The organism is Bradyrhizobium agreste (assembly GCF_016031625.1).
Classification (GTDB): domain Bacteria; phylum Pseudomonadota; class Alphaproteobacteria; order Rhizobiales; family Xanthobacteraceae; genus Bradyrhizobium; species Bradyrhizobium agreste.
In genome coordinates, this window is record NZ_JACCHP010000013.1 from 56,362 (window position 1) to 114,032 (window position 57,671).

Annotated in this window: 48 protein-coding genes and 1 pseudogene (2 of these 49 only partly in view); 18 read left to right on the plus strand and 31 right to left on the minus strand. The window is 65.0% G+C overall.

Annotation, left to right across the window (positions count from 1 at the left end; translation table 11 throughout):
• The 7 genes in view from HZZ13_RS20480 to HZZ13_RS20510 are tightly spaced (at most 22 nt apart) and all read left to right on the plus strand, a layout consistent with a single transcriptional unit that may run on beyond the window.
• On the plus strand, window positions 1-736 hold the 3' end of the coding sequence (locus HZZ13_RS20480) for a gamma-glutamyltransferase family protein (RefSeq protein WP_197961345.1). 1,070 nt of this gene lie to the left of the window's left edge; 736 of the gene's 1,806 nt are visible here — the last part of the coding sequence; its start codon lies off the left edge, out of view; it ends in the stop codon at window positions 734-736.
• Window positions 737-745: 9 nt separating this feature from the next.
• Window positions 746-1,456, plus strand: a complete 711-nt coding sequence (locus tag HZZ13_RS20485) for a DUF1028 domain-containing protein (protein WP_197961346.1) — start codon at window positions 746-748, stop codon at window positions 1,454-1,456.
• The gene (locus HZZ13_RS20490; protein WP_197961347.1) at window positions 1,453-2,442 is read left to right on the plus strand and encodes an ABC transporter ATP-binding protein; all 990 of its coding nucleotides are present in this window, start codon (window positions 1,453-1,455) and stop codon (window positions 2,440-2,442) included. The genes HZZ13_RS20485 and HZZ13_RS20490 overlap by 4 nt, the downstream gene beginning before the upstream one ends.
• Entirely contained in the window at window positions 2,442-3,548 is a 1,107-nt protein-coding gene (locus HZZ13_RS20495) for an ABC transporter ATP-binding protein (protein WP_197961348.1), read from the plus strand. Before HZZ13_RS20490 ends, HZZ13_RS20495 begins: the two co-directional genes overlap by 1 nt.
• 22 nt (window positions 3,549-3,570) lie before the next feature.
• Entirely contained in the window at window positions 3,571-5,079 is a 1,509-nt protein-coding gene (locus tag HZZ13_RS20500; protein ID WP_197961349.1) for an ABC transporter substrate-binding protein, read from the plus strand.
• 10 nt (window positions 5,080-5,089) lie between these two features.
• Window positions 5,090-6,031: an ABC transporter permease gene (locus HZZ13_RS20505; protein WP_197961350.1), complete on the plus strand. Its 942-nt coding sequence runs from the start codon at window positions 5,090-5,092 to the stop codon at window positions 6,029-6,031.
• A 3-nt stretch (window positions 6,032-6,034) separates the two neighbouring features.
• Window positions 6,035-6,919, plus strand: coding sequence for an ABC transporter permease (locus tag HZZ13_RS20510; protein ID WP_197961351.1), 885 nt, complete (start codon window positions 6,035-6,037; stop codon window positions 6,917-6,919).
• A 73-nt stretch (window positions 6,920-6,992) separates the two neighbouring features.
• Here the strand turns inward: HZZ13_RS20510 and cnbZ are convergent, their stop codons facing one another.
• The 9 genes from cnbZ to HZZ13_RS20555 form a co-directional block, all read right to left on the minus strand.
• Complete coding sequence (gene cnbZ / locus HZZ13_RS20515) at window positions 6,993-7,739, minus strand: 2-amino-5-chloromuconate deaminase CnbZ (RefSeq protein WP_197961352.1); 747 nt, start codon at window positions 7,737-7,739, stop codon at window positions 6,993-6,995.
• A 9-nt stretch (window positions 7,740-7,748) separates the two neighbouring features.
• Window positions 7,749-8,999, minus strand: a complete 1,251-nt coding sequence (locus tag HZZ13_RS20520; protein ID WP_197961353.1) for an adenylate/guanylate cyclase domain-containing protein — start codon at window positions 8,997-8,999, stop codon at window positions 7,749-7,751.
• Complete coding sequence (locus tag HZZ13_RS20525) at window positions 8,996-9,385, minus strand: response regulator (protein WP_197961354.1); 390 nt, start codon at window positions 9,383-9,385, stop codon at window positions 8,996-8,998. Before HZZ13_RS20525 ends, HZZ13_RS20520 begins: the two co-directional genes overlap by 4 nt.
• Window positions 9,382-11,964, minus strand: coding sequence for an ATP-binding protein (locus tag HZZ13_RS20530; RefSeq protein WP_197961355.1), 2,583 nt, complete (start codon window positions 11,962-11,964; stop codon window positions 9,382-9,384). The genes HZZ13_RS20525 and HZZ13_RS20530 overlap by 4 nt, the downstream gene beginning before the upstream one ends.
• A gap of 125 nt (window positions 11,965-12,089) precedes the next feature.
• A complete protein-coding gene (locus HZZ13_RS20535) occupies window positions 12,090-15,185 on the minus strand; it encodes a MexW/MexI family multidrug efflux RND transporter permease subunit (RefSeq protein WP_197961356.1) in 3,096 nt (1,031 codons plus the stop codon).
• 70 nt (window positions 15,186-15,255) lie between these two features.
• On the minus strand, window positions 15,256-16,449 hold the full coding sequence (locus HZZ13_RS20540; RefSeq protein ID WP_197961357.1) for an efflux RND transporter periplasmic adaptor subunit: 1,194 nt from the start codon (window positions 16,447-16,449) through the stop codon (window positions 15,256-15,258).
• A gap of 1 nt (window position 16,450) precedes the next feature.
• Window positions 16,451-17,152, minus strand: coding sequence for a TetR/AcrR family transcriptional regulator (locus HZZ13_RS20545; RefSeq protein ID WP_197961358.1), 702 nt, complete (start codon window positions 17,150-17,152; stop codon window positions 16,451-16,453).
• Window positions 17,153-17,292: 140 nt separating this feature from the next.
• On the minus strand, window positions 17,293-17,883 hold the full coding sequence (locus tag HZZ13_RS20550; RefSeq protein WP_197961359.1) for a thiamine pyrophosphate-dependent enzyme: 591 nt from the start codon (window positions 17,881-17,883) through the stop codon (window positions 17,293-17,295).
• The gene (locus HZZ13_RS20555) at window positions 17,880-18,422 is read right to left on the minus strand and encodes a phosphonopyruvate decarboxylase (protein ID WP_197961360.1); all 543 of its coding nucleotides are present in this window, start codon (window positions 18,420-18,422) and stop codon (window positions 17,880-17,882) included. Before HZZ13_RS20555 ends, HZZ13_RS20550 begins: the two co-directional genes overlap by 4 nt.
• A 105-nt stretch (window positions 18,423-18,527) precedes the next feature.
• On the opposite strand from HZZ13_RS20555, the gene HZZ13_RS20560 reads away from it, so the two are divergent.
• The gene (locus HZZ13_RS20560) at window positions 18,528-19,748 is read left to right on the plus strand and encodes a cytochrome P450 (protein WP_197961361.1); all 1,221 of its coding nucleotides are present in this window, start codon (window positions 18,528-18,530) and stop codon (window positions 19,746-19,748) included.
• Between the two features lie 224 nt (window positions 19,749-19,972).
• Entirely contained in the window at window positions 19,973-21,187 is a 1,215-nt protein-coding gene (rocD, locus tag HZZ13_RS20565) for an ornithine--oxo-acid transaminase (protein ID WP_197961362.1), read from the plus strand.
• Between the two features lie 296 nt (window positions 21,188-21,483).
• Here the strand turns inward: rocD and HZZ13_RS36875 are convergent, their stop codons facing one another.
• Together HZZ13_RS36875 and HZZ13_RS36880 are read right to left on the minus strand one after the other, a co-directional pair.
• Window positions 21,484-21,804 carry a hypothetical protein gene (locus HZZ13_RS36875; protein ID WP_197961452.1) on the minus strand — a complete coding sequence of 107 codons (321 nt, stop codon included), beginning with the start codon at window positions 21,802-21,804 and terminating at the stop codon, window positions 21,484-21,486.
• The gene (locus HZZ13_RS36880) at window positions 21,801-22,124 is read right to left on the minus strand and encodes a hypothetical protein (RefSeq protein ID WP_246504504.1); all 324 of its coding nucleotides are present in this window, start codon (window positions 22,122-22,124) and stop codon (window positions 21,801-21,803) included. The genes HZZ13_RS36875 and HZZ13_RS36880 overlap by 4 nt, the downstream gene beginning before the upstream one ends.
• Between HZZ13_RS36880 and HZZ13_RS20575 the strand changes: the two genes are divergently transcribed.
• Together HZZ13_RS20575 and HZZ13_RS20580 are read left to right on the plus strand one after the other, a co-directional pair.
• Window positions 22,104-23,354, plus strand: a complete 1,251-nt coding sequence (locus HZZ13_RS20575) for a Spy/CpxP family protein refolding chaperone (protein WP_246504505.1) — start codon at window positions 22,104-22,106, stop codon at window positions 23,352-23,354. The two genes, HZZ13_RS36880 and HZZ13_RS20575, sit on opposite strands and share 21 nt — an antisense overlap.
• Before the next feature lie 1,048 nt (window positions 23,355-24,402).
• Window positions 24,403-25,788, plus strand: a complete 1,386-nt coding sequence (locus tag HZZ13_RS20580) for an FAD-binding oxidoreductase (protein ID WP_197961363.1) — start codon at window positions 24,403-24,405, stop codon at window positions 25,786-25,788.
• Between the two features lie 159 nt (window positions 25,789-25,947).
• Here HZZ13_RS20580 and HZZ13_RS20585 read toward each other — a convergent pair whose 3' ends face one another.
• The 9 genes and pseudogenes from HZZ13_RS20585 to HZZ13_RS20625 form a co-directional block, all read right to left on the minus strand.
• Window positions 25,948-26,811 (minus strand): sugar phosphate isomerase/epimerase family protein, encoded by an 864-nt coding sequence (locus HZZ13_RS20585; RefSeq protein WP_197961364.1) that lies wholly within the window; start codon window positions 26,809-26,811, stop codon window positions 25,948-25,950.
• Window positions 26,811-28,001 (minus strand): dihydrodipicolinate synthase family protein, encoded by a 1,191-nt coding sequence (locus HZZ13_RS20590; protein WP_197961365.1) that lies wholly within the window; start codon window positions 27,999-28,001, stop codon window positions 26,811-26,813. The genes HZZ13_RS20585 and HZZ13_RS20590 overlap by 1 nt, the downstream gene beginning before the upstream one ends.
• 10 nt (window positions 28,002-28,011) lie before the next feature.
• Entirely contained in the window at window positions 28,012-29,163 is a 1,152-nt protein-coding gene (locus HZZ13_RS20595) for a Gfo/Idh/MocA family protein (RefSeq protein WP_197961366.1), read from the minus strand.
• Window positions 29,160-30,551, minus strand: coding sequence for an enolase-like domain-containing protein (locus HZZ13_RS20600; RefSeq protein ID WP_197961367.1), 1,392 nt, complete (start codon window positions 30,549-30,551; stop codon window positions 29,160-29,162). The genes HZZ13_RS20595 and HZZ13_RS20600 overlap by 4 nt, the downstream gene beginning before the upstream one ends.
• Window positions 30,552-30,772: 221 nt before the next feature.
• Window positions 30,773-31,603: an ABC transporter ATP-binding protein gene (locus HZZ13_RS20605; RefSeq protein ID WP_210349419.1), complete on the minus strand. Its 831-nt coding sequence runs from the start codon at window positions 31,601-31,603 to the stop codon at window positions 30,773-30,775.
• A gap of 14 nt (window positions 31,604-31,617) precedes the next feature.
• Window positions 31,618-32,610: an ABC transporter substrate-binding protein gene (locus HZZ13_RS20610; RefSeq protein WP_197961369.1), complete on the minus strand. Its 993-nt coding sequence runs from the start codon at window positions 32,608-32,610 to the stop codon at window positions 31,618-31,620.
• Window positions 32,611-32,664: 54 nt separating this feature from the next.
• The gene (locus tag HZZ13_RS20615; protein ID WP_197961370.1) at window positions 32,665-33,474 is read right to left on the minus strand and encodes an ABC transporter permease; all 810 of its coding nucleotides are present in this window, start codon (window positions 33,472-33,474) and stop codon (window positions 32,665-32,667) included.
• A gap of 202 nt (window positions 33,475-33,676) precedes the next feature.
• Complete coding sequence (locus HZZ13_RS20620; RefSeq protein ID WP_197961371.1) at window positions 33,677-34,384, minus strand: TetR/AcrR family transcriptional regulator; 708 nt, start codon at window positions 34,382-34,384, stop codon at window positions 33,677-33,679.
• A 163-nt stretch (window positions 34,385-34,547) separates the two neighbouring features.
• Window positions 34,548-35,396: pseudogene (locus HZZ13_RS20625) on the minus strand (VOC family protein).
• Between the two features lie 212 nt (window positions 35,397-35,608).
• Between HZZ13_RS20625 and HZZ13_RS20630 the strand changes: the two are divergent.
• Together HZZ13_RS20630 and HZZ13_RS20635 are read left to right on the plus strand one after the other, a co-directional pair.
• Window positions 35,609-36,502 carry a sugar kinase gene (locus HZZ13_RS20630; RefSeq protein WP_197961372.1) on the plus strand — a complete coding sequence of 298 codons (894 nt, stop codon included), beginning with the start codon at window positions 35,609-35,611 and terminating at the stop codon, window positions 36,500-36,502.
• A gap of 6 nt (window positions 36,503-36,508) precedes the next feature.
• Window positions 36,509-37,417 (plus strand): ribokinase, encoded by a 909-nt coding sequence (locus tag HZZ13_RS20635; RefSeq protein ID WP_197961373.1) that lies wholly within the window; start codon window positions 36,509-36,511, stop codon window positions 37,415-37,417.
• Window positions 37,418-37,581: 164 nt separating this feature from the next.
• Here HZZ13_RS20635 and HZZ13_RS20640 read toward each other — a convergent pair whose 3' ends face one another.
• Window positions 37,582-38,799 (minus strand): NAD(P)/FAD-dependent oxidoreductase, encoded by a 1,218-nt coding sequence (locus HZZ13_RS20640; RefSeq protein ID WP_197961374.1) that lies wholly within the window; start codon window positions 38,797-38,799, stop codon window positions 37,582-37,584.
• Between the two features lie 228 nt (window positions 38,800-39,027).
• Here HZZ13_RS20640 and HZZ13_RS20645 point away from each other — a divergent pair, with 228 nt between their 5' ends.
• A complete protein-coding gene (locus tag HZZ13_RS20645; protein ID WP_197961375.1) occupies window positions 39,028-39,822 on the plus strand; it encodes an enoyl-CoA hydratase/isomerase family protein in 795 nt (264 codons plus the stop codon).
• Window positions 39,823-39,834: 12 nt separating this feature from the next.
• Here HZZ13_RS20645 and HZZ13_RS20650 read toward each other — a convergent pair whose 3' ends face one another.
• Window positions 39,835-41,547, minus strand: a complete 1,713-nt coding sequence (locus HZZ13_RS20650; RefSeq protein WP_197961376.1) for an IlvD/Edd family dehydratase — start codon at window positions 41,545-41,547, stop codon at window positions 39,835-39,837.
• A 481-nt stretch (window positions 41,548-42,028) separates the two neighbouring features.
• On the opposite strand from HZZ13_RS20650, the gene HZZ13_RS20655 reads away from it, so the two are divergent.
• Both HZZ13_RS20655 and HZZ13_RS20660 read left to right on the plus strand, forming a co-directional pair.
• A complete protein-coding gene (locus HZZ13_RS20655) occupies window positions 42,029-43,030 on the plus strand; it encodes a TAXI family TRAP transporter solute-binding subunit (protein WP_311972736.1) in 1,002 nt (333 codons plus the stop codon).
• Between the two features lie 33 nt (window positions 43,031-43,063).
• Window positions 43,064-43,627, plus strand: a complete 564-nt coding sequence (locus HZZ13_RS20660; RefSeq protein ID WP_197961378.1) for a hypothetical protein — start codon at window positions 43,064-43,066, stop codon at window positions 43,625-43,627.
• Between the two features lie 63 nt (window positions 43,628-43,690).
• On the opposite strand, the gene HZZ13_RS20665 is transcribed toward HZZ13_RS20660, so the two are convergent.
• A complete protein-coding gene (locus HZZ13_RS20665; protein ID WP_197961379.1) occupies window positions 43,691-44,515 on the minus strand; it encodes an NAD-dependent epimerase/dehydratase family protein in 825 nt (274 codons plus the stop codon).
• A gap of 89 nt (window positions 44,516-44,604) precedes the next feature.
• Between HZZ13_RS20665 and HZZ13_RS20670 the strand changes: the two genes are divergently transcribed.
• Window positions 44,605-45,582, plus strand: a complete 978-nt coding sequence (locus HZZ13_RS20670; protein ID WP_197961380.1) for an SMP-30/gluconolactonase/LRE family protein — start codon at window positions 44,605-44,607, stop codon at window positions 45,580-45,582.
• A 279-nt stretch (window positions 45,583-45,861) separates the two neighbouring features.
• On the opposite strand, the gene HZZ13_RS20675 is transcribed toward HZZ13_RS20670, so the two are convergent.
• Window positions 45,862-47,292 carry an aldehyde dehydrogenase family protein gene (locus tag HZZ13_RS20675; RefSeq protein ID WP_197961381.1) on the minus strand — a complete coding sequence of 477 codons (1,431 nt, stop codon included), beginning with the start codon at window positions 47,290-47,292 and terminating at the stop codon, window positions 45,862-45,864.
• A 248-nt stretch (window positions 47,293-47,540) separates the two neighbouring features.
• Window positions 47,541-49,904, minus strand: coding sequence for a thiamine pyrophosphate-binding protein (locus HZZ13_RS20680; RefSeq protein WP_197961382.1), 2,364 nt, complete (start codon window positions 49,902-49,904; stop codon window positions 47,541-47,543).
• A 131-nt stretch (window positions 49,905-50,035) separates the two neighbouring features.
• Here HZZ13_RS20680 and HZZ13_RS20685 point away from each other — a divergent pair, with 131 nt between their 5' ends.
• Window positions 50,036-50,497: an Lrp/AsnC family transcriptional regulator gene (locus tag HZZ13_RS20685; protein WP_027571162.1), complete on the plus strand. Its 462-nt coding sequence runs from the start codon at window positions 50,036-50,038 to the stop codon at window positions 50,495-50,497.
• 15 nt (window positions 50,498-50,512) lie between these two features.
• Here the strand turns inward: HZZ13_RS20685 and HZZ13_RS20690 are convergent, their stop codons facing one another.
• The 6 genes from HZZ13_RS20690 to HZZ13_RS20715 all read right to left on the minus strand — a co-directional run.
• Window positions 50,513-51,592: a zinc-binding dehydrogenase gene (locus tag HZZ13_RS20690; protein WP_197961383.1), complete on the minus strand. Its 1,080-nt coding sequence runs from the start codon at window positions 51,590-51,592 to the stop codon at window positions 50,513-50,515.
• A 60-nt stretch (window positions 51,593-51,652) separates the two neighbouring features.
• Window positions 51,653-52,594, minus strand: a complete 942-nt coding sequence (locus tag HZZ13_RS20695; protein WP_197961450.1) for a DMT family transporter — start codon at window positions 52,592-52,594, stop codon at window positions 51,653-51,655.
• 187 nt (window positions 52,595-52,781) lie between these two features.
• On the minus strand, window positions 52,782-53,621 hold the full coding sequence (locus HZZ13_RS20700) for an aldo/keto reductase (RefSeq protein ID WP_197961384.1): 840 nt from the start codon (window positions 53,619-53,621) through the stop codon (window positions 52,782-52,784).
• 19 nt (window positions 53,622-53,640) lie between these two features.
• Window positions 53,641-54,537: an SMP-30/gluconolactonase/LRE family protein gene (locus HZZ13_RS20705; protein ID WP_197961451.1), complete on the minus strand. Its 897-nt coding sequence runs from the start codon at window positions 54,535-54,537 to the stop codon at window positions 53,641-53,643.
• Window positions 54,538-54,805: 268 nt separating this feature from the next.
• The gene (locus tag HZZ13_RS20710) at window positions 54,806-57,511 is read right to left on the minus strand and encodes a nitrate reductase (RefSeq protein ID WP_197961385.1); all 2,706 of its coding nucleotides are present in this window, start codon (window positions 57,509-57,511) and stop codon (window positions 54,806-54,808) included.
• Between the two features lies 1 nt (window position 57,512).
• A protein-coding gene (locus tag HZZ13_RS20715; RefSeq protein WP_197961386.1) for an NAD(P)/FAD-dependent oxidoreductase crosses the window boundary here: on the minus strand, window positions 57,513-57,671 show its 3' portion. The gene runs 1,059 nt beyond the window's last position; only the last 159 of its 1,218 coding nucleotides appear in the window; its start codon lies off the right edge, out of view — the gene reads right to left on this strand; it ends in the stop codon at window positions 57,513-57,515.

Consider the following 57,671-nt stretch of genomic DNA (forward strand, 5'->3'; position numbering starts at 1 on the left):
CAAGCTCGTCACCGACAAGGCCTCGCTCGATTTCATTCCGGGCTCGGTCGAAGGCTTCGGCGGCGTGGTCAAGCTGCGCCGCGCCGAAGGCCAACGCGAGGCCGTCGGTGCGCTCGGCGCCGGCGAGCCGACGGTGGGCCGCTTCGGCGAGGTGCGCGGCGACACCGTGCATTTCGACATCATCGACAGGGACGGCAACATGGTGTCGTCGACGCCGTCGGGCGGCTGGCTGCAATCCTCGCCTGTTATTCCCGAGCTCGGCTTTTGCCTCGGCAGCCGTGCCCAGATGTTCTGGCTGGAGGAAGGCCATCCCGCCGCGCTCGCGCCGGGCAAGCGGCCGCGCACCACGCTCTCTCCGAGCATGGCGCTGCGCGATGGCGAGCCTTACCTCGCCTGGGGCTCGCCAGGCGGCGATCAGCAGGACCAGTGGATCACGCAATTCTTCCTGCGCCACGTCCATTGCAACCTCAATCTCCAGGAAGCCATCGACGCGCCGGCCTGGCATTCCGAGCATTTCCCGATCTCGTTCTGGCCGCGCACTGCGCGCCCCGGCGTGCTCGTGGTCGAGAACCGCGTGCCGAAGGCGACGATCGAAAATTTGCGCGAGCGCGGGCATATCGTCGAGGTCGGGCCGGACTGGTCGGAGGGCCGCCTCACCGCGGCCTCACGCGTAGGTCGCCGCCGCCGCGCTGCCGCCAATCCGCGCTGCATGCAGGGCTACGCGGCGGGGCGCTGAAGGCAGCACATGACCTGGTCGATCATCGCGCGCGATCCTGCCACCGGCCAGTTCGGCATCGCGGTTGCAACCCGCTTCTTCGCCGTCGGCGCGCGCGTGCCTTATATTGCCGCCGGCCTCGGCGCCATCGCGACCCAGGCCTTCGTCAATCCCTATTACGGCATCGACGGCGTCAAGCTGTTGCGCGAGGGGCTCAACGTTCACGACGTGCTCGCCACGCTGCTGGCGACCGATGACGGCCGCGAGAGCCGCCAGGTCCATATCATGGATGCGAGCGGCGCAATCGCCGCGCATACCGGGCGCGACTGCATCGATTGGTGCGGCCATCTCGCAGGCAGCGGCTTCTCGATTGCCGGCAACATGCTCACCGGGCCCGACGTGCTCGATGAGACCGCGAAGACCTACATCGCGAGCGACAGCCTGCCGTTCCCGCGCCGTCTGCTCGCGGCGATGCGCGCCGGGGAAGCCGCCGGCGGCGACAAGCGCGGCAAGCAATCGGCGGCGCTCGTGATCCACGGCGAGGAGGAATGGCCGGCGCTCGACATTCGCGCCGACGACCATCCCGATCCGCTGGGCGAGCTCGAACGGCTCGAGCGCGTCAGCCAAGAGCTCTGGGTGCACTTCCGCCCATCCATGCCGACGCGGCAGAACCCGGCCGGCAACACCGATCGCAGCGTCATCGATGCCAGCATCGCTGCGGCGCGCGCGAGACAATCATGAGCGCCAGCCCCCTCATCGAGATCAAGGATCTGCGTATCCGCTTTCATGGCGACGACGGCCGCATAACCTACGCGGTCGACAGCGTCGATCTTAGCGTTGCCAATGGCGCCACGCTCGGCCTCGTCGGCGAATCCGGCTGCGGCAAGAGCGTGACGTCGCTGGCGATCATGGGCCTGCTGCCGAAGCAAAGCGCGGAGATATCGGGCGCGATCCGCTTCGGCGGCTTCGACCTGCTGACGATGCCGGACCAGACCTTGCGCGATCTGCGTGGCAACCGGCTGGCGATGATCTTCCAGGAGCCGATGACCTCGCTCAATCCGAGCTTTACGATCGGCGACCAAATCATCGAGACGATCCTGCGTCACCGGGGCGGCTCGCGGAAGAGCGCGCGCGAGCGCGCGATCGAGCTGTTGCGCCGCGTCCATATCCCTTCGCCCGAGCGGCGGATCGACGACTACCCGCACAAGCTCTCCGGCGGCATGCGCCAGCGCGTCATGATCGCGATGGCACTCGCCTGCGATCCGCGCCTACTGATCGCGGACGAGCCGACCACCGCACTCGACGTCACCCTGCAGGCCCAGATCCTGGAGCTGATGCGCGAGCTGAAGGCCGCGAGCGGCGCGGCGATCATCCTGATCACCCACGATCTCGGCGTCGTTGCCGAGGTCTGCGACGAGGTCGCGGTGATGTATGCCGGCGAGATCGTCGAGCGCGCGCCGGTCGATGAATTGTTCTCCGCGCCGCAGCATCCCTACACCGTCGGCCTGCTCGGCTCGATCCCGCGGCTCGACTACCGGGCCGAGCAGCTCGCGACGATCGAAGGCATGGTGCCGAACATGGCGCAGCCGCCCGCCGGCTGCCGCTTCGCCGCGCGTTGCCCCTTCGTGCTCGACGCCTGCACCAGAGCGTCGCCGCCGCTGGTCGAAGTCAGCGTCGGCCACCTCTCGCGCTGCATCCGCGCGCCGCTCGAATTGCTGGTGTCGTGATGGCGCTGCTCGAGGTCGAAGGCCTGGTCAAGCATTTCGTCGCCCAGCGCTCGCTGCTCGGCCGCGCGCTGGCGCACGTCAAGGCGGTCGATGGCGTGTCGTTCTCGCTCGAGGCCGGCAAGACGCTGGCTCTGGTCGGCGAATCCGGCTGCGGCAAGTCGACCGTCAGCCGCCTGGTGCTGCGTCTGATAGAGCCGGATGCCGGCACGATCCGCTTCGACGGCCGTGACCTGCTCGCGCTCGATGCCGCCGGCTTGCGCGCCTTCCGCCGCGAAGCGCAGATCATCTTCCAGGATCCCTACGCCTCGCTCAATCCGCGCATGACGGTCGGCCAGATCCTGACCGAGCCGCTGGCGCTGCACGATTTGGTGCCGCCGGCGCGGCGAGCCGAGCGCGTCGCCGAGCTGCTGCGGCTGGTCGGGCTGGAGCCGCGCCTCGCCCGGCGCTATCCGCATGAATTCTCCGGCGGCCAGCGCCAGCGCATCGCCATCGCCCGTGCGCTCGCGGTCGAACCGAAGCTGATCATCTGCGACGAGCCGGTCTCGGCGCTCGACGTCTCGATACGCTCGCAGATCCTGAACCTGCTGCGCGAGCTGCAGGATCGGCTTGGCCTCGCCTACATCTTCGTCTCGCACGACCTCGCGGTGGTCAAGCACATCGCCGACCACGTCGCGGTGATGAATCTCGGCCAGATCGTCGAGACGGCGGAAGCCGACGCGCTGTTCGCCGCGCCGCGCCATCCCTATAGCCGCGCGCTGCTGTCCGCGATCCCGCTGCCACAGCCGAAGGCGAAACGAACGACGGTGCTGCTGGAGGGCGAAATCCCGAGCGCGCTCAATCCGCCCGCCGGCTGCCGCTTCCACACCCGCTGCCCGTTCGTGATCGAGCGCTGCCGCAGCGAGCCGCCTGCGCTGCTAGCCGACAGCACGGGCCACGCCACCGCCTGTCACCGCACCGCGGAGCTGCCGTCTGCCGACGCCATCCTGCCCACCGCCGGCGGGTTCTCGCCGGCGCTCGCAAAACTGGTCGCGGCCTTCAGCCAAAAGACGGAAGGCAGAAGCCCTGCCGGGGTTGGTATACAGAGCGCCGCGTCCGCAACGAAATAGCCGAAGCAATGGGGATTGTCCGATGAAGATGTTTCGCCTGGCCGCAACGGCCGTCGCTGTGCTGGTGTCGATTGGAACCGCGCAGGCCCAGACCAGCTTGCGCATCGGCCTCGCCGAGGACCCCGATATCCTCGATCCCACGATGGCGCGCACCTATGTCGGCCGCATCGTGTTCTCCTCCTTCTGCGACAAGCTGTTCGACATCGACGAGAAGCTCAACATCGTGCCGCAGCTGGCGCTCGGAAGCGAAACCGCCGACGACGGCAAGGCGCTGGTCATCAAGCTGCGACCCGGCGTGAAATTCCACGACGGCGAGCCGTTCGACGCCGAGGCCGCAAAGTTCTCGCTGGAACGGCATCTGACGTTCCCCGGCTCGTTCCGCAAGCCGGAGCTCGCCTCAGTCGATCACGTCGAGGTCGTCGATCCCCTCACCATCAAGCTGGTGCTGAAGTCGCCGTTCTCGCCCCTGCTCGCTCAGCTCACCGACCGCGCCGGAATGATGATGTCGCCCAAGGCAGCGAAGGAGGCCGGCGACAAGTTCGGCCTGCGCCCGGTCTGCGCCGGCCCTTACAAGTTCGTCGAGCGCGTGCAGCAGGACCGCATCGTGTTCGAGAAATTCGCCGACTACTGGAACAAGGACAACGTCTTCATCGACAAGATCGTGTTCCAGCCGATCGTCGATGCCACCGTGCGGCTCGCAAACCTGAAGTCCGGCGGCCTCGATCTGATCGAGCGCGTGCTCGCCACCGATCTGAAGGAGGTGCGCGCCGACTCGCGGCTGAAGGTCGCGACCGCCATCGAGCTCGGCTATCAGGGCATCACGCTCAATATCGGCAAGGACAAGGCCAAGGGCCCGCTCAGCCAATCGGCCAAAGTGCGGCAGGCACTCGACTGGTCGATCGACCGCGAGGCGATCAACCAGGTGGTGTTCAACGGCGAATTCAAGCCGGGTAACCAATGGGTCAATCCCGATCACCCCTATTATCAGGGCGCATTTCCGATCCACGGCCGCGACATTGCCAAAGCCAAGGCCCTCCTGAAGGAAGCCGGCGTCACTGGGCCAGTCAGCGTTGACTTCCTGGTACCAAAGGGTGCCGAGACCGAAGCGGTGGCTCAAGTGGTGCAATCCATGGCGAGCGAAGCGGGCTTCGATATGAAGATCCGCGTCACCGAGTTTGCGACGTCGCTGAAGCAGGCCGAGGCCGGCGAGTACCAGGCCTTCATGCTGGCATGGAGCGGACGCATCGATCCCGATGGCAATTCCTACGTGTTCCTGCGCAAGGATGCGCCGCAGAACTACAGTGCCTGGACCAACGCCGACGCGGACAAGGCGCTCGACGACGCCCGCCGTACGTCGGACATGGCTCAGCGCAAGGCTGCCTACGAGAGACTTACGAAGCTGGAGCTGGAAGATCACGCCATCCTCTACCTCTACCACCGCCGCATCATCATCGCGCACACGACCAAGCTGAAAGGCTACAGGCAGATGCCGGACGGCCTCGTCCGCGTTGTCGGTCTCAAGCTGAAGTGACGCTGCGAGGATGCTGAACTTCCTCGCCCGCCGCCTTGTGCAGATCGTGCCGACGCTGTTCTTCGTCTCGGTGCTGATCTTCTCGCTGCAGCAATTGCTGCCGGGTGACCCCGCGCTGGTGATGGCGGGCGAAGAGCGCGATCCCGCCGTGATCGAGCAGATCCGACGCCAGTACCGGCTCGATCAGCCCGTTCCGGTGCAGTACGCCTACTGGATCAAGGGCGTGCTCTCGGGCGATTTCGGCGAGTCGCTGCGCAACAAGATGCCGGTGCGCGAACTGATCGCGCAGAAGCTGCCGGTGACGCTGCAGCTCGGCTCGATGGCGATTCTGATCGCGCTGCTGATCGGCATTCCCGCCGGCATCGTCGCGGCCGTGAAGAAAGGCTCGCCCTGGGACTATGGCGCCAATCTCTTCGCGCTATGGGGCATCTCGATGCCGAACTTCTGGCTCGGGATCATGCTGATCTTCCTGTTCTCGATCGAGCTTGGATGGCTGCCGGCTTCCGGCTACGTGCCGCTCACCGAGAACTGGCGCGCGAGTCTCGCCGCCACCATCATGCCGGCCTTCGTGCTCGGCAATGCGATCGCCGCGATCCTCATGCGTCATACGCGCAGCGCCATGCTTCAGGTGCTGGAAAGCGACTACGTGCGCACCGCGCGCGCCAAAGGACTGTTGGAGCGCACGGTGATCCTCAAGCACGCCATGCGCAATGCACTGACCCCGGTCATCACGCTCGGCGCGCTCGAGCTCGGCACGTTGCTCTCCGGCGCGGTCCTGACCGAGCAAATCTTCTCCATTCCCGGGTTCGGCAAGCTGATCGTGGATGCCGTGTTCAACCGCGATTATGCCGTGGTGCAGGGCGTAGTTCTGGTGACGGCCACGGTCTACATCACGCTGAATCTCGTGGCCGACATCGCCTATATCCTCGTCAATCCGCGGCTCCGGGGCTGATCGATGACCGACGCCGCGCTGCCGAGCCCTCTCACGCGAGCCGACGAGCTGGATAGCCCGGCCCGCCGCGCGCGCCGGCGGCTGTTCAAGCGCAAGGCGGCGGTGTTCGGGCTCGTCGTGCTCACGATATTCATCGCCCTTGCCGTGCTCGCCCCGCTCATCGTGCCCTATGATCCCATCGCGACGAGCTGGAGCCTGGTGCGCAAGCCGCCGACTGGGGCCCACTGGTTCGGCACCGACGAACTCGGCCGCGACATCCTGAGCCGCGTCGTCTATGGCGCGCGCGCCTCGCTGCTCGCCGGGCTGATCTCGGTCGCTATCGCGCTCGGCATCGGCGTGCCGCTCGGCCTGCTCGCCGGCTATCGCGGCGGCTTCACCGACGCGCTGATCAGCCGCATTACCGATGCGATGCTGGCCTGCCCATTCCTGATCCTGGCGATCGCGCTCGCCGCTTTCCTCGGCCCGAGCCTCGGCAATGCCATGATCGCGATCGGCATCTCGGCGACGCCGATCTTCATCCGCCTGACCCGCGGCCAGGTGCTCGTCGTCAAAGCCGAAGACTATGTCGAAGCCGCGCGCGCACTCGGCAATCCGCCTTGGCGGATCGCGCTCTCGCACATCCTGCCGAACATCCTGCCGGCGCTGCTGGTGCAGGCGACGCTCTCGATCGCAGCGGCCATCATCGCCGAGGCCGCCCTCTCCTTCCTCGGTCTCGGCCAGCAGCCGCCGGCGCCGTCCTGGGGCAGCATGCTCAACGCGGCACAACGCTTCCTGACCCAGGCGCCCTGGATGGCCATCTGGCCGGGCCTTGCAATCTTCCTGGTCGTGCTGTCGCTGAACCTGCTCGGCGACGGCCTGCGCGACGCGCTCGACCCGAGGCAGCGCTGAAGCGACGCAAAGGCTAACCGCGAGATTCGTTCACCTCTCCCGAAGGGAGAGGTGAAGATCGGCCGTCGACGGATCAAATCACCACCTCCCGCAGCACGCGGCGGCAGTCCATCTCGAACTCCAGATCGACCACCGGCGGACGGGCGAAATGCCAGGTCAGCCCGGAGCGGAGCGCGCCGCGGCGGACCAGCTCGTTTACCAGCGCGTGGTGGAAGTCGTGCACGGAATAGGCCTGCACGCCGGTCGTATCCTTCCAGCCGAAGCCGAAGGCCGCCATGCGGTTTTCCATCTGCGATGTGGTGGTGAAGCGCACCTTCTCGCGCAGCCCCTCGGGACTGAGGTCGCGGTAGCGCACGGTGCGCTCGACATAGGTGCCGCTGCCCTCACGCGCCTCGGCGCCGCCGGCGATGACGAAGCTCGGCAAACTCGACCGCGTCGGTCGCGTGAAGGAGAACGCATAGAACGACGGCTCGGACGGCGGATCGATCTCGGGACAGACATTGCTGCGCGCTACCGGATTGGTGGTGCCGTCGAAGATGCCCCATTCGGACAGCGTCTTCACATAGTGCAGATTGAACGCGCGAAAGCCTTCCTCGCTGAAGGCCGCCGGCGAGCGCAGCTCGCAGGCGCAGAACGCCGTCAGAGGACGCCCCGCCTCCTGGATGAACTTTGCGGCCAGCGCAAAGCCTTCCGCGAGCGGCACCAGGCGGTCGAACCGGACCCGCTCGATCTCGTAGCCCGCGTCCGCGGCTGCGCCAGCCGAGTACTGAAACACGGACGGGATGAAGCGATAATTGCCGGCCGAGAATTCGCGCGTCATGACGGACTCCTATTCCAATTGCATGCGAGCGCCCTTGGCGCCGTTGAGCAGGCGCTTCAGGTGAAATCCGGCCAGCGGATCGTCGGCGTGCATACCGACCAGCGCGGCGAAGGCCGGCATGGCGGCGGCATCGCCGGCCTCCATCTTGGCAAAGGCTTCGGCATATTGCGCTGTCGCCGGCGCCTCGAATTTCGCCTGCGGCAGCGGTTCGAACGCGCGCAGCGGCTCGCTGCGTCCGCGCAGCATCAGATCGCCCACGGGACGGCCATGAAAATTTTCGGCGCCTTCCGCCACGCTGGCACTGACGCAAATGCGCGTTCCCAGGTGCTTGTTCGCCGCCTCCAGCCGGGCCGCCGTATTGATGGTGTCGCCATAGGCCGTGTAATCGAAGAAGCGATTGCCGCCAAAATTGCCGACCAGCGCCGGACCGGCATGGGCACCGATGCGCGTGGCTCCGAAATTCACGCCTCTTGCCTTCCAGCGCGCCGAAAAATCCTGTGCCCAGGCGTCGAGAGCATGGGCACAGGCGACCGCGCGCGTTGCATAGTCCGGCTGGTCGCCGGGGGCGTTGAACAGCACCTGGATCGCATCGCCGATGATCTTGGCGACCGTCCCCTCATGGGCAAACACGATCTCGGTCATGCCGCCGACATATTCGTTGAGGAGCTCGCCCAGCGTCTGCGGTGGCGCGGTCTCGACCAGCGAGGTGAAGCCGGTGATATCGGTGAAGAGGGTGGCGACATCGCGCCACTGCACCTCCATGCCGTCGCCCTCAACGTCCGCGGCCAGCCGCCTTGCGATCTCCGGCGAGAAGAAGCGCGACAGCGAGGCATGGGCCCGCTCGGCTTCCATCTGGCGCCGCCGCACCTCGCGCAGCATCTCCACGTGGCGGATGGTCTTCTCGATCGTGGCGTCGAGGTCGGCGAAGTCGATCGGCTTGGTCAGGAAGTCGAACGCACCGCGGTTCATGGCCGTGCGGATGTTGCTCATGTCGCCATAGGCCGAGACGATGATGGTCGACTTCTTCTCCTCGGCCTCCTGGAGCTTCGCGAGCAGCGACAGGCCGTCCATCCGCGGCATGTTGATGTCCGAGACCACCATGTCGACATGCGGATTCTGCTCCAGCGATTCCAGCGCCTCGAGGCCGTCGCGCGCGAAGATCAGCGCGAGCTGCCCATCGCGGATCTGCCTGCGGAATTTCTGCAGGATCAGCGCCTCGAGGTCCGGCTCGTCGTCGACGAAGAGGATGGTCGCAGTCATGCGGCTTCCTCGAGCCTCGTATCGATCGCCTGGCGCAGCAGGGCAAAGTCGATCGGCTTGGTGAGGAGCCCGACGGCGCCCCGCTCGATCGCCTTGCGGCGCGTCTCGGCATCGCCATAGGCCGTGATCATGATGACGGGAACATCGGGATGCGCGGCACGCACCTTCGGCAGCATGTCGAGGCCGCTCATGCCGGGCATGTTGATGTCGGACAGGATCAGGATCAGCGAGGGATCACGGACCTCGGCGGCGCGCTTGAGCGCCTCGGGGGCCGAAAGTGCAAACTCCATCTGAAAGCGCCCGGCGCGCAGGTCGCGCCGGAACTGCTGCCGAAACAGTGCCTCGACGTCGGGCTCGTCATCGACGACCAGGATGTAAACGTTCAAGACTTTCCTCCGGAAGTGTCGCGCGCTGCCATCGTCCGCGGCAGCGCGATGATGAATTCGGTGAATACACCTTGTGTGGTGTTCACGTCGATCGTGCCGCCGTGTTGTTTCACCACGATGTCGTGGCTCATCGAAAGGCCGAGTCCGGTGCCTTCCCCGGCCGGCTTGGTGGTGAAGAAGGGATTGAACATCTTCTCCTTCACTTCGGCTGGAATCCCGGTGCCGTTGTCGCGAATCCGGATCTCGACCCTGTCGCCGAGATTCTTCGTTGCCGCGCGCAAGGTCGGCTCGAACGCATCGCCCTCGCTCTCCTTGCGCTTGGCCGCGGCATAGAAACCGTTCGAGATCAGGTTCAGCAAGACGCGCGTGATCTCCTGCGGATAGACGTCGATCATGCCGGCAGCCGGGTCGAAATCGCGCTGAAGCGTGACGTTGAAGGCAGGCCTTTCGGCGCGCGCGCCGTGATAGGCAAGATTGAGGCTCTCCTCGACCACCGCATTGATATCGACGGCGCGATGCTCGCCGGAACCCTGACGCGAATGCAGCAGCATGTTCCTGACGATGGAATCGGCGCGCTTGCCGTGCTGCACCACCTTCTCGAGATTGGCCCTGAGCATGCCGGTGAGCTCCTCGACCTCCTCCTTCGTCTTGCCGTCGAGCGCGGCGGATTGCAGGATCTCGTTGAGCTCGTCGATCAGCTCGGTCGAGACCGCGGAGAAATTGTTGACGAAGTTGAGCGGGTTCTTGATCTCGTGGGCGATGCCGGCGGTGAGCTGGCCGAGTGAAGCGAGCTTCTCGGTCTGAATCAGGCGGTCCTGCGCGGTGCGGAGGTCATCGAGCGACTGCGACAGCTCTGTGGTGCGCTCCTGGACCTCCTCAAACAGCCGGACATTCTCGATCGCGATCAAGGCCTGATCGGCAAAGGTGGTCGCGAGTTCGATTTGCTTGTCGCTGAAGGGACGCACCATGTGTCGCGTCAAGACGAATACCCCGATTGGGGCGCCCTCCCGGAGCATAGGCACGCCAAGCATCGTCCGCACGTTGGAGCGCCTGCGGGCGGAAGAGGGTGCGAATTCCGGATCGGCCTGCACGTCCGGGACATGGACTGTCCTTCGATCGAGCAGCGTGCGTCCGACCACACTTCCCCGCTCGGGTACGGAAGCGAAGGTCCGGAGCTTGTTCTCCTGCTCCGGGTCGAGCCCGCAGCTTGCGGCCAAATAGAAGACCCCCTCACGAGGGCGAAAGATCGTCCCCTCATCGGCGTCACACAAGCGCGCCGCTGACCCGACGAGCGTGTTCAGCACGGCTTGCAGGTCGAACGCCGAACGGCTGATGACTTTCAACACATCGGCGGTCGCAGTCTGCTGCTGCAGAGCCTCGCTCAATTCCGCTGTGCGCCGCTCGACCTTGTTCTCGAGGTCGGCATAGGATTCCTGCAAGCGCGCGCCCATCTCGTTGAACTGGTCGGCGAGGCCTTCGAGCTCGTCGCCAGTCTTGATCGAGATGCGCTGGGAGAAGTTGCCGCCGCCGATCCGCTCGGCGCCGCTGCGGAGCGCCTGGATCGGACCGACCATGCGGCGCGCCAGGAAAACACCGGCGAGCACCGCGAAAATGGATGCCGCGAGCAGTACGATGGCAAGCCGTTGCAACGAGGCATAGAGCGAAGCGTAGGCCTCTTCGACAGGAAGCTCCACGAACATGGTCCAGCCCAGCGGCGCGATCGGGGCTGAGGCCGTCAGAACCGTCTGCCCCTGGATGTTGGTCGCCTCTTGCAATGAATCCGGCGTGGTGCCGCCACCGGCCCGGGCACCCCGCACCTGCGCGAGGCCGGACATGTCGGTGTTGCGCAGCACGAGACTGATGTCGGGATGCGCGATCAGGCGGCCCTCCGGGCCGACCACATAGGCGTGGCCGTGCTCGCCGACCTTGATCTGGGACACGACGTCCCAGATCAGCTTGAGGTTGACCTCGGCGATGCTGACGCCGGCATCCTTTCGCGCACCCGCCAGAGCCAGTGTCATGTAGGGTTCGGACTCCCGGCGGAAATAGACCGGCCCGTAATAGACCTTGCGCGCAACCGCCTCGGTGAACTTCGGATCGTTCGACAGGTCTATCCCGCTGTCGAGCGCGTCCATCGCCAGTCGCGAGACCCGCAGCCGCTCCTTGCCGGTCGAATCCACCTGGGCCAGCTCGGTGATCGCAGGCACCTGTCGCAACAGGCGCAGCGCGTCGAACCGGCGCTGCTCGATCGAGCCGCCCGACCAGGGCAGCTGCGTCGTCCAGCCGAGCTGGCTCTCGATCTCCTTGACGAACTGGCCGATCTTGGCCGCAGCCGCCTCGGCCTGCTCGTGCTGGACCCGGATCAGCGAGGCCTTGTGCTCGCGATAGTAGAAGTAGACCTCGAACAAGCCGTTGGCGAGCAGCGCAATGGCGACGACGGCCACGAACAGCGCGACATATTTGGCAAAGAGCCGGGTCCGGATCCCACGGCCCGCCGTCTCGCCCGAGGCGGCCGCGCCCGGGGGCGCACGCGGCAGTGTCCCGGCTTGGGGTGTGTCGGGGTGAAGGGACAGGCTCATCCCGCGAAACCTAGCAAGAAGACCGGATCTTGTCTCTCGGAAGCGCGGGAAACGGCTCACCCGATCCCAAAAGGGCGGCAGCGGATGACCGCTGCCGCCCTTCGAGACTAGCCTTGCCAGCGGCCTCAGGTCGGCCGCAGCACCTTTGAATCGAGGTCGAGCTCGTTGACCTGCTTGTTCCGCTCGGAATCGGCTGCCGCGCGATGGTCGGTCGCCAGCACCACATAGACCGCCGGCAGCACGAACAGCGTAAACAGCGTGCCGATCGACATGCCGGCGACGACCACGAGGCCGATCGAGAAGCGGCTGGCCGCGCCCGCGCCGGTCGCGGTCAGGAGCGGGATCAGGCCGGTCACCATCGCGGCCGTGGTCATCAGGATCGGCCGCAGGCGGATGCGGGCCGACATCTCGATGGCCGAACGGCGGTCAAGCCGCTCGTTGACCTGGAGCTCGTTGGCGAACTCCACCATCAGGATGCCGTGCTTGGTGATCAGGCCGACCAAGGTGAGCAGACCGACCTGGGTGTAGATATTCATGGTCGCCGCGCCGAAGAACAGCGGGATCAGAGCACCGACGATCGCCATCGGCACCGAGATCATGATGACCAGCGGGTCGCGCAGGCTCTCGAACTGCGCCGCCAGCACCAGGAAGATGATGATCAGCGCGAAGCCGAAAGTGATCGCGAGCTGATTGCCCTCCTGAACATATTGCCGGCTATCGGCCAGATAGTCGTGGCTGAAGCCCTGCGGCAGCTTCTTGGCCTCGCTTTCGAGGAAATCCACCGCGGCGCCGACAGTCACGCCCGGCATCGGCACGGCCGAGAACGTCGCCGAATTGAGCTGGTTGAAGTGGGTCAGCGAATTCGGGTCGGTCTTGGTTTCGATGGACACCACGGTCGACAGCGGCAGCTGCTGGCCGGTATTGGTCGTCACATAGTAGCCGCCGAGCGATTCCGGCGACAGCCGCTTCGCGCGCGGCACCTGCGGGATCACCTGGTAAGACCGGCCCTCAAGATTGAAGCGGTTGACGTAATTGCCGCCGAGCAGCACGGCGAGCGTGGCGCCGAGGTTCTGCATGTTGACGCCGAGGTCCTGCGCCTTGGTGCGGTCGATCGTCACCTTGACGTTCGGCTGGTTGAAGTTGAGATCGCTATCGGAGACGATGAACATGCCGCTCTTGCGCGCGGCGGCCTTCAGCTTCTCCATCTGTTCATAGACGGTCTGGAAGCCGGCGGTGGAGTTGATCACCATCTGGATCGGCAGGCCACCCGGTCCGCCCGGCAGCGGCGGCAGGTTGAACGCGAAGGCCTGCACGCCCTCAATCTTCGAGAGCTCGGCCTGCACCAGCGGCTTCAGCTGGATCGAGGAGCGCTTGCGCTCGTCCCAGGGTTTGAGCAGCATGCCGGCGATACCGCCTTGCGGGCCGTTGATGCCGTTCAGCACGAAGCGCAGATCGGTCTCGGGGAATTTCGCGAATTCCTTGTCGAGCTTGTCGCCGTAGAAATCGAGATAGTCGATGTTGGCGTATTTCGGCGCCTTGGTCACCGCGAACACAATGCCCTGGTCTTCCTCGGGCGCAAGCTCCTTCGAGGTGTGCATATAGAGGAAACCGACGAGGCCGAGGATCGTGATCGCGAACAGACCGGTGATGGCCTTGTAGTCCAGCGAGCGATCGAGCTTGCGGCCATACCAGCGCGTCATCGCGCCGAACACTTTGTTGACGAGCTTGGCGAAGCGGCTCTCTTCGGCGGTCTTCAGCAGAACCGAGCACATCATCGGCGACAGCGTCAGCGCGATCACGCCTGATACGATCACAGAGCCCGCAAGCGTGAAGGCGAACTCGCGGAACAGCGAGCCGGTGAGGCCACCGAGGAAACCGATCGGCGCGTACACCGCAGCCAGCGTGATGGTCATCGAGATGACGGGACCCACGATCTCGCGCGCGCCTTGCAGCGAGGCCTGGACCGGCGTCTTGCCCTCCTCCAGATGGCGGTGGATGTTCTCGACCACGACGATGGCGTCGTCGACGACGAGGCCGATCGCCAGCACCATCGCGAGCAGGGTCAGGAGATTGAAGCTGAACCCCAGCGCCAGCATCAGGGTGCAGACGCCGATCATCGACAGCGGAATGGTGACGACGGGAATGATGACCGAACGCAGCGAGGCCAGAAACAGGAAGATCACCACGATCACGATGATCACGGCTTCGCCCAGCGTCTTCTCTACCTCCTCGATCGAGGACTGGATGAACTTGGTCGAGTCGTAGGCGACCTTCATCTTCATCGATGGCGGCAGATTGCGTTCGAGCTCGGGGAACAGCGCGCGGACGCCCTTCACCAGCGTCAGCGGGTTGCCTTGCGGCGTTGCCTGCACGCCGATGAAGATTGCGTGCTCACCGTTGAAGGCAACGCTTGCGTCCGTGCTCTGGGCGGCCAGCTCGACGGTGGCGATATCCTCCATCCGCACGAAGCCGCCGTCCTTGGCCTTGACGATCATCTTCTTGAACTGATCGACATTGGTCAGGCCCGTATTGGTCGAGACGTTCGAGACAATCAGATAACCCTTGGTCTGGCCCGCCGCAGACTGGAAGTTGTTGGCCTGGATCGCCGCCGCGACGTCCGCCGGCGATACGTTGCGGCCCGCCATTTTCACCGGGTCGAGCCACAGCCGCATCGCAAAGGTCTGGCCGCCCAAAATGTCGGCCGAGGCCACGCCATCGACGGTCGACAGCACCGGCTGCACCACGCGCGTCAGATAGTCGGAGATGGCCGAGCCCGACAGTTCCTCGGAGGAGAAGCCGAGATACATCACGGCCGTGGTCTGGCCCGTGGTCTTGGTGACGATCGGGTCGTTGGATTCCTTCGGGATCAGATACTTCACCGAATTCGTCTTCGCCAGCACCTCGGTGAGCGCCTGGTTCGGATCGAAATTCAGCTTGATGTAGACCTGGATCGTCGAGGTGCCGAGCACCGAGGACGAGGTGATGTAGTCGACGCCCTCGGCGGAGGCGACCGCCTGCTCGATCGGGGTGGTGATGAAGCCCTGGATCAGATCTGCGGACGCACCGGGATAGACGGTCGTGATGTTGATGACCGTGTTCGACAGCTTCGGATATTGCCGGATCGGCAGCACCATCGCCGCGCGCAAGCCGATCAGCAGGATCAGCAGGCTGACGACGACCGACAGAACCGGTCGTTTGATGAAAATGTCGGTAAAGGCCATCGCGGGCGATCTCGATTTCTTTTGTCTCAAGATGCGTGATCCGGCCGGGCCGGATCACGCGAGGATGTTGTCAGTAGCGCGGCGGCTGCACCGGGATCTGCGGGGCCGGATCGGTCGAGATCGACACCGGAGCGCCCGATTGCAGCTTGAGCTGGCCGACGGCGACGACCTTGTCGCCTGGCTTCAGGCCCTTGACGATTTCGACGCGACCCTCGACCCGGTTGCCGGTCTGCACGAAGGTGCGCACCGCCGACAGGCTGGTCTTGCCGTCCTCTTCCTTCTTTTCGGTGATCACAAACACCGAGTCGCCATACAGCGTGTAGTCGACTGCCGTTTCAGGCACCGTGATCACGGCCGGCTTTTCCGGCAACACCACCGTCGTGGTCACGAACATGCCGGGCTTGAGGATCTTCTCCGGATTGGCGATCGTCGCCTGCACGCGGATGTTGCGGGTGTCGGTGGCGATCTGCGGCTCGATCGTGGTGATCTTGCCCTCGAAGGTGCGGCCGGGATAGGCGTCGACCTTCAGCCGGACGGCCTGGCCGACCTTGAGGCTGCCGGAATCCTTTTCCGTCACCGTGAAGTTGGCCCACAGCTCCGACAGATCGGTCAGTGACACGATCGCCGTGCCGGCGGTCAGATACTGACCGACCTCGACCTTGCGCATGCCGAGATCGCCGGCGAACGGCGCACGCACCAGCTTCTGCGAGATCAGCGCTTCGGTCTTGGCGATGCCCGCCTGCGCCTGGTCGTAGGCGGCCTGCGCGGTATCGACGGTCGCCTGCGGACCGAACTGGCGCGAGGCCAGCTGCTTGGCGCGATCGAGCGACAGCTGCGCGACGGTCGCCTGCGCCTTGTAATTGGCGAGGTCGCCCTGCTCCGGCGCATCGAACAGCTGCACCAGCGGCGTGCCGGCCTCGACACGCGTGCCCGGCTCGAACTTGATCTCGGTGACGCGGCCGTTGACGTCGGCGCTGACGTCGACCTGGTGCACGGCGACCAGGCTGCCGACCGCGGTGAGCAGGTTCGGCACCACCTCGGATTTCGCCTCGGCCACGCTGACCGGGGTCGGCGGCGGCTTGTTGTTGGCGAAGAACTGCTTGATCATCTGGCCGCGGAAAGAATTGAACCAGACGAGCCCACCGACGAGCACGGCCAGAAGCGTGCCGACGATGATGAACCAGCGCACCGGCCGGACCGGACGCTTGGGAGCCTTGTTGTCGATCGGTTGCCCCGAAATCTTGTTTTCGGCCACGATGTTCATGTCATGCACTTTCTGCAATCGCCGCCTGGTTCGCGTCCGCGGCCTGATTGCGGCCCAGATGCGAAGCAATTGCGGCGTCGTTAAGTCCGATACCCCTCAGGAGAAACTCACAGAGCTGCCGCTCCAGGTCGGTCGCCTTGCCGTAAGCAAGACAGGGCGTGGCCGGCAGCCTGGTCAGCGCCGCGGTCATCACCGCATGATGCGCGAACCAGAACAGGTTGAGCGGATCGCCAGCGCAGGGCCGCGCGTCACCGCTCGCAATCGCACGCTCGAGCGAGGCGACGAAGACGGCGCCTATCAGCGTCTCGATCTTGGCATAGAGCAAGCGGGCGAATTCGCCGTCATCCAAATGGCTCGTGGCCATCAGCCGCAGGCGCTGGGCCTCTTCCTGATCGGGACCGTCGGCGATCTGGAGGAAGTGCTCGACCATGCCGCGGATCAATTCGACGAGAGTAGCGGTCGACGGCTCCCGCTCGAGCAGCTCCATGAATGCCGGGTCGGCCTCGCACTCGTCGCTGAGGATCTCGGCATAGAGCGCCGCCTTGGACGGGAAATGCTTGAACAGCAGCGCCTCGGAAATCGCAGCCGCGGCCGCCACGCTCTTCGTCGTGGTGCCGGTATAGCCGTGTCGGGCAAAGCAGCGCTTTGCGGCGCCGAGGATCAATTGACGCCTCAGGTCGCTCGTCATACGCAATGAGCTCATGCTGGGTGAGTAAGCACTCACCCACGCAGGAGTCAAGCACTATGTTGCATCGCAACCTGCATGCGACGTAGAATCAATGGAAATTGATCGAGCCTGCACGGCCCGCGTGCAGGCGTTTCGGCAAGGGATGGGCGGATCGCCTAGATCGGCTGGAAGCCGAGGTCAGCGCGGATCCGGTTGACGATGTAAGCCCCGTCCCGCGTCGGCAGGATCCGCTCCAGGCTGGCGCTGTCGATCTTCACATTGGCAAAGCGCGGACCCGCGGAAATGTCGTGGACGGCTTTGGCGAAGGCTTCGACCTCGGCCATGGTCGTGACAGCTCGGCTGTCGTTAATGCCGCAAGCCCTGGCGACGCCGACGAGGTCGGCGGCTGCGGAGGTGTGGCTGGTCTGGCCGCCGGTCTCGCCATAGGCCTCGTTGTCGAGCACTGCGATCGAGAGGTTGGCCGGCTTCTGCAGGCCGATCGTGGCAAGGCTGCCCATGCCCATCAGCATCTCGCCGTCTCCGGTGATGACCAGCACCGGCAGCTGCGGCTGCGCCAGTGCCAGACCCAGCCCGATCATCGCGCCGCCGCCCATGCCGCCCCAGAGGTAGAAGTTGCGGGCGTGGTCGCCGGCGGCGCACATGTCGTTGGTGGAAGCGCCGAGGCCGCCGATCGCGACGACATCCTTGCGGTTCGCCAGCAGCGTGGACACCACCTGACGGCGGTCGAGGAGATTGGCCTTGCTCATTTGGTGAAAACCTTAGCGCCGATCAGGCGCTGCGACAGAAGGACGGCGGTGGGCGTCAGCGCGTTGTAGGCCTGGGCTGCGGCGGCCTCTAACACCGCCGGCACTTCGGCTGCGTACGAGGCGCGCAGCACCTTGACGCCGGAGAGTTCGAACACGCCTTGCGTGGTCGAACCCATCGGCACCTGCCATGGATTGAACTCGCCCCACTCGCCGCGCATGGTCACCAGCGTGAGGAATGGAAAGCGCAGGATCGGGATCAGCGACAGCATGTTGATGCAATTGCCGACGCCGCTCGACTGCATCAGCAAGACGCCGCGCTGTCCGCCGGCCCAGGCGCCGGCGAGCAGCGCCACGCCCTCCTCCTCCGTCGTCAGCGCAATGCCGCGCATGGTGGACGAGCTCACTACGCGCTGGATCAGCTTGGAATGACCGGCGTCCGGCACGTAGGGCACCTGCCGGACGTCGAAGCGCTGCAAGGTCGCGAAAATATCGTCGGGCCAGTTCGGCGCCGTGTCGGCAGCGTCAGCGCGTGCGTGCATTTTCCTGTCCGGTCGGCTAGCAAGGTGCAAAGACTGTAGACGCATGCACGCGTCGACCTGAACAACAAAAACGGCATATCGGCTTTAACCGGCGAGTATAACGGGATGAACGCAGATGCGAAGGCGCTGGCGGCAAGCTTCGACCTCGAGAAGCTGACGCCGGAGTTCTATGACGACCCCTATCCGACCTATCGTGCACTGCGGGAGAACGAGCCTGTCAAGCGCCTGGCCAGCGGCACCGTGTTCCTGACCCGCTACGACGATCTCGTCACCACCTACAAGAACACCAAGTCGTTCAGCTCGGACAAGAAGCGCGAGTTCGCGCCGAAATACGGCGACACCCCGCTCTACGAGCACCACACCACCAGCCTCGTCTTCAATGACCCCCCGTCCCACACCCGTGTGCGGCGTCTCATCATGGGCGCGCTGTCGCCGCGCGCGATCGCGAGCATGGAGGGGGACCTGATCAAGCTCGTCGACGGCCTGCTCGATGCGATCGCCGCCAAGGGCGCTTGCGAACTGATCGAGGACTTTGCCGCGTCCATTCCCATCGAGGTGATCGGCAATCTGCTCGACGTTCCCCACGATGAGCGCGGGCCGCTGCGCGACTGGTCGCTGGCGATCCTCGGCGCGCTCGAACCGGTGGTGTCGCCGGAGGCGGCTGCGCGCGGCAACAAAGCGGTTGCGGACTTCCTCGTCTACCTGCAGACGCTGGTGGCGCGCCGGCGCGCGAGGCCCGGCAATCCGGAGCGCGACGTGCTGACGCGCCTGATCCAGGGCGAGGAGAATGGCGAGCGGCTGACGGAGAAGGAGCTGCTGCACAATTGCATCTTCCTGCTCAATGCCGGCCACGAGACCACCACCAACCTGATCGGCAACGGCCTGGTGGCACTCGACCGTCACCCCGACCAGAAACAGCGCCTGATCGAGAACCCGGACATGATCAAGACCGCGGTCGAGGAGATGCTGCGTTACGAGAGCTCCAACCAGCTCGGCAACCGCATGACCACCGAGAGGGTCGAGCTCGGCGGCGTCATGCTCGACGCTGGCACGTCGGTGACGCTGTGCATCGGCGCTGCCAACCGCGACCCCGCGCAGTTTCCCGACCCCGAGCGCTTCGACATCGCGCGGACGCCGAACCGGCACCTCGCCTTCGCCACCGGCGCGCATCAATGCGCCGGCATGGCGCTGGCGCGGCTGGAAGGGGCGATTGCGATCTCGCGCTTCCTGGCGCGCTTCCCGAACTTTGCCGTGAGCGGGGCGCCGGTGCGCGGCGGACGGGTGCGGTTCCGCGGCTTCCTGAGCGTGCCCTGCGCGCTTGGCTGAGGGGCTCCAAACAAAAATGTCGAAAACAACCCCATGCACAGTAGAAGCCGGGTCGACGGACGACATCCTCTGGTTCCGCAGAACCATCTGACGTTTCGGGCAAATCGGGCCGCGGCACGCCATCGGAGCAGGAAGCTTCCAAGGCGGCCGGCTGATACCCAAATCAAGCTGAAGCCGCCGGTGCAGTCGATTGACGCCCGCGCGCAGCAATGGAGTGACGACAGATGAGCGTGTCGGCCATCGATTTCATCGCAACAGAAGCACGCTTCGGGGCCCGTAATTACGAGCCGATCGGGGTCGTCCTGTCGCGCGGCGAAGGTGTCTGGGTCTGGGATACCGAAGGCAACCGTTATCTGGATTGCCTCTCGGCCTATTCGGCGGTCAGCCAGGGCCACTGCCACCCCAAGATCCTGGCGGCGATGGTCGAACAGGCGCACAGGCTGACGCTCACCTCGCGCGCCTTCCACAACGACCAGCTCGCCTTGTTCTACGAGGAGATCGCCGCGCTCACCGGTTCCCACAAGGTGCTGCCGATGAACAGCGGCGCCGAGGCGGTCGAAAGCGCGATCAAGTCGGTGCGCAAATGGGGCTATGAGGTGAAGGGCGTGCCGGACGGCCAGGCCGAGATCATCGTCTGTGCCAACAATTTCCACGGACGCACGCTGGGCGTCGTCGGCTTTTCAACTGACCCCGAGACACGCGGACACTTTGGGCCGTTCGCGCCAGGCTTCAAGGTCATCCCGTTCGGCGACGCCGCGGCGCTTGAGGAAGCAATCAACCCAAATACGGTCGCCTTTCTGGTCGAGCCGATCCAGGGCGAAGCCGGTGTCGTCATTCCTCCCGCTGGCTATTTCACAGAGGTCCGCCAGCTCTGCACCGCCAACAACGTGATGCTGGTGCTCGACGAGATCCAGACCGGGCTCGGCCGCACCGGCAAGCTGCTTGCCGAACAGCACGAGGGAATTGAGGCGGACGTGACGCTGCTCGGCAAGGCCCTGTCCGGTGGCTTCTATCCGGTGTCGGCCGTGCTCTCGAATAACGACGTGCTCGGGACTTTGCGACCTGGGCAGCATGGCTCGACCTTCGGCGGCAACCCGCTTGCCTGCGCCGTGGCCCGCGCGGCGATGCGCGTGCTGGTGGAGGAAGGCATGATCGAGAATTCGGCCAGGCAGGGCGCACGCTTTCTGGAGGGCCTGAAAGCCATTCGCGCCAATACGATCCGCGAGGTGCGCGGGCGCGGCCTGATGCTGGCGGTCGAGCTGCATCCCGAGGCCGGCCGCGCGCGCCGCTACTGCGAGGCGCTTCAGGGCAAGGGCATCCTCGCCAAGGATACCCATGAGCACACGATCCGCATCGCCCCACCGCTGGTGATCACAAGCGACCAGGTCGACTGGGCGCTAGAGCGGCTCGCCACCACCCTGACGCAGGATTTCTCCTGAGACTGCCTGCGTCGGAAGATCGCAACGGCGACGGCGGCCAAGGACGAACGATTCCACCAGCTGTGCGTTGAACATCGTGGGCGATTACGAGCTGGGAGCTACGATCATGCTTCCGCGTGGCGTTTGCCTAAGGGCCGTTTTGGTTGGTGTCTCGATGCTGGGAACCAGCGTCGGCACTTTCGCTCAGGGACCTCCGGGACATGGAAGGGGCGGACCACCAGGGACAGCCGCAGCACCGGCAGCGCGGCCGGCAGCACCACCGGCTATGGCTAGGCCAGCAGCACCACCGGCCGTGGCTAGACCAGCAGCACCACCGGCAATGGCCCGTCCGGCTGCGCCGCCAGCCATGGCGCGTCCCGCAGCGCCATCGTTCCATCCACCGGCCATGCCGCAGCGACCAGCCATGGCGCCACATCCGGCCCCGCACATTGCCTCGCCGCCACCGCGCCCGACTCCACACATTGCCGCTCCGCCACGTCCGACCCCACACATTGCCGCGCCGCCGCGTCCGGCGCCGCACGTGGCGGCTCCGCGGCCTGAAATCCATCGCGCGCCGGCAGCAGCGCAGCGTCCGGCCATAGCACCCCAGCGGACGCCGCATATCGCAGCCCCCTCACGCCCGAACGCGCCGCCGGCTGTGAGCGAGCGGCCGGAACGGCCGCGCGAGACGCTGTCGCGCCAGTCTGCGGAACGCCAGGGCCGCATCGACCGCTTGCAGCAGCGCGTGCAGCAATTGCAGTCGCAAAAGCCACCAGAAGGCGCAAGGGCGCAACGCGAGCAACAACGGTTGCTGCAGTCGCAGAGCCGGCTGCTTGAGCGCGAGCAGCGAGTGCAACAGCGCGAGCAGCACGTCGAGCAGCGGCAACGCGAGATGCTTACGCGCCAGAGCACAGAACGGCAGAGCCGCATCGATCGCATGCAGCAGCGCATCCAGCAACTGCAGTCGCAGAAGCCGGAAGGTCTGCGGGCGCAACGCGCGCAGGAGCGGATGCTGCAGACGCAGAACCGGCTGCTGCAGCGCGAACAGCGCTTCCAGCAAATTGATCAGGCGCGCCTGCAGCGGTTGGGACCTGAGCCGACGACAGTTGGGCGAGCCGCCACTGCCGCCGCCGTGCAGGCCGCCCAGCGCGGGCGGTTTGCGGAGCGCTTCCGTGAGCAGGCCCCTGCGCAAGTCCAGGCGGCGCTCACCACCCGCCAGAGCGGCTGGGCTCCCCGGCAGGCCTGGCGTCACCGCCATCCCGCGGTGTTCGTGGCGTGGCTCGGGCCGGTGTTCTGGCCCTACGCTTACTCCGATATTTTTGACTACACCTTCTGGTCCTATGCTTACGAGCCCGGCTATTGGGCGTACGCTTATGACGATTTCTTCGACACCGTGTTCTGGGGCGGTGACGGCCCCTATTCCGCCTTTGCCAGCACCAACCCGTACGACTATCCGCAAGCCGGCGGCGGCTATCGCGCGCGTTCGCGCGCCAGCGTGAGCCCGCAAACGCTACAGCAATTGTGCGGCACACCGGACAAGGGCGTGACCGCCTGGCCACTTGCCGATATCGCGAAAGCAGTGCAGCCGACGCCGGAGCAGCGCGCGCTGCTCGACGAGTTGAAGGTTGCGGCGGCCGATGCTGCCGGTGTGTTCAAGGATTCCTGCGCGGAGACTTATGCGCTGACGCCGCCTGGCCGCTTGCGCGCGATGATGAACCGCATCAGCGCGACGCTGGAAGCCGTCAAGATTGTGCGACCGGCACTGGAGAAGTTCTACAACTCGCTCAGTGACGAGCAGCAGGCCCGCTTCAACGCGCTCGGCCCCAATGTCGGCGAGCGCACGTCGCAGCAGCAAGCCAGTACGGAGGGCTGTGGCGATCCGAAATCCAGCCTGACCCAGCTGCCGATCGAAAGGATCGAGGCTGTGCTCCACCCGGCCGGCAAGCAGAAGGAGGCGCTCGATCGCCTCAGTGAAGCGACAGCCAAGGGCGTTGAAAGCCTGCAGGCGGCCTGCCCGAACGATGTGCCGCTGACGCCGGTCGGACGGCTGGAGGCGATGCAGCACCGGCTTGAGGCGATGCTGACCGCCGCCAAGCTGGTCGAGCCCGCCCTGGACGAATTCTACACCACGCTGAGCAGCGAGCAGAAGGCGCGCTTCAACACCCTGCAACAGGTCGCAGGCCCGTGAGGACGGCGTCGCATTCTGATCTCATGCGGAGATCATCACTCGCGCTTGTGATTGCTTGAGGCTGCTCGATCTCACTCGAGCCGACGGCGTTGCATTGTTGGAAATGGGAAGACAACTCGAGATCGGCCAGACGCTCCCAGTATTCTGCTTCTGCGAGCAGCTTCCATTTGTTCATGCTGTTGTACGCGGCCTGTTGGCGGCACAGTGAGCTCATCGCACGCAGGCGTCTCACCTTCTCCACTGCGAACCTCCCTTCGCGCTTGCTTGCCTTGCAAGCGCATTTGTGTTGTCACAGCTTCGCAGATCGAATTGACGAGTGATAGCCCGGTGTTTGACGGTGAATCGATGACAGCGCAATCGTCTGACTTTTCACCGAACAAGCGAGCCCTGCAAAATTTGACCTGAAACCAGTTTGGCCCGGCGCATTGCATTGCAAGTTCGTCCCAGGCGGTCCTTCGCCGCGATAAAGCACGCCGGTGCGTCCGGCAAAGCTCGCCAGCCTCGTAAGGCCGATCACAACAATGGCCCCGACGGTTGCACGTCGGGGCCACTCAAGATCAACAGGCATGGGTACATCCGCCGCGCCTGCTGATCGTTGAGGCCACTGATTACCGCCTCCGATCTGGCACAGACTGTGGCGAGGCAGCGGCATCGGGATGATATTCTGCCTGAAGCTGATGGCAGTCCACTACATCATTGGTGGTACTCCCACCAGCTCGCGGCTTCGCCTGCGTTCTGGCCGCAATGGGGCATTCGCAACTGGGGTCGAGCGGACAGCAAGTCCAACCAAATTCCGCTCTACCGCCGATGCGAGGTACACCACCTTCCCGTACCGTTCGATGCAGGTGCGCAGCAGCTCGTTCATCGGCCTGCCCATCAGTCGCTGGAGAAGATCTCGGCCTCCGAATAGAGGGCTACGCGTAGTCGATTTGCGATGGCTATCGCGCTGCGCTTGATCTACCTTTTCAAAACGGGCGGAGAACGCTCGAGGAAACCTGCGAGCAACCTCCGACCCAATGACCGATCATGGGTGGAATAGGAGGACATCATGCAGAGCATGGCCACCGAAACCTTCATCGGCAATATGCGCGGCCCGGTTATCAGGCGAATGGATGCCGACTATGACGCTGTGCGGAGCCTCTACAACGGAATGATCGACAAGAGTCCAATGATGATCGCGCGATGCGCCGACGTCGCTGACGTCGTCGCAGCGGTCAATTTTGCAAGGGACAGTGATCTCCAGGTCGCGATCCGCGGAGGCGGCCACAATGGGCCGGGCCTCAGCAGTGTCGAAGACGGACTGATGATCGACATGTCGATGATGAAAGGCGTGCGGGTCGATCCCGGCGCGCGTACTGTCCGCGTCGGTCCCGGCTGCTCGCAAGGCGATGTCGACCACGCCACGCACATCTACGGGCTTGCCGTGCCGGCCGGCATTGTATCGACCACCGGGATCGCCGGCCTTACGCTGGGCGGCGGCACAGGATACCTCACCCGCAAATATGGCCTCACCATCGACAATCTCCTCGAGGCTGATGTCGTGCTCGCCGATGGACGCATCGTCACCGCCAACAAGTCGGAGAACGCAGACCTTTATTGGGGCCTGCGCGGGGGCGGCGGCAATTTCGGCATCGTCACGAGCTTCTTGTTCCAGGCTCATCCTGTGAAGATGGTATATGCCGGTCCGATCTTCTGGGATCTCGAAAATGCCCGGACTGTGATGCAGAAGTACAGGGATTTCCTCCCCAGCGCTCCCGAGGAGCTCGGGGCCTTTGTCGGCTTGAAGACCGTTCCGCCGATGGACCCGTTCCCGCCGGATCATCAGGGCAAGCGTGCCTGCGCCATCATTGCCTGCTACAATGGGTCGACAGAAGGCGGCAAGGCGGTCATGGCGGGGTTGCTCGGTGAGCTGCCCCCGCCGCTCTTCAATTGGATGGGCGAAATGCCCTATCCGGCGCTCCAGTCCATGTTCGATCCGTTCTTCCCAAAAGGTCTGCAGTGGTACTGGCGCGGCGATTTCGTGAAAGAACTGACCGACGAAGCAATTGACGCCCATATCGAGCAGGCCCGCAAAGCACCCAGCGCGCTGTCGCTCATGCATCTCTATCCGATCGATGGCGCCGTCCATCGCGTCGACAAGAGCGACACCGCCTGGAACACGCGCGACGCGACCTGGTCGATGGTCATCGCCGGTATCGATCCCAATCCGCAAAAAGCAGGCGCAATCACGCGCTGGACCAAGGACTATTGGGAAGCCGTGCATCCTTACTCGGCCGACGGCGGCTATGTGAATTTCATGATGGAGGATGGAGACGACAGCAGACTTAGGGCCACTTACGGCGACAACTACGACCGCCTCGCCGCCTTGAAGGCCAAGTACGATCCGACGAACTTCTTCCACATGAACCAGAACATCAGACCGCTGCACTCGTAGACGATCACACCTGCTGCACGGTCCGGGCGCGCCCAAAGTGTTTGTCGGAGCGCTCTCCTGCATCGAGGATCGAGGGAGCGACGGAGGAGCGCTCCCTCTCCCACTTGCGGGAGAGGTGAACGAGCCGCGACAATCGATTCAACCTAAAGCCATTTGGCTTTAAACCACCGTCCGGTGCCGCGCGATGCAGGTGCGCAGCACCTCGTCCATCGGCTTGCCCCACCAATCGTTGGAGAAGATCTCGATCTCGGAATAGCCGGCAAAGCCCTGCGCCTCGACCGCCGCACGCACTGATTTGATGTCGATGATCCCGTCGCCCATCATGCCGCGGTCGTTGAGGATGTCTTTGGTCGGCACCAGCCAGTCGCAGACATGGAAGGCGAGCAGGCGATCCTTGCCGGCGCGTGCGATCTGGCCCATCAGCTCCGGATCCCACCAGATGTGGTAGACGTCGAGCGCAACGCCGAGCATGCCGGTGCGGGCGGGGTCGAGCCGGTCGCAGATGTCGAGCGCCTGCTTGGTCGTGTTCACACAGGCGCGATCGGCGGCATAGGCCGGGTGCAGCGGCTCGATCGCCAGCGGCAGCTTTGCTTGCCGCGCGTAGTCGAGCATGTCAGCGAGCGCTTCCTCGACCTGCCCGCGCGCCGCCACGATGTCCTTCGACGCCGCGCTGCCCGGCCGCGAATATTGCGGCAGGCCGCCGACGACGAGGACGATGCAGGGCGCGCCCAGTGCCTGGGCCTCGTCGACACAGCGCCGGTTATCGTCGCGTACCTCGCCCCGGCGCGCGGCATCCGAGGTGAACATGCCGCCGCGGCAATAGCCGGACAGTTCGAGGCCGGCCTCGCGCACCGCGCGTGCGGCGCGGTCGAGACCGACGGCGGCAACCTGATCGCGCCAGGGGTCGATGGCGCGGATGCCGTGTTTCGCACAGGCCTCGATGATGGCGGCGAGGTTACCCTGCTTGCGGACGGTCGCCGTGTTCAGCGACAGCCAGCGATGATCGGACGAGAAATCGCGCATCAGGATTCGAACCCGTGGGTGGCGAGCACGGTCTTCATCCGTTGCGTCGCGAGCTCGGGGTTGGCGAGCAGGCCGGCCTGGTCGGCCAGACGGAACAGCTCGGCAAGATGCAGCATCGAGCGCGCACTCTCCTGTCCTCCGACCATGGTGAAGTGATCCTGGTGTCCGTTGAGATAAGCCATGAACACGACGCCGGTCTTGTAGAAGCGCGTCGGCGCCTTGAAGATGTGACGCGACAGCGGCACCGTCGGGCCCAGCACGTCATGGAAGCCGGCTTCGTCGCCCACGGCCAGCCGCGACAGCGCGTAGGACGCCGCCGGCGCGATGGCATCGAAGATACCGAGCAGCGCGTGCGAAAAGCCCTCCTCGTCGCCTGCGATCAGCTCCGCGTAGTTGAAATCGTCGCCGGTGTACATCTTGATGCGCTTGTCGAGGCGTCGGCGCATGTCGATCTCGCGCTGCTTGTCCAGCAGCGAGACCTTGACGCCGTCGACCTTGGCGGCGTTGGCATTGATGATGGCGACCGCAATGTCCATCGCCTTGTCGAGATCTCTCGTGCCCCAATAGCCCGCCAGCGCCGGATCGAAGATGTCGCCGAGCCAGTGGATGATCACGGGCTCACGGACCTGCGAAAGCACGCGGTCATAGACCTTGGCGTAATCATCGGCATTGCGACCGAGTTTCGCAAGGGCGCGCGAGGCCATCATGATGATGCGGCCGCCGACTTTCTCCACCGCCGAGACCTGCTCCTCATAGGCGCGGATCACATCGTCGAGGCTCCTGGCATCCTCGACCGCGAGATGGTCGGTGCCGGCACCGGAGAACACCAGCGCGTTGCGCCGCTTGGCGGCGGCGACCGAGCGCGTGATCAGCTCCAGCGAGGTCGGCCAGTCCAGCCCCATGCCGCGCTGGGCGGTGTCCATGGCTTCGGCGACGCCAAGGCCGAGGTCCCAGACGTGCTCGCGGAAGGCGATGGTCTTGTCCCAGTCGACGGCGGCCGACAGCCAGGGATCGTTGTCGGCGAAAGGGTCGGCGACGGTGTGCACGGCCGAGAAGGCGATGCGGTTCAGGGGTCCCTCAAGCTTGGCCGGGAACGTGCGCGAAGCCGCGAGCCGGTAGGTCTCGATCGAGCGATCGGCTTTGGGCAGCTTGAGCGACAATGACGACATGGGTTGGACGGGCTTGTTCATATGTCCCTCCTCACACCTTGATCGGGGCGACGTCGATCCAGCGCCGCTCCTTCCAGCTCTTCAATGCGCATTCGGCGAGCTGCACGCCCTTGGCGCCTTCGAGCAGCGTGAACTTGTAGGGCGCGTCCTCGTAGACGTGACGGATGAACATCTCCCACTGCTCCTTGAAGCCGTTGTCGTAGCTGACGTTGTCCGGCAGCTTCTGCCAGTCGCCGTAGAAATCGTGCAGCCGCTTCTCGTCGGGATTCCACACCGGCCGCGGGGTCGCCTGCCGCGCCTGGATCATGCAGTCGGTGAGGCCCGCGACCGCCGAGCCGAGCGTGCCGTCGACCTGGAAGGTGACGAGGTCGTCGCGATAGACGCGCGTCACCCAGGACATGTTGATGTGGGCGATGATGCCGCCTTCGAGCTGGAACGTGGCGTAGGCGGAATCGTCCGCGGTCGCTTTGTACGTCTTGCCCTGCTCGTCGAAGCGCTCGGGGATATCGGTGCTGCCGATGCAGCTGACGCTCTGGACGTTGCCGAAGAGGTTGTCGAGCACGTAGCGCCAATGGCAGACCATGTCGAGGATGATGCCGCCGCCGTCCTCGCTGCGGTAGTTCCACGACGGCCGCTGCGCCTCCTGCCAGCCGCCTTCGAACACCCAATAGCCGAACTCGCCACGCACCGAGAGGATGCGGCCGAAGAAGCCGGAATCGCGCAAAAAGGCGATCTTCTTCAACCCCGGCAGGAACAGCTTGTCCTGCACCGTGCCGTGCTTGACGCCCTTGGCATTGGCGAGCTTCACGACCTCGAGCGCCTCCTCGAAATTGGTCGCGATCGGCTTCTCGCAATAGACGTGCTTGCCGGCATTGATCGCCTGCGTCAGCAGGCCGGGGCGCGCCTGCGTGGTCGCAGCGTCGAAGAACATGGTGTCGTTCTCATCGGCGAGCGCGGCATCGAGATCGGTGGTCCAGCGCGTGATGTTGTAGCGCTTGGCCAGCGCCTCGACCTTGTCGGCGCTGCGGCCGACCAGGATCGGATCGGGCATGACGCGGTCGCCGTTCGTCAGGCCGACGCCGCCCTGGTCGCGGATCGCGACGATCGAGCGGATCAGATGCTGATTGAGCCCCATGCGGCCGGTGACGCCGTTCATGATGAGACCGAGGCGTTGCGTGGTCATGCCAATTGCTCCTGAAGTGGCTGTTCGAGCGGGCGCAGCGCCGACCAGTCCGGATGGACCGCGGTGGCAAAGCCTGCTGTGTGAAGCGATCCCGTCAGGAGATCGCCGTCGTGAATGGAGAGCCGGATGCCCTGCCCGGCATCGGTATAGAGATCGGGGTGCGCGGCCGCGAAGGCCTGTGCTTCCGCGGAGGGCGTATCGCCAAAACCGTCGACATAGTGATGGCCGTTGCGCTCGGCGTGGGTGACGCCAATGAAGGCGCCGAGCGCGAGGTCCTGCTGCACGGCAAGACCGGCCTGGCAGGTCAGGTCCTCAGCCGTCACGAAGAAGGTGCCGCCTTCGGAGCTCCATTTCGCCGCGCGCGTGGCGTTGGCGATGGACTTGTAGACGCCCTTGCAGGATTTGGAGGAAATGCCGCGATAGCCGAGCGCCCGCGCTGCCGGGAAAGCATCGTAGGAATCGTCGGCTTCGTCGATGATGAAGCCGCGCGCGGCGAGCTTGCCGAGCGGCGATTGCAGCGTGATGTCGCGCGGCATCGGCTGTTCGACATAGAGCAGGCGCGTGGCGATCGGGCGCAGCGCCGCGTCACGATCGAGCCGGTCCATCAGGGCCTGCAACGCCGCGAAATCCGCGTATTGCTCGTTGGCGTCGAGCGTCACCTTGTAGTCGCGTCCGAGCGTGTCGAGCTCCTTGCCGATCCGCGCCAGCCGCGCCGCATCGGCAGCCGGATCGCCGGACAGCTTGAGCTTGAAGTACCGCGCACCGGTATTCTCGCGCGGATCGGCAACGCCGCCCTCGCCCTCGACGACATCATCGAGGCCGACGGTATGCCTGATGGCAACACGCGCCAGCGGCATCCGCCCGGAGAGAAACGCACCGATGTCCCTCTCGCTCAGGTCGGGAGAAAGCCGCGCATCGATGCCGGCGATGTTCGCGGCCATCCCGTCGAAGAAACTGGTCCTAATGGCGCGCAGCAGCGCATCGAGGATGGCCTTGTCGATCTCCGCGGGGCCGTAGCTTGCTGCCAGCGCCGGAATATTCTGCTTCGCGCAGGTCGCAACCTGGGCACCGATGCAGGCGGCATGCAGATCGAACGCCGTCCGGAAGCCGCCTCGTGCCAGATACAGACCGCGCGCGATCTGAAGCGAGCGTCGCAAGCTGTCGACCGTCTGCGCCGGCGACAGCTCCGGCCGCTTGTCGAACCACTTTGGCACCAGCAGCTCGGCGCTGGCACCGACTGCGGTTCCCCTGTCTTCGACCTCGATCTCGGCCCGCACGAACAGCTGCGGCGTCGCGTTGATGGTAACAGCGCCGAAGCGGAACGGCCGCGCGAATTGCACGGGACGTTCGAAGAAGGCGATGTCTCGCAGCTTCAGGCGGGGGGACATGATCTCACAACGAAACGAGCTGAACCTGGTGCGACAGGTAGGGCCGCGGGCGACTCGCCTCTCCCGCTTGCGGGAGAGGCCGACGCGCGCAGCGCGGCGGGTGAGGGTTTTCTCCTCTTGGGGAGTCTTGCCAGCGGAGACACCCTCTCCCCAGCCCTCCCCCGCAGGCGGGGGAGGGAGCGCACCGTGCATGCGGCCGGGTCTGAGAACACCATTGCCACCTAATCCAACGCGCCTTGCGAGAAGAAGTGCTTGCGGATGCGCTGCACGAGTTCCGTAAACACCGGATCGGCCATTACATCGAGCGAGCGGAGGCGCGGCAGCGGCACGTCGTAGATTGCCGCGATCGCACCGGGGCGTTCGGTCATGACCAGCACGCGGTCGGCGAGGAACACGGCTTCCGGAATCGAATGAGTGATCAAGAGCACGGTCTTCTTCGTCTCGCGCTGGATCCGCATCAATTCGATATTCATGCGCTCGCGCGTCAGCGCGTCGAGCGCGCCGAACGGCTCGTCCATCAGCATGATCCTGGGATCATGCACCAGCGCGCGGCAGATCGAGGCGCGCTGCTGCATGCCGCCGGAGAGCTGCCAGGGCAGCTTCTTCTCGAAACCTTCGAGGCCGACCAGCTTCAGCAGCGACTTGGCGCGATCGAGATAGTCCTGCCGCGGCAGGCGCTTCATGTCGATCGGAAGCATCACGTTGCCCAGGATGTTACGCCAGGGCAAGAGCAGCGCGTTCTGGAAGACGATGCCGACATTGCCGTGCGGCGTCGTCACCTTCTGGCCCTCGACCAGGATCTCTCCCGTGGTCGGCGCCAGCAGGCCCGAGATCAGCTTGAGCAGCGTGGACTTGCCGCAGCCGGATGGGCCGACCACGACGAAGAACTCGCCGTCATTGATGTGGAAGTCGAGCGGCCGCAGCGACGGCACGTCGCCGTCGCGCGTCCGGTATGTCTTCGACACGCCGGACAGCTTGATGCCCGACGCATCGCCGGCAGCCCGGTCGCTCACCAATCTCAGATGCGCGGCCGGCTGCACGGCTTCGTTCATGGCTGTCGCAGGTTTCACGAGCCGCTCTTCGGCAGATAGTCGTTGGTATAGAAGGCCTTCGGATTCTCCTTGGCCTTCGCATCCAGCCCGCCATATTCGACGAGCAGATTGACAGTCTCCGCCATGTTCTGATCGGTGACCTGGAAAGGACGCCTGCCCTTGGTCTCCGCGGTCCGGTACAGCGGGATGGTCAGCTCAAAACCCTGCGTAAGCGTGTCGATCTTGCCGCCCTTCGGGTTGGCATCGAGGATCGACTGCGCCGCGGCCTTGGGCTCCTTCTCGGCGGCCTCGACCGCTTTCGTGGTCGCGGACATGAAGCGGCGGACCAGATCGGCATTGGCCTTCACATAATCGGCATTGGCGATGATGCCCGAGGACACCATGTTGATGCCGTAGTCGGCGAACTTGATGGGGTAGACCTCCTTGCCGGTGGCGTCCTTGATCTTCATCGACTGGTCCATGACGTAGCCGAGCAGAAGATCGGCCTGGCCGTTGATGACGGCGTTGAGCTTGGTCTGGCCGTCGCCGGCGACGGTCTTGAAGTCGCTCTCCTTCAGGCCGGTCTTCTTCAGGAACAGCGGCCAGATCTGGGTCATGGAATCCGCCGGCGTGATCGCCACCGTCTTGCCCTTGATGTCCTCGGGCTTCCTGATGTTCTTGTCGACGAAGCCCATCGCGGACATCGGTGAGGTCTGCAGCAGGACGCCCGTTGCAACCACGGGCGCGCCCTTGATCGCGGCGCGCATCATGGTGGGAACGTCGACATAGCCGAAATCGGCGGTCTTGGCGGCAACCGCCTGCGTGGTCGCAGCCGAGCCGCGGCCTTCCTGGATCTCGAGATCGATGCCTTCGGCCGCGTAGATGCCCTTGGCCTTGCCGTAATAGAACGGCGCGTGCTCGCCATAGACGTACCAGTTCAGCATCAGCACGACCTTGTCAGCTGCCTGCGCCGGCATGGCAGCGAACGCCAGTAGTGCCACGGATGCAGCCCCAATCCACTTCCTCATCGTCACTCTCCCTGTCGTTGTTGTGTCGGCCGTTGGTGGCCGTTCGTTGTTTGGTTACGAGGCGAAAGTCACGTCCTCGCGCTGGCTGACATGCCAGGGAATGATCAGCTTCTCGATCCGGTCGACGATCCAGAACAGGACCACGCCGAGCAGCGCGAGGATCACGAGCGCGGCAAACATCGTCGGCAGGTCGAAGGTACCGATCGAGCGCTGCATGACGTAGCCGATGCCGGAATTGGAGCCGACGAATTCACCGACCACCGCGCCGACCACGGCGAGCGTCACCGACACTTTGAGGCCAGAGAAGATCGCCGGCAGCGCATGCGGCAGGTTCACTGCGCGAAACACCTGCAGGCGGCTGCCCTGCATGGCACGGGCGAGATCGACCATGTCGGGGTCGACCGACTTGAAGCCCTGCACCGCGGACACCACTACCGGGAAGAAGCCGAGCAGGAACGCCGAGATCACCTTGGGGATGATGCCGAAGCCGAACCAGACCACGAACAGCGGTGCGATCGCGATTTTCGGCACGGATTGCGAGAACACCAGCAGCGGATAGACGTAGCTCTCCACCGTCTTCGAGCCCGCGATCAGCATCGCGACGGGAATGCCGAACAGCGCCGACAGCAGGAAGCCGCAGACCGTGGCATAGGTGGTCGGCCAGGACTGACGCAGCAGCTCCGGCCATTCCGTGCGCAGCACGGCGACGACATCGAGCGGCGACGGGATCTGGTAGGCGGGGATTCTGAACAGCCGGATCGACAGATCCCAGGCGACGACGATGAAGACCAGGAACAAGAACGGCCGAACCCAGGCTGCATTCAGCAGCTTGGCAACAGCATTTTGCGGCTTCGGCTCGGCCAATGTTCACTCCCGGCAGTCTTCTTCGTTATGGGAGAAATTAACCCGTTGGATAAATACTGTCCAGAGCTTTCCCTGTGACGTTTTGTGCGGGAGTTCCCGTCATGCCCGGGCTTGTCCCGGGCATCCACGTCTCTCCTACGAGCGGATGCACGTGGATGGCCGGGACAAACCCGGCCATGACGGATGCGGAAACTTTGGAGGACTACACCGTCTGCACCACCGCAGCCCGCGACGTCGGCGCCTTGCCAATCTTGAACAGTTCCGCCGAGCGCCCCGTCAGCGCCGCCAGAACGAGGCCGACCATGTGCGCCAGCCGCTCGTCCTTGGCCTTTTTGTCCAGGAGATCGCGGCCGAAGATCACGCTGAGCGTCGCCGAGTTGGAGAGATAGAAGAAGCTGAGCGCCGCAATGGAGATGTAGAGCTGCACCGGGTCGACGGCGACCTGAAAGTCGCCGCTATCGACGCCGCGGCGCACCACGGTGCGGATCATCTCGACGAAGGGCGAGTGCATCGACTTGACCTTGGTCGATTTCTTCAGGTGCTTGGCGCGCGCCAGATTCTCGGTCTGCAGCAGTGACAGGAATTCGGGGTTGCGCAGGAAGTAATTCCAGGTGAACTCGATCAGGCGTCGGATCGCCTCGGGGGGATCGAGATGCTCGAGGTCGAGCCCCCGCTCCTCGCTGCGGATCTTGTCATAGGCGCCCTCGAGCACGGCGAGATAAAGCTCGTCCTTGTTGCCGACGTGGTAGTAGAGCATGCGCTTGTTGGCGCCGGCCTTGGCCGCGATGCGGTCGACGCGCGCGCCGGCGAGGCCATGGGCGGAAAACTCCTGCTTGGCGGCTTCGAGAATGCGCAGCCGCATCCCCTCGGGATCGCGCTGCCATTTCAGAGTTCGCTTTGCCTTCGCCAAACCGGGTGCTCGCTGGGTGGTCTGGATATGGCGTGTAACACGAGGGCGGGAATTTGAGAACGCAAGGATGTTAGCTCCGTCATTCCGGGATGGTCCGAAGGACCAGACCCGGAATCTCGAGATTCCGGGTTCGATGCTTCGCATCGCCCCGGAATGACGGCGGTTACTCCACCGGCTTCGGCGAGCGCTCCAGCAGCACGGTCTGGATCCCGCATGTGCCGCTCCGCACCGTCATGATGCGCGTGCCCGGCTTGCGGCCGGTGCGCACCTCGCTGACGTCGAGTCCGCTCGCGATCAGGCGGGCGCGGGAAGCGTCGATGTCGGCGACCCGCCAGCTCAGGCCCCAGAGCCGGTCATGCGCGGCATCGCCGCCGGCGACCGGGCGGCGCACCACCTCGACGATGAGGTCGCCGCAGCGGAAGAACATCAGCTGGCCCCAGTCCTGGTGCGAGCGGTCGAGCGCGAGATCAAGACCCAGCCGGGCGCCGTAGAGTGCGGCGGCGCGCTCGGAATCCTCCGTGGTGACGACGACGTGGTCGAGCCCCTCGATCGGTGCGATGTCGGTTGTGGCCGACTTCGGACGCTCGTCGGCCAGCTCCAGGAAGAACATGCGCACGCCGCGCGTCAGGTCTGTGGCAGCCCGCGTGCGCTTCCAGTGCAGCACGGCATCGGTGATGGCGTCACTGCTTTCGACCTAGGCGACCGGATCCGGCCTCAGGGCCACCCGCTCCAGCCGCCGGTGCATCTTGCCGATGTCGGAGACACGAAAGCACAGGCTGGCGAGCATGCCCTCATGGTCGCCGAGCAGCGAGCGCATGCGGTCGGCGGTGACGCTGAAGCCATGAGGGGCCATCAGCTCGATGCTCATGTTGTCCAGGGTGAACAGCACCCGGTCGGCGCCCTCGCCCGAGTTCTGCCAGGCCGGCGCGCGGGCGAGCAGCGTCTGATAGGCCGCCTTGGCCGCTCCGATGTCGCTCACCAGAACGACGACGTGATCGAGGCCGGAGATCATTCTGCACCCTTTTGATGGACCTGGAACCCCGGGAGCAAAAGACGGCGTTTGTCCGGGCTTGGCATGGGCCGGTGATGGTCGTATTCCCGGAAGATGCTGACCTCAAGCGCTTCGGGCGGCAGTTTTGCGAATAAATTCAGCGTCCCTCCGGCGCGGAACCGGTGCTAGAGTAATCCCGCCGGCCGGGACCACAAGCGCATCACGGACAAGCAATGCAGGCTCTCTTCATCGGACAGACCTATATCGACGTCGTCTTCATCACCGACCACATGCCGACCGGCGACGAGAAGCACGTGGCACGCGACTACGCGGTCTCCTTCGGCGGCAACGCGGTGACGGCGGCCTTCTGCTGCGCCAAGCTCGGCATCGTGCCCGATCTGATCGCCACCGCGGCCAATGACTGGCTGGGGCGCATGTTCCAGGACATGTGCGCGAAATACGCGATCTCGCTGCATCCGCGGAAGGTGAACCAGTCCTCGCTGTCCTTCATCATGCCCAAGGACGGCAAGCGCGCCATCGTCCGCTGCCGCGACGATATCCACATCCACCCCTTTCCGATCCTCAATCTCGGCAATTGCCGCGCGCTGCATGTCGACGGCCACCAGCCGGATGCCGCCATCCACTACGCGAAAGTCTGCCGCGAGGCCGGCATCCTGACCTCGCTCGACGGCGGCGGCCTGCGCACCAACACGCATGAGCTCCTGGAATTCATCGACGTCGCCATCGTCGCCGAACGCCTGTGCGAGCAGATGGACCTGACGCCGGAGAAGATGCTGGACTACCTCAAGAGCCGCGGCTGCAGGATCGGCGGCGTCACCATGGGCGAGAAGGGCCTCTTCTGGTACGACGAGACCGGCACGGTGCAGGTGATGCCGGCGATGCCGATCCCGCGCGAGCGCGTGATCGACACCAACGGTGCCGGCGACGTCTTCCACGGCGCCTATGTCTATTCCTACCTCGCCCATCCCGGCAAAAGCTGGCGCGAGCATTTCGACTTCGCTCGCGCCGCCTCGACCTTCAAGATCCAGCGCCTCGGCAACGAAGCCGGCCTGCCGACGCTGGTCGATATCGCCAAGGTTCGGCACGAGTTCGAGGTCAGGGTCTAGAGAAAGATGGGGCGCGTCTTCGTCGCTGGCAGCATCAACATGGATGTGGTGGCGATTGCCGATCGCCATCCGCGGGTCGGCGAGACCGTCGCCGGCCGCCAGGTGCTGTATTTTCCGGGCGGCAAGGGCGCGAACCAGGCGGTGGCGGCGACACGGTTAGGGGCGCGGACCACGCTGATCGGACGGCTGGGCAGGGACTCATTCGGCGCCGAGCTGAAGGCCTTTCTCGGCGAGCAGGGCATCGATCTCGGCTATGTCGTGGAGACGACGGAGACGCACACCGGGACGGCCATCATCACGGTGGCCGAGGCCGACAACACCATCGTCGTCGTTCCCGGAGCGAACGGGCTGGTCGGCGCCGATGACGTCGAGGTCGTGCCGCTGCTGAAAGGCGACATCGCCGTCAGCCAGTTCGAGATTCCGCTGCCGGCCATCGCCGCTTTCTTCCACCGCGCCCGTGCGGCAAGCGCGGTGACCGTGCTGAACCCGGCGCCGGCGCAGAAGATGCCGGGCGAGCTGCTGGCGCTGGTCGACATCCTCGTGCTCAACGAGACCGAGCTCGGCTTCCTCGCCGGCACCGAGCTCTCCGAGAGCGACGCGGCCGCCCGCATCACCGATGTCGCGCGAAAACTTCAGGCGCGCGAGGACCAGACCATCTGCGTTACGCTCGGCAAGCGCGGCGTTCTGGCGCTCGGCGGGCGCGAGGAGATTGCGGTGGCCGGCCGTGTGGTGAAGGCGGTCGACACCACAGGCGCCGGCGACTGCTTCGTCGGCGCGCTCGCCGCGCAGCTCGCTGATGGTGCAGCCTTGCGCGAGGCGCTAGCGTTCGCCAACGCCGCCGCCTCGATCAGCGTGCAGCGGATGGGCGCCGGGCCTTCGATGCCGACGGCTAGGGAAGTGGCGGCGGTGCTGTAGATCGCGGCACTTTCTTCACCTCTCCCCGCTTGCGGGGAGAGGTCGGATTGCATCGCAGATGCAATCCGGGTGAGGGGGTACAGGTCTCGCGATCATCTCATCTGCGGATAGAGCCCCTCACCCCGCCCCTCTCCCCGTAAGAACGGGGAGAGGGAGAAGAGAGATCACGCCAGCGCGCGCTTCAGATCGAAGCTCTCGTCCGCGGCCTGCTCCGGCGTGATCGAGCGGTCCATCGCCTGCAAGCGGCGCCCGAACATGTGATCGCCGGCGCGGTTGATCGATTCGATCCCGAGCAGCTTGTCGCCGTGATAGCAGAACGCCGAGAACGCCTTCTTGGCAGGATCGCCGCGGAGCACGACACGGTCGTAGCCGGTCGTCAGCCCCGCGATCTGGAGCTTGTCCTCGCCCTGGTCGCTCCAGAACCAGGGATGGCTGTCGTACGGCTTCTTGTCGCCGGTCAGCTTTGCTGCGAGGCAGCGGGCGTGATCGGTGGCGTTCTGCACCGATTCCAGCCGCAGCGAGCCGCCGAAGCGCGGGCTTGCGAACAGCGCGCAATCGCCGATCGCGGAGATGTTGGGATCAGCCGTCGACAGATATTCGTCGACGATGATGCCGGCGGCGACCGGCAGCCCCGCCTCGGCCGCGAGCTCGATGTTCGGCAGCACGCCGACGCCGACGACGACAAGGTCGGCGGGCAGATGCCGGCCGTCGCTCAAGGAGACGCCGGTGATCTTGCCGCCCTCGGCCTCGATCGAGGTCGCCTGCACGCCGAGATGGATGCGGATGCCGGCCTCGCGATGGCGGTCTTGAAAATACTCCGAGACCTCCGCCGTCACCGCACGCGCCATCACGCGCGGGGCGAGCTCGAGCACGTCGACCTCGAGGCCCTTGATGCGGGCGGTCGCGGCGAATTCGAGGCCGATGAAGCCGGCGCCGATGATCACGGCGCGCGTCTTCGACGGCATGATCGCGCGCAGCGCCTCGCTGTCGTCGAGGATCCGTAAGTATTTCACGTCGGGCAGATTGGCATTGGGCAGATCGAGCAGCCGGTTGCGTGCGCCGGTCGCCAGCACGAGGTGGCCGTAATCCAGCGTCGCACCGGATGCCAGCTGCACCTTGCGCGCGGCGCGGTCGATCGAGGCGGCGCGGCCCGCGATCAGCTCGATGCTCTGGTCCTGATAAAACTTCTCGGGACGGAACATCAGGCTGTCCGGACCGGCGGAGCCCTTGATGTAGCCCTTGGACAGTGGCGGCCGCTGATAGGGCAGATGCGGCTCGTCGTTGATTAGGCAGATGCGCTCGGCAAAGCCGGCCTGGCGCAGCGATGCCGCGACCTGGTAGCCGCCATGGCCGGCACCGACGATGATCACCGGGCCAATCATCGGACAGCCCATTTCTGGAAGACACGAGCGTGACCCATGCCGCCTCCTCTCTCGCTGATTTTGCTTGCTGGCCTTGCGAGGAGCCGGCGCTCGTGTCCGTCCCTTGGCGAAAGCGACCCCATTTGAGCCTATCGTTCCGCCCGGCGCAAGAGCGGCGGTTCGGGGATTGTCACCCCCGCCCTTCTGCGATTTAGTTCGGGCCTCGACCTCCTGCCGGAGAATTTTAAGATGACCGTTCCCGTCTCAAAGCCCGACGATCCCGCCGTGCTGCGGATCGACGGCCCGATTGCGACCATCACGCTGAACCGCCCTGCCGCGTTCAACGCGATCGACCTTGCGATTGCGCAGAAGCTCGAGCAGCTCGCGGCCTATCTCGAAGGCGCCGACGACATCCGCGTCGTCGTGATCGAGGGCGAAGGCCGCGCGTTCTGCGCCGGCGGCGATCTGCAGACGATCGGGGCCGCGGCCGAAGCCGGCACGGTGACGCCCGTGGTCGGCGAGCTCTTGAAGCACTATCACGCCTTCATCGAGATCGTCAGGCGCATGCCGAAGATCTCGCTGTCCAGCGTGCACGGCTCGGCAGCCGGCGCCGGCATGGGCCTCGCCTTCGTCACTGACCTCTGCATCGCCGCTGAGGATGCCAAGTTCACGCCGGCCTATGCCAACATCGGGGTGTCGCCGGACGGCGGCTCGACGGTCGGCATCGTCGGCACGGTCGGCTCGCGCCGCGCGCTGCAGATCTTTCTCGCCGAGGACAATTTTACCGCGCAGCAAGCCTATGAATGGGGCCTGGTCGCGAAGGTCGCTCCTGCCGCCGAGTTGAAGAGCGCGACGCGAAAACTTGCCGAACGTCTCGCGCAGAACCCGCCGGCTTCGATCGCCGGCACCAAGCAGCTGGTCTATCAGGCGGCGACCACGCCGGTGAAGCAGCAGCTGGACGCCGAGGAGCACGAGATCATCATGGCGATGAACACGGAAGACTTCCGCACCGCCGTGAAGAAGTTCACGAGCAAGAACCAGTAGCGCGGCGCTGGCTCAGCCCTTGGCGGGTCCCGTCCTCTGCATGAAATCGAAATCGCAGCCCTCGTCGGCCTGCAGGATGGTCTCGTTGAACAGCCAGGCGTAGCCGCGCCGTGCCTCCTCCGGCGCGGCCAACGGCTTCAACGCAGCGCGGCGCCGCTCCAGCTCGGCGGCATCGACCAAGAGCTCGATGCTGCGCTTGGCCACGTCGAGGCGGATCATGTCGCCGTTCTCAATCAGCGCCAGCGGCCCGCCGACGGCCGATTCCGGGGTGATGTGCAGCACGATGGTGCCGAACGCGGTGCCGCTCATGCGCGCATCGGAGATGCGCACCATGTCCTTGGTGCCGCCACGCGCGAGCTTCTTGGGGATCGGCAGATAGCCGGCTTCCGGCATGCCCGGCGCGCCCTTCGGCCCGGCATTGCGCAGCACCAGCACGTCATCGGCGGTGACGTCGAGATCGGGATCGTCGACCCGCAAGGTCATGTCCTCGACGGATTCGAACACCACCGCGCGCCCGGTGTGCTGCAGCAGTTTCGGGCTCGCGGCCGATTGCTTGATGACCGCGCCGCGCGGGGCGAGATTGCCGTGCAGGATGGCGAGGCCGCCCTCTTTCTTGATCGGATCATTGCGCGGGCGGATGGCGTCCTGGCCGGGCACGTCCTCGGCATTCGCCGCGATCTCGCGCAGCGTCTGGCCGCTGATGGTCCTGGCATCGAGGTCGACGAGATCGCCGAGCTGCGCCAGCAATTTCGGCACGCCGCCGGCGTGATGGAAGTGCTCCATATAGTGCTCGCCGGACGGCTTGAGGTCGACCAGCACCGGCACCTCGCGGCCGATCTGGTCGAACGCTGCGAGATCGAGCCGGTGCGGCGAGCGATGCGCCATCGCGGTCAGATGGATCAGGCCGTTGGTCGAGCCGCCGATGGCCTGCAGCACGACCTGCGCGTTCCTAAACGAGGCCGGCGTCAACACTTCGCTCGGCTTCGGCCCCTTGGCCTTGGCCATCTCGGCGGCAACCTTGCCGCTGGCTTCGGCCAGACGAAAGCGTTCGGCATGCGGCGCGGGAATCGTCGCGCTCAAAGGCAGCGACAGGCCCATGGCCTCGATCATGCAGGCCATGGTCGAGGCCGTGCCCATCACCATGCAGGTGCCGACCGATGGCGCCAGGCGCCCATTCACCGCTTCGATCTCGGCATCGTCCATGTCGCCGGCGCGATATTTCGCCCAGAGACGGCGGCAATCGGTGCAGGCGCCCAGCACCTCGCCCTTGTGATGACCGACCACCATGGGGCCGACCGGAATGACGACGGTCGGCAAATCGGCGCTGATCGTGGCCATCACCTGCGCCGGCAGCGTCTTGTCGCAGCCGCCGATCACGATCACCGCATCCATCGGCTGGGCCCGGATCATCTCCTCGGTGTCCATCGCCATCAGATTGCGCAAGTACATCGAGGTCGGGTGCGCAAAGCTCTCGGCGATCGAGATGGTCGGGAACACGAACGGCATCGCGCCCGACAGCATCACGCCGCGCTTGGCGGCCTCGATGATCTGCGGGACGTTGCCGTGGCAGGGATTGTAGTCGCTATAGGTGTTGGTGATGCCGACGATCGGGCGCTCCAGCGCATCATCGGAATAGCCCATGGCCTTGATGAACGCCTTGCGCAGGAACAGCGAGAAGCCGGCATCGCCATAGCTGGTCAAACCCTTACGCAAGCCACTCGTCATCAGGTCGCTCCTTTTGGCTTACCATCGTGGTACAGCGCGCTCCTCGATTGTCAATAAGCCCGGACGATAGCGTCGCACTTTCCGGCTTAGAGCACCGCTTGGCACACGAATGGATTGCAGGCGAGGCCGGGCGCGTCGGCAAACTTCAGCTGCAGGCATCACGGAACGGCACTGTCCTGGCCGCGTTGGAAGGCCAAGCATTTGCTTCGGCCTTTTGCTTCGCGCGGCAGGTGGCAGCCTCTCGGGGCATGTCACGTCACACGCGAGAGCTGACCGAGCAGGTTGAACAATGAGGGTCTGCGGAGCGATGCGGGCCGGTTTGTTCATCGCATTGATTGCAGCGGCCTACTTTGGCGGGCAGGTCCAGGTTTGTTTCGCGCAACAGCGACTGTCGGCTTCTCCGAGCGAAGCCACGAAAGTGTCTCCAAGAAAGGAAGGGACCCCCAGGAAGGAGACCGGGCGAGCTGCGGACCCGTATACGGTGGGCTTCGTGACCGGTACGCCGCAATGCACTGAATTCGCGCTCGCTCAGGACATTGCGACCACGCTCGCCGGCGGCCAAGAGACCGGCCCTCGGGGCCAAGTCGCATTACGGGTCCTGCCGATAGTGGGAAACGGCGGTATCCGCGACGTCCTCGATGTGCTCACGCTCGCAGGTGCCGACGTCGCGATCGCGCCCGTCGTTCTGGTCGACCGGCTCCGGGAGACAAGAACCTTCGGGGACATTTCAGACAGACTGACCTACATTGCGCCGCTCCATATCGAAGAGTTCCATCTCCTTGCGCGGCCGGAGATCGGAAGCCTGACGGAACTTTCGGGAAAGAGGGTCAATCTGGGAGAGGACGGCAGTACCGGCGCCATCCTCGGCCGCGAAGTGTTGAACCGTCTAGGCATCAAGATCAAAGAGTCGAACTTGGGACCGGAGGCCGCACTGGATGGTCTGCGGAAGAGAGATCTGTCCGCCGCTCTGCTGGTCTCAGGAAAACCGGTCAGCTTCCTGGCGCAGGTCTCTCAACTCGACAATATTCACCTCCTGCCAATCCCCTACTTCAAGGAGCTGCTGCAACAAGATTATCTGCCATCGACGCTCCGCCATAAGGACTACCCAAATATGATCGCCGCCGAAGCAAGCGTCGACACGATCGCGATCAAATCCGCTCTCTTCGCCTACAACTGGCCGAGTGGCAGCGAGCGGTTTCGGTTGCTGGAATTCTTCGTCCAGACATTGTTCACGCGCTTTCCTGAATTTCTAGCGGGCGCACATCACCCCAAATGGCACGAGGTGAACCTGGCCGCGCAGCTGCCAGGATGGCGACGCTTCCGACCGGCAGAGCGCTGGCTTCAGCAGCAATCCGGCGGCGAGGCCGCGCTTCGCAAGGCGTTCGGCCGGTTCCTCGAAGGAAAGCCGAGCGCCAATCCGGCGGACCGGGAAGATTTATTCCGAGACTTCCTGCGCTGGCGAGAACGCAACCCGGATAAGTGAACAAGACTTGGCAGGCAAATGTGGGAGGTGTCGATGCGCAACGCGCTTGTGAGCGCAGCCTTGGCTGCGTTGCTCGCCTTGATCGCCGACGTGAGGCATTCTGCCGCCCAATTTGCTCCCCTCTTTCCTCCAACGCCGCAGACACTCGCACCGGCGGCCGCGCCACCGGCCGACAAGACCGAGCGAACCAGGACGGCCCCTCACCGAAGCACCAAGGCGCACAGGAAGCGCGAAATCGTTCGCCCCCCGGCCAATCAGCGGAAGCTGGCTGAAAAAAACGGATACAAGCGGGTCAGCGATCTCGTGAACTTCCCAAAGTTCTTTCCGGGCCTAGGCATCATTTTCGTGAAGCCCGACACGTTGCCGTTGGGGCCGTTCCTGTGCTTCGATCGCAGGGATCGTCTGGTGGCCACCGTGTACATGGTCCCGATCAAGGACATCGACGATCACAAGTCGTTGGAGGGGACTGGGTCAGCGCGGCCAGTCGACCACGTCAGCATCTACTTCAACCCGGGTCACCCCGGTGTGGATGAGCCGCATTACCATGTGGTGCTGTGGCATGTGACCAGGAAGCAGGAAGCACGCGTTGCGAAATGACGACGTGCATTTCAAGCCGGGCGCTTGGCCCGGCGGTCGCAATTGCGAGCTGACGACCCCCGCCTACCGCTTATTCCAGTCAACGATCCGGCTCGGATCGGCGTCGAACTCCATGCTGCAGAACGTGCCGCCCTGGAAATAATCGCCGACGGAATCCGGCTTCAGCTTGGCCTGCTCGGCCATGGCGTGCTCGCGGAAATCTTCGGCTCGGCCGGTGGGGCGATAGCCGAATTCGTAAGCGCGGTGGTTGTCCCACCAGGCGCGCTCGTTGAAGGAGGCGCCGTAGAAGATCTCGAAATGGATGTCGGGATGCTCGAGCCCGATGCGGCAGAGCTGCACGAGGTCGTCGGGCTTGAGCCAGATCGAGAGCCGGCGCTGGTCGAGCGGCATGTCGCCGAAATTGCCGATGCGAAGGCACGTCACCTTCAGGCCATGCTTGTCGGCGTAGAGCGCGCCGACGGACTCGCCGAACACCTTGCTGACGCCGTAGCGGCTGTCGGGACGAGGGGTGACGTCGGTGCCGATCTTGTGGTGGCGCGGATAGAAGCCGACGGCGTGGTTCGACGAGGCGAACACCACGCGCTTGACGCCCTTGCGGTACGCCGCCTCGAACAGATTGTAGCCGCCGATGATGTTGGCCTGGAGGATCTGGTCCCAGGTGCCTTCGACCGAATAGCCGCCGAAATGGAGGATACCGTCGACGCCCTCGCAGATCGCCTCGCATTGCGCGAGATCGGCGAGGTCCGCCGCCTTGAATGTCTCGTTGGGGCCGAGATCGGCCGGCGGCTTGATATCGGACAGCAGGAGATCCGGGTAGATCGGCGGCAGCAATTTCCGAAGGCTGGTGCCGATTCCGCCCGAAGCTCCCGTCATCAAAATACGCGGCATGTCTTTCCTCACCTGTGGTGGCCGATTTGCGGTCACGTGTCTCTAATGATAGCAGGTTTGTCCAGAGGGAACGAAACGAGAGAACCGGCATGAATGAGGCATCGTCCCACACCGAGGAACGGCGGGGCTGGCGCCCGGCGACGTTTTACCCCGATCCCGCGATTAGGGCATTCGATCCCCGCTTCGAAAAATACTGGCTGAAGCTGTCGGCGGTGGAGCGGCTGGCGACCGGCCTGCGCTGGGCCGAAGGGCCGGTCTGGTTCGGTGACGGGCGTTACCTCCTGTGCAGCGACATCCCGAACCAGCGCATCCTCAAATGGGAGGAAGAGACCGGCGCCGTCAGCGTGTTCCGCAAGCCCTCGAATTTTGCCAACGGCAACACGCGCGACCGGCAGGGCCGGCTGATCACCTGCGAGCACGGCGGCCGGCGCGTGGTGCGCACCGAATATGACGGCAGCATCACCGTGCTGATGGATCAATTCAACGGCAAGCGGTTGAACTCACCGAACGATGTCGTTGTTAAATCGGACGGCTCGATCTGGTTCACCGATCCGACCTTCGGCCTGCTCGGCAATTACGAAGGCTACAAGGCCGAGCCCGAGATCGAGCCCAACGTCTATCGACTCGATCCCGCGACCGGCAGGGCGACCATCGTCGCCGAGGGTGTGCTCGGGCCGAACGGGCTGTGCTTCTCGCCGGACGAGAAGATCCTCTATGTCGTGGAATCGCGAGGGGTGCCGAACCGCAAGATCCTCGCCTATGACGTTTCGCCTGAGGGCACCACGATCTCGAACAAGCGCGTCCATATCGATGCCGGGCCGGGCACGCCCGACGGCATGCGCTGCGACATCGACGGCAATCTCTGGTGCGGCTGGGGCATGGGCGATCCCGAGCTCGACGGCGTCGTGGTGTTCGCGCCCGACGGCGTCATGATCGGCCGTATTGCGCTCCCCGAGCGCTGCGCCAACGTCTGCTTCGGCGGCGTCAAACGCAACCGCCTGTTCATGGCCGCGAGCCAGTCGATCTATGCGCTGTATGTGAACACGCAAGGCGCGCTCGGCGGCTAACGCTGCACTCGTGGGATGGGCAAAGCGAAGCGTGCCCACCAATGTCTTGCTCGTCGCGAGATGGTGGGCACGTCGCGAAAATTCCGAAACTCTCTCCGTCCGTCATTCCGGGGCGCGCCGTCTTCGGCGCGAGCCCGGAATCCATCGTGCGACAGAGCCTGCGGACAAATGGATTCCGGGCTCGTCGCTTTGCGACGCCCCGGAATGACGACGGAGCAAAACGAAAAAACGCCGGAGCGGTTGGCCGCTCCGGCGTCGTGTTGTTCACCCGTTAAAGACTTACGCTGCGTTGAAGCCCGCAACCGCCTTCACTTCGAGGAAGTCCTCGAGGCCGAACTTGCCCCATTCGCGGCCGTTGCCGGACTGTTTGTAGCCGCCGAACGGCGCGGTGCGATCGTTGGGCACGCCCTGCAGGTTGACGTTGCCGGCGCGGATCTGGCGGCCGACGCGCTTGGCGTCCTCGACGGAAGGACCATAGACATACCCGGCGAGGCCATACGGCGTATCGTTGGCGATCTTGACCGCGTCGGCTTCGTCCTTGGCGCCGATGATGGTCAGCACCGGCCCGAAGATCTCTTCGCGCGCGATTGTCATGTCGGGGGTGACGTCGGCGAAGATGGTCGGACGGACATAGAAGCCCTTGTTGACGCCTTCGGGCAGGCCCGGGCCGCCGGCGACGAGCGTTGCGCCCTCGTCGATGCCCTTCTTGATCAAGCCCTGGATCTTGTCCCACTGGCCACGATTGACGACCGGGCCGATGGTGGTGCCTTCGGCGCGGGGATCCCCCGCCTTGGTCTTGTCGGCGACGGCCTTGGCGATCGCGGCGACCTCCTTCATCTTCGAAGCCGGCACGATCATGCGCGAGGGCGCGTTGCAGGACTGGCCGGAATTGTTGAACATGTGCATCACGCCGCCGGTCACCGCCTTGGTGAGGTCGGCGCCTTCGAGGATGACGTTCGGCGACTTGCCGCCGAGCTCCTGGCTGACGCGCTTCACGGTGGGAGCTGCGCGCTTCGCGACGTCGATGCCGGCGCGGGTCGAGCCGGTGAAAGAGATCATGTCGATGTCGGGGTGCTCGCTCATGGCGGCGCCGACCTCGGGGCCGAGGCCGTTGATGAGGTTGAACACGCCTTTCGGCACGCCGGCTTCGTGGAGGATTTCCGCGAAGATCAGCGCCGAGGTCGGCGTGAACTCGCTGGGCTTCAGGATCATGGTGCAGCCGGCGGCGAGCGCGGGCGCGACCTTGCAGGCGATCTGGTTCAGCGGCCAGTTCCAGGGCGTGATCATGCCGACCACACCGATCGGCTCGCGCAGCACCATGGCGGTGCCGACCGGCTCCTCGAAATGATAGTTCTTGAGCACGTCGAGCGTGGTCATGAGATGGCCGAGACCTGCGCCGGCCTGCAGCTTCTCCGCCATCGGCAGCGGCGCGCCCATTTCGTCGGACACGGCGGCGCCGATCTCCTTGAGGCGGCCCTTGTAGACCTCGATGATCTTGCTGAGCAGCGCGACGCGCTCCTCGCGGCTGGTCTGGGAGAAGGTTGCGAAGGCGCGCTTGGCGGCGGCAACCGCCTTGTCCACATCGGCCTTGGAGCCCAGCGCAACCTCGTACATCGCCTCTTCCGTCGCGGGATTGACCACGGCGGTGGACTTCTTGACGACGGGATCGACCCAGGCGCCGTCGATGTAGAATTGCATGCGATTGACCATCGTTAACCTCTTTTTGGGGGCATGGTGGGGGCGTTTCGGCAGGCATCCTTGCACGAAAGCGCCGGCAATTGAACCCGCCATATGCGGGGCCAGCGTTGCGGCGGATGGAGATATATGAGCCGATGGCGGGAATGAGGCAAGGTGGCCGCGCAGTCATTCCGGGGCGGCTCGAAGAGCCGAACCCGGAATCTCGAGATTCCGGGTTCGATGCTTCGCATCGCCCCGGAATGACGACGTGATTACCTCCGCTACACCGCCATCTTCCGATGCAGCACCGGCGCACCCGTCGTGAGGCTTTCGGCCGCATCGATGATGGCGTTGGCGTCGATGCCGTGGTGCCGATAAAGGTCCGCGATGCTGCCGGTCTGGCCGAACTGCTCGACGCCGAGCGCCTCGACGCGGTGGCCGCGAACGCTGCCGAGCCAGCCGAGCGCGGCGGGATGGCCGTCGATCACGGTCACGAGGCCGCAGTCGCGCGGCAGCGGCGCCAGCAGCTTTTCAATGTGGCTGAGATGCTGCACGCCGCGGCGGTCGCGGCGCAATTTCCGCGCCGCGGTCCACCCCGCATGCAGGCGATCGGCCGAGGTGATCGCGAGCAGGCCGACGTCGCGGCGGCTCTCGCCGATGAAGCCGGTGGCCTCGATCGCCTCCGGCGCGACCGCGCCGGTATAGGCGATCACGACCTCGGCATTCGGCCCCGGCTTGCGTAGCCAATAAGCGCCGTCGGTGATGCCCTGGCGCAGCTCCGGTGTCATGATCCGCTGCGCCTGCTCGATCGAGCGCGTCGAGAGGCGCAAATAGACCGAGCCGCCCTCGCCCGGATCGCGCTGCATGTGCTCGAAGCCGAAAGCCATGATCACGGCGAGCTCGTCGACGAAGGCCGGCTCGAACGAGGCGAGCCCGTCCTGCGCCATGCCGATCAAGGGCGTCGCGATCGACTGATGCGCTCCGCCCTCCGGCGCGAGCGTGAGGCCGGACGGCGTCGCCGCCACCATGAAGCGCGCGTCCTGGTAGCAGGCATAGTTCAGCGCATCGAGCCCGCGCTCGATGAAGGGATCGTAGAGCGTGCCGACCGGCAAGAGCCGCTCGCCGTTGATCTGGTGCGACAGGCCGAGCGCCGAGAGCATGATGAACAGGTTCATCTCGGCGATGCCGAGCTCCAGATGCTGGCCCTTCGGCGAAGCGTCCCAATTGTAGGTCGAGGGAATTTTCTCGCTGCGGAATAAGTCCGCCTTCTCGGCGCGCGCGAACAGGCCGCGGCGGTTGACCCAGGGACCGAGATTGGTCGAGACGGTGACGTCGGGCGAAGTCGTGACGATGCGCCTGGCGAGCTCGCTGTCGCTGCGCGCGATCTCGTTCAGTACGAGGCCGAAGCCCTGCTGGGTCGACATCTGCGGCGACGGCTTGAACGCGAGCTGTTGCGGCACCTCGACGACGGGCGCGGTGAGCCGGCGCCCATCCTGGTTGAACGGCACCCGCGCGAGGAACGCGTCGAGCTCGGCCGCGGAGTGCGGCAGGCCTTCATACTTGTCCCACTCGTGACCAGGGCGAATGTTCTGGCTGTCGCGATATTTCTCCATCTGCGTAACAGTCATCAGGCCGGCGTGGTTGTCCTTGTGGCCCTGGAACGGCAGGCCGACGCCCTTGATGGTGTAGGCGATGAAGCAGACGGGGCGGTCGTGGTCGATCTGCTCGAACGCCTCCAGCATGCTCGCCATGTCGTGGCCGCCGAGATTCGACATCAGCGCCAGCAGCTCCTCGTCGCTGCGCTTGTCGATCAGATTTGTGATCGGCCCCTGGTCGCCGATCTCGTCATGCAGATGTTTTCGGAAGGCCGCGCCGCCCTGGAAGCACAGGGCCGCATAGAGCGCGTTCGGGCAATTGTCGATCCAGCGCTTCAAGGCTTCGCCGCCGGGCTCGGCGAAGGCCTCGCGCATCAGGCGGCCGTATTTCACGATGACGACGTCCCAGCCGAAATTGCGGAACATGGTCTCGAACTTTTCCCAGAGCCCCTCGCGCACGACGGCATCGAGCGACTGGCGGTTATAGTCGACCACCCACCAGGTGTTGCGCAGGCCGTGCTTCCAGCCCTCCGCGAGCGCCTCGAAGATGTTGCCCTCGTCCATCTCGGCATCGCCGACCAGCGCAATCATCCGCCCTTCGCGGCGATCCTTCATCCAGCCGTGCGCCTTGACGTAGTCCTGCACCAGCGAGGAGAACAGCGTCTGCGCGACGCCGAGGCCGACCGAGCCGGTGGAGAAATCGACGTCGTCGACGTCCTTGGTGCGCGAGGGATAGGACTGCGCGCCCTTGAAGCCGCGAAAATTCTCCAGCTTCTCGCGGCTCTGCCGGCCGAACAGATATTGGATGGCGTGGAACACCGGGCTCGCATGCGGCTTCACCGCGACGCGGTCCTCGGGGCGCAGCACGTGGAAGTACAGCGCCGACATGATGGTGGCGAGCGAGGCGGACGAGGCCTGGTGGCCGCCGACCTTGAGTCCGTCGGCATTGGGCCGGATGTGGTTGGCGTGGTGGATGGTCCAGGACGACAGCCACAGCGCCTTGCGGCTGAGAGCGGTCAGGATGTCGAGACGGGCGGGGTCAACGGGCATGGCGATGCTCCGGGAAATATATGCCCATCATATGCTTGCGGGCCGCGTCAAACTTCTCAATTTTTCGCGCCATACCCACCGATATTGGGATATTTTACCAACGCAGCCGACCAGAAGCAGGTTTCATTCCAATGCCCGAGCTCGACGCCATCGACCGCAAGATCCTCAGCCACCTTCAGAACGACAGCCGCCTGACCATGCAGGAGCTCGCCGACAAGGTCGGTCTCTCGGTCTCGCCCTGCCACCGTCGGGTCAAGCTGCTCGAGGAGCGCGGCGTCATCTCGCGCTATGTCGCGACCGTCGACCAGAAGGCGCTGGGACTGCATGTCAGCGTCTTCATCTCGATCAAGCTGGCGCGGCAGAAGGAGGAGGACCTCAACCGCTTCGCCCGCGCCATCTCGAAATGGGACGAGGTGCTGGAATGCTATCTGATGACCGGCAACCGCGATTATCTCTTGCGCGTCGTCGCCGCCGACCTCGCCTCCTACGAGACGTTCCTGAAGACCAAGCTGACCCGCCTCGACGGGATCGCCTCGATCGAATCGAGCTTTGCGCTCAGCCAGGTGAAGTACTCGATCGCGCTGCCGGTGTGATCTTGCCGCTGGCCATCACCGCCACGGCTGCACGATGATCTTGGTGTGGGCTTCGGGATTGGCGAGATCGGCAAAGGCTTTTGCGACGCCGTCGAGGCCGACTTCGGCGGTGACCATCGCGGCGGCATCCACCTCTCCGTCCGCGATCAGGCGCAGCGAGCCTGCGAACTCCTCCGGCGTGTAGCCGAGCACGTATTGGACGTTGAGCTCCTTCATGATGCCGAGCATGGGCTCGCTTCTGTCGCTCTCCATGCAGACGCCGACCACCACGATGCGCGCATCGCGCGGGGCACCCTCGAACACCTGCTGCAACAGCCCGGGCACGCCGACGCATTCGAAGATGATCGCGGGCTTCAGCGCCGGCAGCATGGCCTGGAACGGCGGCCGCGCCGCCTTCTCGGCCTCCGACATCTGCGCGTGCTCGGCCCAGGTCGCATAGGGCTGCGACATCTTGGGATCGACAACGATGTCCGCACCGAGCTTTGCAGCGAGCGCGCGCCGCGCCGGCGAATAGTCTGCCGCTATGATCGGATGCAGCCCCTTGATCCTCAGCGCCGCGATCACCGCAAGCCCGACCGGACCGCAACCGATCACGAGCGGCACCTCGCCGCCACGGATATTGGCTTTGGCGACGGCATGAACGCCGACCGCCAGCGGCTCGGTCAGCGCCGCATGTTCCGGCGCGAGGCCGTTGGGCACTTCGAGCAGCAGCGCTTCGCTGAGCAGCATCGCCTCGGCATAACCGCCGATATTGTCGTTGGAGTAGCCGATGCCCTCGATACCCCCCGGCGTCACCAGCGCCGGCAGCGAGCAGACGTGGGTTCCCGGCTTCAGCTTGCGCGATGTGCCGGGACCGTAATCGACGATCTCGCAGCAGAACTCGTGGCCGAACACGATGTCGCGGGAGAGATCCATCGGCTTGCGCCCGACCTTCCGGGCCATCTCCACCATGCGATGGGCGTGCTGGCGTGCGTGCAGGTCGGAGCCGCAGATGCCGCAGGCGAGCGTCTTAACCAGCACCTGGCCGGGGCCCGGCGTCGGCTCGGCCATCCGGTCCACGACAATCTCACCGTTCCTGAAGATCGCAGCGCGCATCCTGCTCCTCCCTGATCGCTGGAGCCGTTGATAACACGACGCGGAAGCTGCGAACTTGCGTCAGGCGTTCGGCGAACGCTCTTCGAGCACCAGGAGCTGGGCGCGGCGGACGCGCTCGCGATGGGCGATGTAGAGGCCGCTTGCGACGATGAAGGCTGCACCGACGATGGTCCAGATGCTCGGGACCTCGCCGAAGATGAAGAAGCCGAGAATGCTGACCCACAACAATTGGGAGTAGGAGAACGGCGCCAGCACCGAAGCATCGCCATAGCGATAGGCGAGCACGACGATCCACTGGCCCGCGGTCGAAGCGACGCCGATGAAGATGCCGAGTGCGATCGCGGTCCAGGACGGCGTCACCCAGACGAACGGCACGATTGCGGTGAGGATGGCAAGGCCGGTGAGCGAGGAATAGGCCATGGTGGTGACGACGGCTTCGCGACCGCTCATCATGCGCGTCAGGATCAACGTGCCGGCCCAGCACGCCGCCGAGACCAACGGAAAGAAAGCGGCGGGGTGAAACGCGCTGGTGCCCGGGCGCAGGATGATCAGCACGCCGATGAGACCGAGCGCGGTAGCGAGCCAGCGGCGCATGCCGACCTTCTCGCCGAGGAACACGATCGAGAGCGCCGTGACGAACAGCGGCGCGACGAAGCCGGTGGCGGACGCCTCCGCGATCGGCAGGAAGCCGAGGCCCGTGATGAAGAACAGCGAGGAGCCGAGCAGTGCCGCTCCGCGCATCACGTGCAGGCCGGGACGCTTGGTCCGCATCGCATAGAACGGCGAGGCGGGCAGCATCACCGGCGTGAACAGCAGCGTGAAGGTGAGGAACCGGATCCAGGTGATCTCGGTCGAGGGCAGGCTGGTCGAAAGATATTTCGCGGTGACGTCGGAGCAGCCGAGAAACACCGTCGAGAGCAGGATCAGCGCAATGCCCTTGAACGGATGATCGACGCGGGCAGGCGCGCGGCGCGCCTGCTGCTTCTTCTCCGGCACGGGCATGGGAATAACGTCGAGCCTTGCGGCTGCGGCGGGCGGCGGTGTCACGGCTGGAACCCGGGCAAAATGCGAATCGAGAACAGCCGTAAAAAACGACAAATGCCCCGCATTCACAACTTCCGAAAACAGGATGCCGATATGCGCGAGCCGCCGCGCGCGTCAATGCTCCGTTAACATTGCCCGTTGTGCACTACAGCATCGGCAGGCCGCGCGGCTTCGGTCCGCGCGGAAACGCCGCATCGAGCGCGGCAACCTCGTCTTTCGTCAGCACGAGATCGCCTGCCGCCGCATTTTCGCCGGCATGTTCCGCGGACGAAGCCTTCGGAATCGCGAACACCGTAGTCGCACGGGTCAGGAAGCTCAGCGCGACCTGACGCGGCGTCGCACGACGCGCCTCCGCGATGCGCGCCAGCACGCCGCCGCCCTTGCTGCCGCTTGCCGGGAAATCGTCGTGGCCGAACGGCGAGTAGGCGACGACGGCGACACCGTGCCGTTCGCACCACGGGATCACTGCATGCTCGATCGCGCGCTCTTTCAGATGATAGAGCACCTGATTGCAGGCGATCCGGCCCTCGCCGGAGACTGCGAGAATCTCGTCGAGATCGTCGGCATCGAAATTGGAGACGCCCCAGGATTTGATCTTGCCTGATTGCACCAGCTCCTCGAACGCAGCGACGGTGTCCTCCAGCGGATAGGAGCCGCGCCAGTGCAACAGATAACAGTCGAGCCGGTCGGTCTTGAGCCGCTTCAGCGAGCGCTCGCAGGCGGTGATGGTACCGCGGCGCGAGGCGTTGCTCGGCAGCACTTTCGAGACGAGGAACACTTCATCGCGCCGGCCTGCGATCGCATCCGCAATGACGAGCTCGGCATCGCCGTACATCTCGGCGGTGTCGATATGGGTCATGCCGAGATCGAGCCCGCGCTGCAGCGCCGCGATCGCGCGCTTGCGGTCGCCGTGGTCGAGATACCAGGTGCCCTGCCCGATCACGGAAACGTTGGCGCCGGTCTTGCCGAAGGGCTTTGTGTTCATGTTTATTCCTTCACATGCTCTAGAGCCCGCTGATATCCGCCACCAGCACACTGCCGGTCGCGGACTCCGTGATATAGAGACGGTCCTTGTTTTCGCCACCGATCGCGACATTGGTGCAATTCGGTCCCGCGCACGACTTGATCCGCGCGATCAATTCGCCGTTCGGCGCGAACACGAAAACGTGGCCGAGCGAGGCATGGCCGACGAACAGCCGGCCCTTGGCATCCATGGTCATCCCATCAGGTCCGCTGGTGCCGAACAGCGAGCAGAAGCGGCCGACCTTGGACACGCTGCCGTCCTTCATGAACGGCAGCCGCCACACCGCGTTGTCCCGAGTCATCGCGACGAACAGCACCGTTTCGGTTGGGTCGAGCACGAGACCGTTGGGGCTGATGCCGGTGTCGAGCAGGCAATCGAGGCGGCCGTTCGCGGCTAATCGATAAACCCGGCCAGTCGGATCGTGCAGCCCGGTCTGGCCCTGGTCGGTGAAATAGATATCGCCGTTGGAGGCGAGATGCAGATCGTTGCAGCCGCGAAACGATTCCGAATTGCGCCCGGTCACGACCGGCTTGACGCGGCCGGCTTCGGCATCGAGCTCCATGATGCCATGCCTGTAGTCGGCGACCAGGATGCGTCCGTCGGAGGCGATCTTCAGGCCGTTCGGCCAGCCCTCATATTCGATCACGAGCGACCATTCACCGCCGGGCGCAATCCGAAAGATGCGGCCGAAGGGAATATCGACGAGGAAGAGATTGCCGTCCCTGTCGAAGGATGGCCCCTCGATGAAACTGTCGGTCGGCACGTTCGGCCGGTTGGCATCGGCCCAAACGGTTCGCACGCCCTTGCGGCGAAACTTGTCGGGCATGGCGGTGAACAGCCTGGTCTCGATCAGGCGCGGCGGCGTTTCCAGGTACATCATTGTTATTGTGGGTGCTGAGGGGGAACGCGGCAGCATAAGGCACAATCGACGGCGCGTCGATTGGCGCGGTGGCATGCCGGAGGAGCCGCCCACGCCGCTCTCGTGTCCCGGACGCGCTGCAACGCGCAAGCGTTGCGGCGCAGAGCCGGGACCCAGGAAGGCTAAACAATCACCAAGAGAATGGGCCCCGGCTCTGCAGCGCATCGCTGCGCGCTGCGCCGCGTTCGGGGCACGAGACCATCTTATCGTCCTGACAGGAGCGGCCCTACCCCGCCGCGCTTGCGACCTTCGCCTGCTTGGCCGGCGCCACTTCCGTCGTCGCAATCAGGCGCTTCAGCTCGGGGATGCAGGAGCCGCAATTGGTGCCGGCCTTGAGCTTGGCGCCGATATCGGCGGCGGTGCGCGCGCCGCCAGTGATGCTGTCGCAGATGGTGCCGCGGCCGACGCCGAAGCAGGCGCAGACGATGGGGCCGGTCGAGGCCGCGCCTTCGCTGGACCTGCCCGACAGCAGCATGCGGCGCTGCTCGTCGGTGACCTGATCGGCCGCGAACAGGCTCTTCACCACCTCCCAATCGCCGGCATCATGCGCAGGGCCGACGAACAGGCAGGTCTCGATGCGGTCGCCGGCGAACGAAGCCGCGCGAAAAACCCCGCCGCCGAAATCGCGATATTCGGCAACATCCTCGCCGGCGACGCTCTCGAGCCAGACGGGCCAGCGGGCGAGATCGGCATTGTCGGCGAAGAGATAGCCGAAGCCGCCGCTGACGGTCACGCGCGTCCACAACAGGTTTTGCGGCAGATCGAGCTGCTTGCGCGATAAGGCAAAACCGCGGAACACGAACTCGTACGGCGCGATCGCGGCCGGCGTCGCCTTGGCTTCCGGCTGTCCCGAGAACGGATCGGTGAAGGACTGCACCAGCGCGCCGACGCGGCCATGCGAGGCGTTCATCGCGCTCCAGTGGATCGGCACGAACAGGGTGCCGCGCTGCTGCCGCTCGCTGACGACGGCCTTCAGGATGCACTGGCCGTAATCGGTGGTGATGCGGGCATAGCTGTCATGGGCGATGCCGTATTTGCCGGCGTCGTCGGGATGGATCTCGACGAACGGCTCGGGCAGATGCGCGCCCAGCCGCTGGCTCAGCCCCGTGCGCGTCATGGTGTGCCACTGGTCACGGATGCGCCCGGTGTTGAGCCTTAGGGGGCGCGACGGGCCAGTCTCGCCGCGCAGCGCCGGCACCTCCGGCGCAACGAAGCGGCCCTTGCCGTCATTGGTGAAAAAGCCGCCTTGCGCGAAGAAGCGCTCGCCGGGCGTGCCGCCTTCGCGCACCGGCCATTGCACCGGCTTCAAACCGTCGAAGGCTTCGTCCGACAGCGAGGTCAGCGCGCCGATGTCGAAATCGCGGCTGCCATTGTTCTCGAAGGCCGAGAGCGCGGCGTGCTCGCGGAAGATATCGGCAGCCGATTTGTAATTGAAGCTGTCGCCGAAGCCGAGGCGCCTTGCGGTCTCGCTCAGGATCCACCAATCGGGTCGCGCCTCACCCGGCGCCGGCAGGAACGCGCGCTGGCGCGAGATGCGCCGCTCCGAATTGGTCACCGTGCCCGACTTCTCGCCCCAGGCCAGCGCCGGCAATAGCACGTGCGGGCCGGCCTCGACCGTGTCATTGCAGAGCACGTTCTCGGAGACCACGAACAGTTCGAGCTTCTTCAGGGCCTCGCGCACCATGTCGGCATCGGGCAGCGACACCGCGGGGTTGGTGCCCATCACCCAGAGCGCCTTGACCTCGCCGCGATTGATCGCCTCGAACAGCTGCACCGCCTTCAGCCCCTCATGGGTGGCGATGCGCGGCGCCTTCCAGAACCGCCTGACACGGTCGATGTCGGGCGGCGTGAAGCTCATATGGGCGGCGAGCATGTTGGCGAGGCCGCCGACCTCGCGGCCGCCCATCGCGTTGGGCTGGCCGGTCAGCGAGAACGGCGAGGCGCCCGGCTTGCCGATGCGCCCCGTGGCGAGATGGCAGTTCAGGATGGCGTTGACCTTGTCAGTGCCCTGCGCCGATTGGTTGACGCCTTGCGAATAGAGCGTGACGACCTTCTCGGTGTCGCGGAACATCCTGAAGAAGGCGGCGACGTCCGGCTCCGACAGGCCCGTGGCGAGCGCGGTCGCAGTGACGCTGCCGGCGATGCTGCGCGCGCGCGCCAGCGCTTCGTCGAAGCCGGACGTATTCTGCGCGATGTAGTCCTGGTCCAGCGCGCCATTGTCGGCGAGATGCACGAACAGGCCGGAGAACAATGCGGTGTCGGTGCCGGGCTTGAGGCCAAGGAACAGGTCGACGTCGCTGGCGGTGTCGGTGCGGCGCGGATCGATCACGATCATGCGGGCGCCGCGCTCCTGTCGGTTCTTCAGCATGCGCTGGAACAGCACCGGATGGCACCAGGCCGCGTTCGAGCCGACGAAGACCAGCAGGTCAGCTTGGTCGAGATCCTCGTAGCAGCCGGGCACGGTATCGGCGCCGAAGGCACGGCGATGGCCCGCGACCGAGGACGACATGCAGAGCCGCGAATTGGTGTCCACATTGGCGGTGCCGACAAACCCCTTCATCAGCTTGTTGGCGACGTAATAGTCCTCGGTCAGCAGCTGGCCGGAGAGATAGAACGCGACTGCGTCCGCGCCGTCGCGCGCCACGATGTGCTGCATGCGATGCGCGACGTGGTCCAGCGCATCGCTCCAGGCGACGCGCTCCAGCACGCCCTTGCAGCGGATCATGGGATAGAGCAGCCGCCCTTCCAGCCCGACGGTCTCGCCGAGCGCCGAGCCTTTCGAGCACAGCCGGCCGAAATTGGCGGGGTGGTCGGGGTCGCCCGCGATCGCCGCGCCGCCCTTGCTGTCGGGCGTCGCGAGCACGCCGCAGCCGACGCCGCAATAGGGACAGGTGGTCTTGGTGGTGCGGAGATTTGGATCGATCGCCGTCATATCACGCCGCTTTCGAAGGCTGCGCCAGCGCGCGGCCGAACATCATGTCGGTGCGGATCGCCGTGACCTTGTCGCGATTACGGATCAGCTCGAGGTACCAGAGTGCATCGATTGTATCGCCGATCAGTACGGCCCCGGTGAGCCGGCCGTCGGCGACGAC

Bases quoted from the DNA above. Each gene is read 5' to 3' on its own strand.
- HZZ13_RS20490 (WP_197961347.1), top strand. From the start codon at position 1,453: ATGAGCGCCAGCCCCCTCATCGAGATCAAGGATCTGCGTATCCGCTTT.
- HZZ13_RS20580 (WP_197961363.1), top strand. From the start codon at position 24,403: ATGCAGAGCATGGCCACCGAAACCTTCATCGGCAATATGCGCGGCCCG.
- HZZ13_RS20635 (WP_197961373.1), top strand. From the start codon at position 36,509: ATGGGGCGCGTCTTCGTCGCTGGCAGCATCAACATGGATGTGGTGGCG.
- HZZ13_RS20680 (WP_197961382.1), bottom strand. From the start codon at position 49,904: ATGCCCGTTGACCCCGCCCGTCTCGACATCCTGACCGCTCTCAGCCGC.
- HZZ13_RS20585 (WP_197961364.1), bottom strand. From the start codon at position 26,811: ATGCGCGATTTCTCGTCCGATCATCGCTGGCTGTCGCTGAACACGGCG.
- HZZ13_RS20500 (WP_197961349.1), top strand. From the start codon at position 3,571: ATGAAGATGTTTCGCCTGGCCGCAACGGCCGTCGCTGTGCTGGTGTCG.
- HZZ13_RS20695 (WP_197961450.1), bottom strand. From the start codon at position 52,594: ATGCCCGTGCCGGAGAAGAAGCAGCAGGCGCGCCGCGCGCCTGCCCGC.
- HZZ13_RS20705 (WP_197961451.1), bottom strand. From the start codon at position 54,537: ATGTACCTGGAAACGCCGCCGCGCCTGATCGAGACCAGGCTGTTCACC.
- HZZ13_RS20645 (WP_197961375.1), top strand. From the start codon at position 39,028: ATGACCGTTCCCGTCTCAAAGCCCGACGATCCCGCCGTGCTGCGGATC.
- HZZ13_RS20590 (WP_197961365.1), bottom strand. From the start codon at position 28,001: ATGAACAAGCCCGTCCAACCCATGTCGTCATTGTCGCTCAAGCTGCCC.
- HZZ13_RS20505 (WP_197961350.1), top strand. From the start codon at position 5,090: ATGCTGAACTTCCTCGCCCGCCGCCTTGTGCAGATCGTGCCGACGCTG.
- cnbZ (WP_197961352.1), bottom strand. From the start codon at position 7,739: ATGACGCGCGAATTCTCGGCCGGCAATTATCGCTTCATCCCGTCCGTG.
- HZZ13_RS20610 (WP_197961369.1), bottom strand. From the start codon at position 32,610: ATGAGGAAGTGGATTGGGGCTGCATCCGTGGCACTACTGGCGTTCGCT.
- HZZ13_RS20650 (WP_197961376.1), bottom strand. From the start codon at position 41,547: ATGACGAGTGGCTTGCGTAAGGGTTTGACCAGCTATGGCGATGCCGGC.
- HZZ13_RS20685 (WP_027571162.1), top strand. From the start codon at position 50,036: ATGCCCGAGCTCGACGCCATCGACCGCAAGATCCTCAGCCACCTTCAG.
- HZZ13_RS20630 (WP_197961372.1), top strand. From the start codon at position 35,609: ATGCAGGCTCTCTTCATCGGACAGACCTATATCGACGTCGTCTTCATC.
- HZZ13_RS20560 (WP_197961361.1), top strand. From the start codon at position 18,528: ATGAACGCAGATGCGAAGGCGCTGGCGGCAAGCTTCGACCTCGAGAAG.
- HZZ13_RS20495 (WP_197961348.1), top strand. From the start codon at position 2,442: ATGGCGCTGCTCGAGGTCGAAGGCCTGGTCAAGCATTTCGTCGCCCAG.
- HZZ13_RS20540 (WP_197961357.1), bottom strand. From the start codon at position 16,449: ATGAACATCGTGGCCGAAAACAAGATTTCGGGGCAACCGATCGACAAC.
- HZZ13_RS20710 (WP_197961385.1), bottom strand. From the start codon at position 57,511: ATGACGGCGATCGATCCAAATCTCCGCACCACCAAGACCACCTGTCCC.
- HZZ13_RS20640 (WP_197961374.1), bottom strand. From the start codon at position 38,799: ATGATTGGCCCGGTGATCATCGTCGGTGCCGGCCATGGCGGCTACCAG.
- HZZ13_RS20575 (WP_246504505.1), top strand. From the start codon at position 22,104: ATGCAGCAGCGCATCCAGCAACTGCAGTCGCAGAAGCCGGAAGGTCTG.
- HZZ13_RS20675 (WP_197961381.1), bottom strand. From the start codon at position 47,292: ATGGTCAATCGCATGCAATTCTACATCGACGGCGCCTGGGTCGATCCC.
- HZZ13_RS20595 (WP_197961366.1), bottom strand. From the start codon at position 29,163: ATGACCACGCAACGCCTCGGTCTCATCATGAACGGCGTCACCGGCCGC.
- HZZ13_RS20510 (WP_197961351.1), top strand. From the start codon at position 6,035: ATGACCGACGCCGCGCTGCCGAGCCCTCTCACGCGAGCCGACGAGCTG.
- HZZ13_RS20535 (WP_197961356.1), bottom strand. From the start codon at position 15,185: ATGGCCTTTACCGACATTTTCATCAAACGACCGGTTCTGTCGGTCGTC.
- HZZ13_RS20670 (WP_197961380.1), top strand. From the start codon at position 44,605: ATGAATGAGGCATCGTCCCACACCGAGGAACGGCGGGGCTGGCGCCCG.
- HZZ13_RS20520 (WP_197961353.1), bottom strand. From the start codon at position 8,999: ATGACTGCGACCATCCTCTTCGTCGACGACGAGCCGGACCTCGAGGCG.
- HZZ13_RS20660 (WP_197961378.1), top strand. From the start codon at position 43,064: ATGCGCAACGCGCTTGTGAGCGCAGCCTTGGCTGCGTTGCTCGCCTTG.
- HZZ13_RS20530 (WP_197961355.1), bottom strand. From the start codon at position 11,964: ATGAGCCTGTCCCTTCACCCCGACACACCCCAAGCCGGGACACTGCCG.
- HZZ13_RS20555 (WP_197961360.1), bottom strand. From the start codon at position 18,422: ATGCACGCACGCGCTGACGCTGCCGACACGGCGCCGAACTGGCCCGAC.
- HZZ13_RS20600 (WP_197961367.1), bottom strand. From the start codon at position 30,551: ATGTCCCCCCGCCTGAAGCTGCGAGACATCGCCTTCTTCGAACGTCCC.
- HZZ13_RS20665 (WP_197961379.1), bottom strand. From the start codon at position 44,515: ATGCCGCGTATTTTGATGACGGGAGCTTCGGGCGGAATCGGCACCAGC.
- HZZ13_RS20550 (WP_197961359.1), bottom strand. From the start codon at position 17,883: ATGAGCAAGGCCAATCTCCTCGACCGCCGTCAGGTGGTGTCCACGCTG.
- HZZ13_RS20700 (WP_197961384.1), bottom strand. From the start codon at position 53,621: ATGAACACAAAGCCCTTCGGCAAGACCGGCGCCAACGTTTCCGTGATC.
- HZZ13_RS20485 (WP_197961346.1), top strand. From the start codon at position 746: ATGACCTGGTCGATCATCGCGCGCGATCCTGCCACCGGCCAGTTCGGC.
- HZZ13_RS20690 (WP_197961383.1), bottom strand. From the start codon at position 51,592: ATGCGCGCTGCGATCTTCAGGAACGGTGAGATTGTCGTGGACCGGATG.
- HZZ13_RS20605 (WP_210349419.1), bottom strand. From the start codon at position 31,603: ATGAACGAAGCCGTGCAGCCGGCCGCGCATCTGAGATTGGTGAGCGAC.
- HZZ13_RS20545 (WP_197961358.1), bottom strand. From the start codon at position 17,152: ATGAGCTCATTGCGTATGACGAGCGACCTGAGGCGTCAATTGATCCTC.
- rocD (WP_197961362.1), top strand. From the start codon at position 19,973: ATGAGCGTGTCGGCCATCGATTTCATCGCAACAGAAGCACGCTTCGGG.